The organism is Streptomyces sp. NPDC004609, from assembly GCF_042873655.1.
Classification (GTDB): domain Bacteria; phylum Actinomycetota; class Actinomycetes; order Streptomycetales; family Streptomycetaceae; genus Streptomyces.
Window position 1 is genome coordinate 54,872 of record NZ_JBIALS010000010.1, and the last position, 56,121, is coordinate 110,992.

The following is a 56,121-nucleotide window of genomic DNA, read 5'->3' on the forward strand; positions in this document are numbered from 1 at the left end:
GTGCGTTATCCGGAACAGCGGCGAAGTGCCGCTGACAGTGATGACAGAGGGGCACGGTGGCCATGTTCGACGCAGGCTGACGACAGCCCGGCGGCCCGGCCGTGGGCTATGCTCGCGGCTCGAACTACCTTCCGACATGAGAAGAAGTACCGGTGGACGCCAGGATCACCCGGATCCAAGCCAAACTCGCCGCAGTGCCGACCGCGGAGAAGGCCGTACTCGGCCCCGTGCTCACCGAGACGCAGATCTCGGACTTCGAGGACACCCACGACGTTCGACTGCCTGAGGAGTTTCGCCAGTTCCTCACCCGAATCGGCCACGGCGGATACGGTCCCATCTACGGGTTGCTACCCATGGAGCGATGGGTTGGGCGGGGTGGCATGGGACAGCCCGCCGAATCGTTCCCAATCGCTCCCGACGTCGATGTCCCAACAGGTCCCGATGACCGGGGCGACCTCGCGGGCTCCTTCCCCGGCACCATCACAGTTGTCTACCGGGGCTGCAGCGACTTCACGCTGCTTGTCGTCACAGGACCCGGACGCGGGCGCCTGGTGGAAGTCAACGCCGAGGGATTCTTCGCTCCCCGGTTCTACGCCGATTCTGACTTCCTGTCTTGGTACGAGCGGTGGCTCGACTTCGTTCTGACAGGACACCGGGACCTCAACTGGTTCGCCGACCAGATGGCCGGCAACGAGGACCAGCTCGTGGCGACGCTCCTGGACGACGAACTCCCGACAAGGCGGCGAGCCGCCGCCCACACGTTCATCACCTACCCAGCCCCGAGCACCACCTTGCCCAGCACGCTCATTCGGGCGCTGACTGCGGAGACTCACCCGGCCGTGAGAGAAACGATCCTTCGCGCCCTCGCCGCGCAGGGAGAACACGGCCGAGATCTGCTGACCATGGCGCTCGCCGATCCGGTCGCCGATGTCCGATCCCTCGCTGCTGTGCTCATGGCGACGAACACACCGCAGGGACGACAGCTACCTGCCCGGCGACGAGAAGCTCTTAGCCAGCGCCTCGCGTACGAGACAGACGACTCGGTGCGCGAAACCATTCAGAGAATGCTCAAGCACTCAACCTGACGTGACACTCCCGAGCCCCCGATCAACGTCAACGGCATACCGCTGACGCTCTGACCAGCAAGCGTTCGGGGCCAGGCCGTCGGGGGCGCGGATACGATGTCGATCTTGCCCGGCCCGGAGCCGTGGATCACGGCTGGAGCTGTTCTTGCGGCCCGCCTGGCGGCCGAGGGCCTTGTGGCCGCCGCCGTCGGGGATGTTGCCGAGTTTCTTGATGTCGACGTGGACGAGTTCGCCCGGGCGTTCGCGTTCGTAGCGGCGTATGACACGGCCGGTGGCCCGGTCCAAGTGCGTGAGCCGGGCCAGGCCGAAGCGGGTCAGGACTCTGTGCACCGTGGCCGGGTTCAGCCGCTGCAGGTGGGCGATGTGGGCCGCCGGGCCCCAGCGCGCAGCACGCGGACCTTGATGATCCGGCGTTCGGTGCGGGTCGGGGTCCGGCGCGGGCTGCGGTGCGGGCGCGAGGACCGGTCGGCCATGCCCGCCTCGCCGAGTTCGCGGTAGCGGCCGGCCCATCGCTGAGCCGTCGTGGGTGAGACCTGGAAGCGCTCGGCGGCCCGGCGCAGGGTCCAGCCGTCCTCGACGACGCAGCGGGCCAGGCGCAGGCGTCCGGTCTCGGCCAGGGGTGCATTGCGGTGGGGCATGAGGGCTTTCTGATCGTTCGATGTTGATGTCGCAATCCACACCGAACCTGGAAGGCCCTCACCCATTCAAGATCACCCCACAGCGAACCCTGTCACCAACCTCCGAGGGCAGAACATCTAGTCGTGAGACATCGCAGGTCAGGCGGCCATCCATGCCTCCTCGGCCGTTCGGGCGCGAGTGAGGAGTTCGGCGTGGTCGGGCTCGTCCTCGTGCAGGGACGCGAAGACGAGGCCGGGGCTGCAATACTGGTCACTGGTTCGGGACCTGCAATCGGTTCGGGAACCGATACGTGCGCCGACTGTGGTAGGGAGGACGCGCGTTTCGGGACTTCGATGGGGGGCCTGAAACAGGACTCGGTGCCGGACCAACCAGAGAGCCCCTGCGCTACGGGGTGGGGGCTTTGTGGTGTCTGCGGTCGGAGACGCGAGCCTTGTGGATCCGTCAGGGCGGCATGACGAAGCCCTCCGAACTCCAGGGAGTCCTCCGTCCGATTGAGCTGGGAAAGCCAGGGACGCGATGGGACACCGAAGGACACGAACTCGCAGGTCAGATGCCATGCGGCCCCTTAAACTCCCCAGGTCCCGTGTTACCAGACCAGAACGGCCATCACCTGGACCCTCCGCCCCACAACCTGACCGCCCCGCCACCACCCGGGGCGCCCGCACGCCGTCGACCGCCTCCACCCGGCCCGGTGCACAAGGGCGGCTCCGGCGCGTCCGGTCCGGTGGGGGCGCTCCTGGCTTCGGGCGCGGCGCCGTGGATCCCCAAGCCCGGCCGGCGTTCGAGGGCGTGACCCGCCCCGCTAGGTGACCCCAAGGGCCCCGCGCCCACCGGGCGAAGGCCCCTGACGTCCGCCGTCCCGCGCGGGGGATCATGGACACACAGGCCCCGCCCCGCACCCCCGCAAGGAGACGCCGATGACCGCCCCCTGGATCGCAGGACTCGCCGGCACCGAGCCCGACATCCACCCCGACGCCTTCACCGCCCCCACCTCCGTCGTCATCGGCGATGTCACCCTGGCGCCGGGAGCCAGCGCCTGGTACCACGCCGTGCTCCGCGCCGACTGCGGCCCCATCGTCATCGGCGCCGACTCCAACATCCAGGACAACTGCACCGTCCATGTGGACCCTGGCTTCCCCGTCACCGTCGGCGAGCGGGTCACCGTCGGCCACAACGCCGTACTGCACGGCTGCGCGGTGGAGGACGACGTCCTGATCGGCATGGGCGCGACGGTCCTCAACGGCGCCCGCGTCGGCACCGGTTCACTCGTCGCCGCGGGCGCTCTCGTCCCCCAGGGCATGGAGATCCCGCCCGGCTCGCTCGTCGCCGGCGTACCCGCCAAGGTGAAGCGTCAGCTCACCGACGAGGAGCGGGAGCACATCAGGACCAACGCCGTCATGTATCTCGAACTCGTGAAGGCGCACCGCGAGGCGCGCCCGACGGGCTGAAGGCACCGAGCTCCTCGGGACCGGTCGTCGGCTGACGGCCGATACCGGCCAGGAGACCCGCGCGCGGGGGCATCACGATCTCCGCCGCGACCGCGCTGCCCGCCGGCAGCCGGCGGGTGACGGTCCGGGTCGCGAACGCGTCGACCAGCCCCAGCCCGTGACCGCAGTCCGCGTGCGCGTCCAGCGGCTCCTGGCGCCGGGCGGCCCGGTGCTTCCACCGGCCGCCGTCACGGACCTCCGCCGTCAGGGTGTTCCCGCGGACCCTGATGGCCAGGGCGACCCAGCTGCTCCCGCTGTGCAGCACCACATTGCTGACCAGTTCGGTCACGATCACCGAAAGAGCCTCGTGGCACTCGGCGTGCAGGCGCCATCGTCGTGCCACCGCGCCCGCGAAGTGGCGCAGGGCCCGGGCCGACTCCGGCGTCGCCGCCATCGCGCACTGAGCCAGCCCCGAGGCCCCGCCCTCCGGCACCGGGCCGGGGAAGACGGGCCGGCACGACTCCTCGGACGCGATCACTGTCGGCTCCTTCTGCCCGGGTGGCGGCCCGGGGCGATGGGGCTACGCTCGCTGTCACTCCGTGCCCGGCGCAATCGGGGAGGCTGAAGTACGGATACGTAAAGAAATGAAATGCCCGGAATTGTCGAGGAGGGTGACTCGGTGACCACGCTCGGTGACGACATATGGGAGCGCTGGCTGACTCGGACCGTCGCCCGCACCACCCCGCGGCCCGCGCTTCTGCTGCTGGAGGGCCGTGCAGGGACCGGGAAGAGCCGGTTGCTCGCCCAGCTCGCGGAACACGCGGAAGCCGGGCCGCGCGCACAGGTGGTGATGACGTTCACCCCGTCCGGGGTCACGCTCGCCCGTGTTCCGGCCCATTCCGGCCGTACGGAACCCAGTGCCACCCGACCTCCGGGAGGCAGGGAACCGGCCGGTGACCGGCACTCCCTGCGACCGCCTCCGGCTCCGGGCGCACGCGGGCCCCGGCAGTACGAGGACACCGCGGCGCTCGCCCGGGAACTCGCGTCCCTGCCGGACGCCGAGGGCCCCCTCCTCCTGGTCGCCGACGATGTCCACCGGGCAGGGCCGGAGGAGGCGGAACTGCTCCGGCGGCTGCTGGAACAGCCGCCCGACCATCTCGCGGCCGTCCTCGCGTACCGCCCGGAGGAACTCGCCCGCCCCGGCCTGGTCCTGGGCCGGGCCACCGCCTACCCCGCACGCCTCACCGTGCTGCGGATACGCCTCGGGACCCTGGACGCCGACCAGGTGCGGCGGATGGCCGAGAGCCGCCTCGGCCCGGAGAGCTGCCCGCCCGAACTGATCGCCCGTATCCATGAGCGGTCGGCGGGAGTGCCGCAGGTCGTCGCCGACCTGCTGTCCCAGCTGGAGGAGTCGTACGGCCCCAAGGAGCGCTACACGGCCCGGGACCTGGACGCCACCGGGCCGCCCGTACGGCTGGCCGAACTGATCATCGGACGGCTCACCGGCCTCCCGGAACAGCACCGGGCCATCGCCGGCGCGGCGGCGGTGCTCGACGGTCCCGGCAGCGCCGACGACCTCTGTGCGGTGGCCGGCCTCCCCGAAGGCGTCGGTCGGCAGGCACTGGTCGAGGCCCTGCGCGCGGGGGTGCTCCAGGAGGCGGGCCGGGATCTGTACCGCTTCCCGGCCCCGCTGGCGGGCGCGGCGGTCTACCGGGAGCTGCCGGGACCGCTCCGGCAGGAGATGCACCGCAGAGCGGCCGACGCACTCGCCCGCCGGCAGCCGGTCGACTGGGCCGCGCTCGCCGCCCACCGGCACCGCGCCGGCCAGACCCGCGGCTGGATGAAGGCGGCCGAACGCGCGGCCCGGCAGTGCGCCGGCGCGGGCGAGCACCAGACCGCGATCGACCTGCTGGAGCAGGCGCTGTCCCATCCCGCGGTACCCCGCGGCACCCGCGCCCGGCTCGCCCTGCTGCTCGCCCACAGCGCGGTGCTCGGACTCCATACCGACCAGACCGTCCAGGTGCTGCGCCAGATCCTCGACGAGCACTCCCTGCCCTCCGCCGTACGGGGCCGGATCCGCCTCGATCTGGGGCTCGTCCTCTACAACCAGGCGGGCCGGGGCCTCCAGGGCTGGGTGGAGCTGGAACAGGCGGCAGCGGAACTGGCCGAACAGCGCCCGGCACTCGCCGCACGGGCCATGTCCGCGCTGGCCATGCCCGTCATGTCGGCGGTGCCGCTGGAGCGCAATCTGTACTGGCTCGACCGGGCCCGGAAGATGGCCGCAGTGAGCGACGACGACGAGGTCCGTACGACGGTGGCCGCCAACTGCGTGGCCGTACAGCTGGAGACCGGCGACCCGTCGGCCTGGGACGCACTGGACCGGCTGCGCGACGACGCGGCCGACCCCGCGCGGCTGCCGCATGTGGCCCGGGGGCTGGTGAACGCCGCCGACGCGGCGCTGTGGCTGGGCAGGCTGCCGCGCGTCGGTGAACTGGTTGAGGAGGGCCTGGAGCTGGCGGCCCGGGGCGGCGCCGCATACGTCGAACAGGACGGCCGGGGGACCCGTCTGGTCCTGGACTGGGTGACCGGACGCTGGGACGGACTGTCCGCGCGGGCGCGTGCCTTCGTCGCGGAGGCCGGTGTGATGCCGGGCCCCGCGGCGGACGCCCGGATCGTCCTCGGGATGCTGGCGCTGGCGCAGGGGGAGTGGCAGCAGATGGCGGCCTGGCTCTCCGGCGACGGGCATCCGCTGCCGGCCGGCTCCCCGCTGCCGCATGTCGCCGCCGCCGCGGGCGCCCTGGTCAGAACCGCGCTCGCCCGCGGCGACCTGGAGACCGCGGCCTCCGAAGCCGCCGTCACCTGGGACCGGTTGCGGGACAAGGGCGTCTGGGCCTGGGCGGCCGAACTGGCACCCTGGGCCGTCGAGGCCACCGCCAGGGCCGGCCGGCGCGAGCGGGCCGAGGAGATGACCGCGGAGTTCGGGGCGGGGCTCACGGGGCTGGAGGACGCCGCTCCATCGGCGGTCGCCGCGCTCGCCTGGTGCCGAGGGATCCTCGCCGAGACCGGCGGCAGACCCGCCGAAGCCGTGCCCCGCTACCGGGAGGCGTCCGCCGGGTACGCCGCCCTGCCCCGCCCCTACGCCGCGCTCCTCACCACCGAGGCGGCCGAGACCTGCGTTCTGGCGGCCGGTGCCGGGAGGAGAACGGACGGCGACCGCACCGGAAGCGGAAGCGGAGGCACAGAAACCGGCCGCGCGGGAACCGGGGGCGCGAGCCCCGACGACTCCACGGGAGCCCTTGGCGCGGGATCCGCCGGCACGGACATGGCGGCCCCGGACCCGGCGGCCCCGGACAGCGACGCCGTCGCCGCGGCCGTCGAATCGCTCGCCTCCTGTGTCGAGAGCCTCATCGCCCTGGGCGCGAGCTGGGACACCGCCCGGGTACGGGCCACCCTGCGCTCCCACCGGCCCATGCCCGGCCGGCGGCCCCGCGGCCGCCCCGCGTACGGCGACCAGCTCTCCCCGCGCGAGCAGGAGGTCGTGGACCTGGCCTCCGCCGGACTCACCAACCGGGAGATCGCCGCCACCCTCCATCTCTCCCCGCGCACCGTCGAGCAGCATGTCTCCCGCGCCCGCCGGAAACTGGAGTCCCAGTCACGGCAGCCGCTGAGCCGGCCCCGTCCCCACCGGGCCACCTGATTTTTTTGCGTATCCGTGGATGCCCGCCACGGATGGCGCGGTCCGTGGTGCCGTCAATAGCGTCCACCCACCGAAGCGGAACGCACCGCTTCCGTGCCGGCCGCTGTCCGGCACGGTCTGCCGAGTGCCCGCCGTCGGTGCTGCGCCCGGGTGCCGGAACACCTGGCGGGCGACGGGCCACGGTCCCCCACCGCGGTGGCCCCGCTCGCAGAGGAGGGGTGTCCCGGCCCCGGGCACGGCCTCACAGGGCAGCCTTTCCGGGCGCGGCCGTCACCCGGCAGCCCCTTTCCGGGCGCGGCCGTCAGCGCGCGGGGCGCCCGACGGCCGGGCTCCCGGCGGGCGCCGGGGCGCCCGCCCGCGCACGGGGAAGGACAGCGCGGCCGAGCGCCGGTGGGCGCCGGAGGAACAGCGCGGCACGGTCCGGATCAGGCCACGAGGCCGTCTGTCCCGACCGGTGAACGGTCAATAACCTGGGGGGAGTTGTCCGTTCTGCCGAGGAGCCCCATGGCCGCACAGCAGGTCCCCGACATCCTGTCGCCGGAGTTCGCCGCGAACCCCTACCCGGCCTACCGCGCCATGCGGGAGAGCGCTCCTCTGATCTGGCACGAGCCCACGCAGAGCTATCTGCTGTCGCGCTACGCGGACGTCGAACGGGCCTTCAAGGACAAGGAGTCCCGCTACACCACCGACAACTACGCCTGGCAGGTCGAGCCCGTCCACGGCAGGACCATCCTCCAGCTCAGCGGGCGCGAGCACGCGGTTCGGCGGGCACTCGTCGCCCCCGCGTTCCGGGGCAGTGACCTCCAGCAGAAGTTCCTCCCGGTCATCGAGCGCAACGCCCGTGAGCTGATCGACACCTTCCGGCACCGGGGAGAGACCGATCTCGTCGGCTCGTTCGCCACCCGCTTCCCGGTCAACGTCATCGCGGAGATGCTCGGTCTCGACAGGGCCGACCACGACCGGTTCCACGGCTGGTACACGAGCGTCATCGCCTTTCTCGGCAATCTCACCCGGGACCCCGAGGTCACGGCGGCCGGCGAGCGCACCCGGGTCGAGTTCGCCGAATACCTGTTCCCCGTGATCCGGCAGCGCAGGGAGAAGCCCGGCGACGACCTGCTCTCCACGCTCTGCGCCGCCGAGGTCGACGGGGTACGGATGAGCGACGAGGACATCAAAGCGTTCTGCAGCCTGCTGCTCGCGGCCGGCGGCGAGACCACCGACAAGGCGATCGCCGGTCTCTTCGCCAATCTGCTGGCGCATCCGGAGCAGTTCGAGGCCGTGCGCGAGGACCGGAGTCTCATCGACCGCGCGTTCGCGGAGACCCTGCGCTACACCCCGCCCGTCCATATGATCATGCGCCAGACCGCCGCCGAGGTCACGGTCAGCGGCGGCACCATACCCGCGGGCGCGACGGTCACCTGTCTGATCGGGGCCGCCAACCGGGACGCCCAACGCTACCGGGAGCCGGAGCGCTTCGACATCTTCCGCGACGACCTCACCACGACCACCGCGTTCTCCGCCGCCGCCGACCATCTGGCCTTCGCACTGGGACGGCACTTCTGTGTCGGGGCGCTCCTCGCCAGGGCCGAGGTGGAGACCGCCGTCAACCAACTCCTGGACGCGCTGCCCGACATGCGGCTCGCGGACGGCTTCACACCCGCCGAGCAGGGCGTTTTCACCCGGGGACCCGCGACCCTGCCCATTCGCTTCACCCCCTCGGCCGGCTGACGGACCCGGCGTCGGGCCACGGCGGACCGGCGGGCGCCCGGGCATCGCACCGTACGGCTCCGGAGGACCCGCGGGCACCCGGCGTACGGCCGTGAGGCACGGGCACCCGGACCTCACCGGGCGTACGGCACCGCCGTACCGGCACCGGACCGCACCGGCACGGGGACCCGGATCTCACCGTACGACCGGGGTGAACCGCACCGGGAGGGAGGTCAGGCCCCGCATCCACACCGACGGACGCCAGGTCAGCGCCTCGGGCTCCACGCCGAGCACCACGTCCGGCAGCCGCTCCAGCAGCGTCTCGACCGCCGTCCGGGCGATGACGTCGGCCAGCAGCGGTGCCGGATAGGGGCAGCGGTGCTCACCGCTGCTGAACGACAGATGCGCGGAGTTCTCCGCACCGATCCGGCCCTCAGGCCAGATCTGGGGATCGGTGTTGGCCGCCGCGAGCCCCAGGACCACGCAGTCGCCCGCCCGGATCTGGCGCCCGGCGAGCTGGGTGTCGCGCACGGCCCACCGGCCGATGAAGTTCTGGGTGGGGGTCTCCAGCCAGAGCACCTCGTTCAGCGCCTGGCCGACACTCAGCCGCCCCCCGGAGACGCTCAGGGCGAAGCGCTCGTCCGTCAGCAGCAGCCGCAGGGTGTTGCAGATCCAGTTGGCCGTCGGCTGCTGAGCCGCCGCGATGACCGTGATCAGGTCCTGGACGACCTCCTCGTCCGTCAGCTGCGCGGGATGGCCCAGCATCCGGGAGGTGACATCGGGCCCCGGCGCGGACCGCTTGTCCTTGACGAGCCGCTGGATGCGCTCCTGCACCCGGACGTACGCGGACACCGGATCGTCGCCCTCGTGCGCGTCGAGCGAGATCCGCAGATCGTGCACCAGGTCCTCGGCGTCGGCAGTGCCCGCGGGCATGCCGCACATCTGGACGGCGGCCCGCATCGGCAGGGCGTGGGCGTACGAGGACATCAGCTCGGCCCGCCCGCTGCCCGCGAACAGATCGATCAGATGGTCCGCGATCCGCCGGCTCCAGTGGCCGAGTTCGAACTGGTCGACGCCCTCCAGCGCCTCGGTGATCACTCCCGCGCGCCGCTGGTGCTCCGCCCCCTCGGCGAAGAGCACGGACGGCTGGTAGCCGACGAACGGCATCAGCGGCCAGTCGGCCGGGATCTGCGACCACTGGTTCCAGCGCCGTGAGTCACGGGCGAACAGATCGTCGTGGCCGGTCACATAGGTGACCTCGGCGTACCCGAGCACCAGCCAGGCCGGAATGCCGCCGTCGAGCAGGATCGGGGCGACCGCCCCGTGCTCCCGGCGCATGCTGCGGTACAGCTCCGACGGCGACTGCTGGAACGCCGTGCCGCTCAGCGGAACCGCACCCGCGTGGGAGGGGCAGCCCGGGGGAGCCCCCGGAGCCCCGCCACCGGGACCGGGCGCCGGGGATCCGGAGGCCGGTCCGGGGCCGGGGGGCGGGCCTTGCGCGGGTCCCGTGCGGTCGGTCATGGGGTCATCTCCCGGGACATGGCCAGTTCGCGAAGGTGTTTGACGAGGCTGAGCAGCACGTGTTTGCCCGACGAGCGGACCCGGGCGTCGCAGTCGACCAGCGGTACATGCGGCGCCAGCGACAGTGCCTGCCGTATCTCTGCCAGGGAGAACGCGGCCGGATCGTTGTCGAAGCGGTTGACCGCCACCACGAACGGCGTGCCGTGGTTCTCCAGCCGGTCGATGGCGTACCAGGAGTCGCTCATCCGACGGGTGTCGACCAGCACCACGGCACCGAGCGTACCCGCGAAGAGCCGGTCCCACAGAAACCAGAACCGCTCCTGGCCCGGTGCCCCGAACAGATACAGGACCATGCGGTCGTTGAGGCTGATCCGCCCGAAGTCGAAGGCCACGGTCGTGGTCGACTTCTTCGAGGGGCCGGCGGTCTCGTCGAGTCCGATGCCCGCCTGAGTCATCACCTCCTCCGTGTTCAGGGGACGGATCTCGCTGACCGACTTGACCAGCGTCGTCTTGCCGACGCCGAAGCCGCCCACGATGACGATCTTGAGCCCCGTCTCGACGGAGTCGACCAGGGGAGTGCGGCCGGGCAGTTCAGAGGTTGCGGAGTCCATGGAGCACCTCCTCCAGAAGAGCCGAGTCGGGCAGGCCGATCAGCGAGCGCGCGGCCCGCGGACGGCGTGCGGTGATACGCCCCGTCGCCAGGAGGTCGCCGAGCAGGATCCGTACGACCGTGACCGGGAGCCGCAGCTCCGCCGAGATCTCGACGACCGAGATCGGATGCCGGCACAGATCCAGGATCCGTACGTGCTCCGACTGCATCCCCGGCGACGGATCGCACTCACTGACGATCAGTGTCACCAGGTCGAAGGTGTCGTCCTCGGGGCGGCTGCGGCCCCCGGTCACGGTGTAGAGCCGGTCGGGATCCCCCATGTCGACGGGGCGGCGGGTCATGAGGGCTGATTCTCCCGGGCTGTTCGCACCCGCGGCTCGGCGTGCAGATGCTCGCCGATCTGCTCGATCAGCTCGGTCATCTGGTGGCCGACGGCGCCCGGATCGGCGCCGTCGTCGGCCACGACCGCGAGATGGGCGCCGTCACCGGCCTCCACGATGAACAGCAGTCCGCCGTGGAACTCGGTCATCGAGTGCCGTACGCCCCCGCTGCCGTCGCCGAACTCGGCCGACGCGCCCTGGGCCAGTGCCTGGATGCCCGAGCAGATCGCGGCGAGCTGGTCGGCCTGGTCCAGCGTCAGATGCGGGGTCCAGCACAGCTTCAGTCCGTCACGGGAGAGCACCAGGGCGTGCCGGGTGCCCGGAGTGCGTTCGAGCAGGCTTTCCAGTAGCCAGGTCAGGCTGTTGTCGGTGGTCTGCATGGTCTGCGTGGGCGGGTGCTTCCCGGTGGTCGGGTCCCGGCCCGTGCCTCCTGTCTCACGGTTCATGGACATGCTGGTCTGGCGGGAGGGGCCCGCCTCCGCTACTCCTGCGGGGGTCCGTCCGGGGTGCCGTCGTGATCGCGCTGTTCACCGTGGACCGGGTGGTCGTTCCGCGGCTTGCGTGAGCGGTGGAAGGCCCCGAACTGCGTTCCGGCGTCCCGCTGCCGGGGCAGCCCCCGCGCTCCGGTGCCCTCGGCGTCCGTCCTGCCCCGGTCGGCGGCGGCCATGGTGCGCCCCCGGGGGCGTACGGGCAGTCCGTTCGGCGTCGCGACCCGGGGGGTGTTCCCCGGCGGGAAGACGGGGGCGGGCGGTGCGGTCGGGGTCGTCGCGGGAGCGGAGTCGGCGGAGTACGCGCCCGGAGCGGGGCCGTGGCCCGGGGAGGCGTCTTCGGGGCGTGCCGTCGTGCCGGTGCCCGCCGCCGCGCCGGTGGCCGTGCCGGTTCCGTTGGCGGGGCGCCCGGAGGGCTCGGCCCGGATGCCCCGCGACTGGTGCAGGAGCTGCGGCGGGAACAGCACCACGACCCCGGTGCCGCCCCTGGAGGAGGGCCGGAAGTTGACGGTCATGTTGTACTTGGCGGCCAGCATGCCGACCACCACGAGCCCGATCCGGGTACTGCGGAGCCGGGCGAGGTCGGTGACCTTCGCCGAAACGGCCTCCTCGGCGCGCCGCAGCGCCGGGCCGGTCATCTTCAGTCCGCTGTCCTCGACGGTGACGACCAGGCCGGCCGTGCGCTCCTCGACGTAGACATGGACCTCGTCGATCGGCGGAGAGAAGTTCGCGGCGTTGTCGATGAGCTCGGCCAGCAGATGCATCACACCCTCGGCCGCGTACCCGGCGACCGACACCGTACTGGAGGAGTGCAGCCGGACCCGCCGGTAGGAGGCGATCCGGCCGACCGCGCCGCGCAGGATGCTCTCCATGCCGATCGGCTTGTTCCAGGTACGGCTCGCCCGGCCGCCCATCAGCAGGGCCAGCCGGTCGGTCAGCAGCCCGAGCTGCGAGGTGTTGTGGTCGAGCTTGAGCAGGTCGCCGAACACGTCCTCGCCATAACGATCCTGCATGTCACGCAGATCGGCGAGCATGGTGACGGCCTTCGCCTGCACCCGGCTGAGGGTCTTGGCGCTCGCGCCCATGGCGGCCGAGGCCCGCCTCTCACTGAGCGCGAACTCCCGCACGATCGAGTCCAGGATCACCCGCAGCCGGGCGTCGTCGGGCTGTTCGAGCGCGGCCAGGGCGGTGTCGGCGGACGCGCCGGAGCGCAGCCGCTCGATCGCCGCGGGCAGAGTCCGGGCCGTCAGCCGGTCCAGATCGTCGGCCGACCGCGCAAGCCGCTGCACCGCGCTCGCCCCGGCGGCGCTCGCGGTCCTGGCATGCTGCTCGCAGGCGGCGAGCTCGGTGGTGAACCTCTGGAGCACCAGCCGCAGTTGCCCGTCGGCGGGCGGGGACGTGCTGGCGAGGACGTTGTCGGAACTCTCGCCGTCACGCAGCCGTTTGACGACCGAGGGGAGCGTGACGTTCACCAGATGGGCGGCTTCCGCGCCCGACTGCGCGGACTGCGTCTGGAGGGCCCGGAGTTCGCCGTCCGCCGCGATCGCGGCGGTCCGCAGTCTGCGCGAGCCGAGGGCGGCCACGGCGACCGTCACGGCCACCCATGCCCAGGCGACCGCGAGCGTGACCGCCACCCAGGCCCGGGCCGGGTCCGGAGCCGCCGCCACCGCCGCGCCACCGGCCGCCGCCGCCACCGCGACCGAGGCCAGCGGAACGGCGAGCGGCACGGGCCGTGGTGTTCGTATCCGGTGCGGGTTCGGTGCGACTGGCACGGACATGCGGTCCCTCGCTGCTCGAAGTCCGGGGAGATCCAGGGAGTTCGGACGGGCCGACCGGCGGGCATCGGCCGAACACAGGGGCGGGCACCGGAGGTTGACGGTGATCTTCCGCACTTATGTGGCGCTCATGCTAGTCACGGGCCACTCCCGGAGCGCCCGCTCAGCACGGACTCCCCACAGAATGGAGGACTTAGTCCCGAAGTCACTGTGCCGGGTCGGGGATCGTGGTAAGCGGTGAACCCTGAGCGGTTTTGTCAGGGTGGCTGCTAGAAGTGGTGGACGCTGTGGGAAACAGAGTGGCGGATGCGACGAAAGTGGCCGGAGTTCACCGCTGAAGTGGCCCGATCGGGCGAGGAAGCGATGGTTTTCGGCCATCCGGTCCGAGGGTGGTGTGCCCATGGGGTGAACATCACAGCGGTGGGCCCCCGCCCCCGGGGGTCCGGCGGACTACCGTGAGTGGGTGCCCAAGAACAGAAACACGTTCTCATTCTCGGCGCCTTCCGCCTGGTGGCGAGGGGTGCTGACCCGCACGGTCCACCGGGCCTGGCGCTGGGCGCAGGAGGCGGGCGCCGTCACGGCCGAGCACCCCGGGCGGCTGCGCTTCCGCAGCCTGGGCGAGGGCACGCGGCTGGCGTTTCCGCAGGGCACGGTGTTCGGGGAGCCGTGGATCGAGCTGGGCGACCACTGCGTGATCGCCGAACAGGTGACCCTCACGGCGGGCATGATGCCCGGGCTGGATCTGGGTGCCGAACCCGTCCTGACCGTGGGGAACGGTGTGGTCCTCGGCCGCGGCAGCCATGTCGTCGCCGACACCCGGGTGACCATCGGCCCGGATACGTACTGCGGTCCGTATGTCTACATCACGTCGACCAATCACAGCTACGACGATCCGCACGAGCCGGTGGGCAGGCAGTGGCCGCGCACCGAGGAGGTCGAGATCGGACCCGGCTGCTGGCTGGGCGCCGGGGCCGTGGTCCTGCCCGGCGCGCGCCTCGGCCGCAATGTCGTGGTCGCGGCGGGCGCGGTCGTACGGGGAGTCGTGCCCGACCACTCGGTGGTGGCGGGGGCTCCGGCCCGGGTCGTACGGAGCTGGGATCCGGTCCGCGGCTGGGAGCCGCCCCTGAGGACGCCCGCTCCCGTGCCGATTCCGGACGGCATCACTTCGGAGCAGCTGCTCGCTCTCGCGGAGCTGGAGAAGCGGGCGGAGGGCTGACGGCACGGGCGGGCCAGCGGGGTCCGCCCGGACGGCCGGTGTCCGGCCCCACCCGTCTCGGGCGTTCGGCCGGGGACCCCCGAGGCGGGCCCGGGGAAAAGTGCGGCGCCCGGGGGCACCGCTTCCGTGGTCACCGTCGGAGCCGATGCCTCCACGGGGCGGGGCGCTCCCGTGGCCGGGGAGGCCGGCGGGCCGAGCGGCACGCGGTCACGGCCGGCCCGGAGTCGGCGCTCACGGGACCGCCCGGTCAGCCGGTGGCCAGCAGGACCGTGCCCACCAGCGCGAGCCCCGCGCCGGTCGCCTGGATCACCCGCAATCGTTCTCTGAGCAGGACGAGCGCGGCGAGCACCGTTACCACCGGGTAGAGGTTCGCCAGGACCGCCGCGACGGTGACGGGACCGGCCTGCGCGGCCAGCGCGTACAGACCGTTGGCCGCCACGTCCGCAAGCCCCACGAACGCGAGCGGCAGGAACGCGGCCCGGATCACCCGCATCCCGCCTTCCTGCGGCAGGGCCCGCCCGCCGCGCCGCACCGAGACGCAGAGCGCCGCGGCGCCGATGACGACATTGGTGACACGCTGGACGAAGAGCGAGAGGAACAGCCCGGTGACGGTGGACGACGCCTCGGCGATCAGCGCCATCACCGCGCCGAAGCCGAAGGCGGCGGTCAGGGTGAGCGCGATCGCCTGCCGCTGCACGGGCGCACCGCGCAGCTCGGGCCCGCCCGCGAGGACGATGCCCGCCACGGCCACCCCGATCCCCGCGAACTGCAGGACTCCGGGCCGCTCCCCGAGGAGCAGGCCGAGGCAGACCGGCACGGCCACCCCCACGGAGCCGAGCGGCGAGACGACCCCCATGGGCCCCAGGGCGAGGGCACGGTAGAAACAGAGGAGCGCCACCGGGCCGACGGCGCCCGCCGCCACCGCGTACCAGAGCTGGGGTCCCGCCTCCCGCCACGCGCTCGTGGCGATCACGATCACGCCGAGAACGACCGCCGCGATCGCCTGGGAGGCGACGACGACCGTGGCGGCCGGTATGCGGCGGGTCAGCAGGCCGCCGCCGAAGTCGGCCAGTCCCCAGAGCAGGGCGGTGGCCAGCGCGAGCAGTGCGACCATGGGGAAGACCTCGCAGTACAGTGCGTTGAACAATTGGGTGCACCACACCGTAGTGCAAGATAATGGACTCTGTCATTCACTCCAATGGACGGAATGTGTCGGACCTCGACCAGTTGACTCAGTCGCTCGCCCGCAATCTCAAGCGCTGGCGCGGTGAGCGGGGGTTTACGCTCGACGCCCTCGCCGCCCGGGCCGGGGTGAGCCGTGGAATGATCATCCAGATCGAGCAGGCGCGGACGAACCCGAGTGTGGGGACCACGGTGAAGCTCGCCGACGCGCTCGGCGTCAGCATCACCACGCTCCTCGACTACGAACGGGGCCCGCAGGTCCGGCTGGTCCCGCCCGAAGGGGCCGTACGGCTGTGGACCACGCCCGCCGGCAGTTTCAGCAGACTGCTGATCGGCACGGAGAAGCCCGGCCCGCTGGAGATGTGGAGCTGGCGGCTGATGCCCGGCGAGGGCAGCGGCTCCGATCCGCACCCCGGCGGCACCGTCGAACTCCTCCATGTCACCGCGGGTGTGCTCACGCTCGTCGTGGACGGTGTGGAGCACTCCGTGGGGGCGGGCGCTTCGGCGGCCTTCGAGGCGAATGTCCCGCACATGTACCGCAACGACGGCGAGGAGACGGTGACGATGACCATGACGGTCTCGGTACCGCCCGTGCGCTGAACCGCCCCGCCCTCGCGGAGTCGGTGCGCGCCGCTGTTAGCGTGACGTGTATGCACGCTCCCCTCGGCGCCTTCGACGACGCCCGCCCCGCCGCCGACTGCCTCGATCTGCTGACCGCGCCCGTCGTCGGTGCCGTACGCGCCTGGTCCGGCGCCGTGCCCGCCGAGCAACTGATCTACGTCGACACCGATCCGCGGATCGCGGACACGGCCGCCTTCGTCGAGCACCACGGACGCGAACTCCTCGACTGCTCGGCGAACTGCGTCGTCGTCGCGGGAAAGCGCGGCGGCGAGACCACGCTCGCGGGCTGCCTCGTCCCCTCCAGTGCGCGCGTCGACGTCAACGGAGTCGTCCGCAGACAGCTGGGCGCCCGCAAGGCGTCGTTCGCGTCGATGGACACGGCCGTCGGGGAGACCGGCATGGAGTACGGCGGGATCACCCCCATCGGCCTGCCCGCCGGCTGGCCGCTGCTGGTGGACTCCCTCGTGGTCGACATGCCCTGGGTGCTCATCGGCAGCGGAAGCCGGCGCGGAAAACTCATCGTGCCCGGCAAGGCGTTCACCGCGCTGCCGGGCGCGGTGGTCCTGGACGGCCTCGGCGTCTGAGCCGGTGACCCTGCCCCGGGGCTTCAGCCCAGTCGCGGAATCTCGATCGCGGGGCAGCGGTCCATGACCATGTCGAGCCCGGCCGCGCGGGTGCGCTCGTACGCCTCCTCGTCGATCACGTCCAGCTGGAACCAGACCGCCTTCGCGCCGATCGACACGGCCTCGTCGGCGACCGGACCGGCGAGGCCGGAGTTGACGAACACATCGACCACGTCGACGTCGAAGGGGATGTCCGCGAGCGTCGCGTAACCCTGCTCGCCGTGGACGGTCTCGGCCTTGGGGTGGACCGGCACCACGCGCTTGCCGAAGCGCTGGAGGACTCGCGCGACCCCGTACGCCGCCCGTGACGCGTTGTCGGACAGGCCGACCACCGCCCACGTGTCGCCCGTCGAGGTCAGAATCCTGCGGATCGTCTCACTGTCTGCGTACATACCTTCGACAACGGGCGACCCGTACGGACCATTCCCCTCCGCGTGCACTCGTACGGGTGATGCATAGGGTGGTCGGATGCAGGAGCAGTACCGGACGGTCGCCCGCGAGGGTGTCCACGAGACCGAGATCAGCAGATCGCGCTTCATCTGCGCGCTCGCACCCGCCGCGACCGAGGAGGAGGCGCAGGCGTTCGTCGCCCGTGTCCGCAGGGAGCACCCGGCCGCCACCCACAACTGCTTCGCCTACGTCATCGGCGCCGACGCCTCCGTGCAGAAGGCGAGCGACGACGGCGAACCGGGCGGCACCGCCGGGGTGCCCATGCTCCAGATGCTGATGCGTCGTGACATCCGCTACGCCGTGGCCGTCGTCACCCGGTACTACGGCGGGGTCAAACTCGGCGCCGGCGGGCTGATCCGGGCGTACGGGGGAGTGGTCGGCGAGGCTCTCGACGCGCTGGGCACCCTCACCCGGCAGCGCTTCCGGCTCGCCACCGTCACCGTCGACCACCAGCGGGCGGGAAAACTGGAGAACGATCTCCGGGCCACCGGCCGCGCCGTGCGTGATGTCCGGTATGAGGAGAACGTCACCATCGAGATCGGGCTGCCCGACGCCGACGTCGACGCCTTCCGCGCCTGGCTGGCCGATATCACCGCGGGAACAGCGGTGCTGGAGTTGGGTGGTGAGGCGTATGGGGACGCCTGATTCCACCGGAACCTCCGAAGCCCCACGCGTTGTCAGACCCCGCCGTTACTCTCGGGGATCATGAGATTCCTGCATACGTCGGACTGGCACCTGGGGCGTTCGCTCCACCGGGTGAGCATGCTCGACGCCCAGGCCGCCTTCCTCGACCACCTGGTGGCGACGGTGCGCGAGCACGAGGTGGACGCGGTGCTGGTGGCGGGAGACGTCTACGACCGGGCCGTGCCCCCGCTCGCCGCGGTGCGGCTGTACGACGACGCGCTGCACCGCCTCGCCGCCGAGGGCGTGCCGACCGTGATGATCTCGGGCAACCACGACTCGGCGCGGCGGCTGGGCGTCGGGGCCGGGCTGATCGAGCGCGCCGGAATCCATCTGCGCACCGATCCCGCGGCCAGCGACACCCCGGTGGTGCTCTCCGACCGCCACGGCGACGTGGTGTGCTACGGACTGCCGTATCTGGAACCGGCCCTGGTGAAGGACGAGTTCAAGACGGACAAGGCCCGCCACGAGGCCGTGCTCGGTGCCGCGATGGACCGCGTGCGGGCCGACCTCGCGACCCGTCCGGCGGGCACCCGCTCCCTGGTCCTCGCCCATGCCTTCGTCGCCGGTGGCCGGGTGAGCGACAGCGAGCGGGACATCACCGTCGGCGGCGTCTCGGCCGTGCCCGCCGAGGTCTTCCACGGCGTGGACTATGTGGCCCTCGGGCATCTGCACGGCTGCCAGACCCTCACCGACCGCGTGCGCTACTCCGGATCGCCCCTCGCCTACTCCTTCTCCGAGGCCGCCCACCGCAAGACCATGTGGCTCGTCGACCTCGGCGCCGACGGGGGGATCCGCGCCGAGCGCGTCGACTGCCCCGTGCCCCGGCCGCTCGCCCGGCTGCGCGGCACGCTCGACGCCCTGCTCGACGACCCGGCGCTCGACCGGCACGAGCGGTCGTTCGTCGAGGCGACGCTCACGGACGCGGTCCGTCCGTCCGACCCGATGGCGCGGCTCGGCGCCCGCTTTCCGCACACGCTGAGCCTGGTCTTCGAGCCCGAGCGCACCCCCGACGGCCGGGCCGCCGCGTCGTACGCACAGCGGCTGAAGGGGCGCAGCGACCAGCAGGTCGCGGAGGACTTCGTCGCGCATGTGCGCGGCGGCACCGGTCCGGACGAGCGGGAGCGCACCGTCCTGCGGGCGGCGTTCGACGACGTACGGGTGGCGGAGACCGTGAACGAGGGGGCGGTTCGGCGTGGGTGAATCCACGGAGGGGGCGGGCGGTTCCGGCGATGTCGCCGGAGCCGTGCCGGGCGGCGCGGTGCTGGTGGGGGCTGTGCCGGTGGGGGCGGGGCCGGTCCGCGCCGTCCTCGCGGGCGCGGAAGCCGTCGGGGCCGGGCGGGTGGCGGCCGGGGCCGTGCCGGTCGGGCCTGTGCCCGTCGGGGTTGCGTGCGAGGTGGCCGGGTGAGACTCCACCGGCTGTCCCTCACCGCCTTCGGCCCCTTCGGAGCCGTGCAGGAGGTGGACTTCGACACCCTGGCCGCCGACGGGATCTTCCTGCTCCACGGGCCGACGGGCGCGGGCAAGACCTCGGTGCTCGACGCCGTGTGCTTCGCGCTGTACGGGGCCGTGCCCGGCGCCCGGCAGGCTCCCGGCGCCTCCCTGCGCAGCGACCACGCCGAGTCCGGCACCCTCACCGAGGTACTGCTCGACCTGACCGTCGCGGGACGGCGGCTGGAGATCACCCGCAGCCCTGCCCAGCCCCGCCCCAAGAAGAACGGCAAGGGCTTCACCACCGAGCGGGCCCAGTGCCGGCTGCGCGAGTACGACGCGGAGAGCGGCGCATGGCGGGCGCTGAGCCGCTCCCATCAGGAGATCGGCGAGGAGATCACCCAACTCGTCGGGATGAGCCGTGACCAGTTCTGCCAGGTCGTGCTGTTGCCGCAGGGCGACTTCGCCCGCTTTCTGCGCGCCGACGCCGAAGCCCGTGGAAGGCTCCTCGGCCGCCTCTTCGACACCCGGCGGTTCGCCGCCGTCGAGGAGCGCCTCGCGGACCGCCGACGGGCGGCGGAAGCACGGGTGAGAACCGGTGACGAGCGCCTTCTGGCGATCGCGCACAAGATCGAGCAGGCGGCGGGCCCGGCGGCCGGTGACTGGCCGCCGCCCGCACAGCACCCGGGGGAACCGGGGCTCGCCGATGCCGTACTGGAGTGGGCGGCCGTCGCCCGCTCGGGCGCGCGGGAGCAACTGACCGTGGCCGAATGCGCCCTCGCCGCCACCGGGAGCCGCCAGTCCGCCGCGCGGTCCGCGCTGGACGGCGAGCGCGAACGGGACGGGCTGCAGCGGCGGTACGAGGACGCCCGGCGCCGCCGCGCGACACTGGAGGAGCGGCAGCCCGAGTCCGAGGCGCTCCAGGCCCGGCTGGACCGAGCCCGCAAGGCCGAGCGGGTGAGCCCCGAGCTGAAGCTCCGGGACGACGCCGAGGACGACCACCGCACCGCGGCCGCCGCCCTGGAGCGGGTACGCGCGGCGCTGCCGCCCGACCTCGTCGACGCGGGCGCGGCCCAGCTCACGGAGCTGGAGCGGCGGCTCCGCCAGGACCTCGGGGGGCTCGACGCCGCGCGCCGCGCCGAGCGGCGCAGCGAGGAGATCACCCGCGAGCGCGCCGAACTCGACCGCCAGGCCCGGGCCGACGAGGAGATCCTCCAGGACGCCGAGGGCTGGCTCGCGGGCTGGGACACCCTCCGCCACGGCCACCAGGAGCGCGTCACCGCCGCCCAGGAGGCGGCCACCCGCGCCGAGCACCTCGCCGGCCGGCTCGACCCCGCCCGCCGCAGACTGCGCGCGGCGCGCGAGCGGGACCGCCTCACGGCCCGTGCGCTCACGGCCGAGGAAGATCTGCGCGAGGCCCGCGACCGGGCGGTGGAGGCCCGGGAGAGCTGGCTCGACCTCAAGGAGCGCCGTCTGCTGGGGATGGCGGCGGAGCTGGCGGCCGCCCTCGTCCCCGGTCGGCCCTGCACGGTCTGCGGCTCCGCGGAGCACCCCGAACCGGCCCCTGCCCTGAAGGACCAGGTCGCGCCCGCCGACGAGGACGCGGCCTACGAGCACTACACCCGCGCGGACGAGGCGAAGTCCGCCGCCGCACGGGAACTGGCCGTCGTACGGGAGGCCCTGGCGACCGCGGCCCAGGAGGCCCGGGAGGGCGGGGAAGCGGGGCAGGACGAGGAGACGGGGACCCGGCGGGTGCCGGAGGACGGGCAGGCCACCGGCGGAGCCGTCGTCACGGACCAGGACCCCGAGGCCGGTGAACTGGACTCCCTTGTACGGCAGCTGGAGAGGGAGCATCGCGAGGCCCATGAGCTCGCCTCCGGGACGCACGCCGCCCGGGAGGCTCTCGACCGCGCCGAGCGCGAGCACGAGAAGCGGGTCTCGGCGCTTCAGCTGGCCGAGCAGAGGGTGGCCGCGCGCACCTCGGCCCGGGAAGCGCTCGACCGTGAACAGGCCGGGCTCGGCCGGGAACTGGAGCGCGCGCGTGGGGGCGAGCGGAGTGTCGCCGAACACGCCGCCGTACTGGAGCGCCGGGCGAAGCTGCTCGCCGACGCCGCCGAGGCCGTTCGCGCCCACGACCTCACCGCGCGAAGCCTGAAGGAGGCCGACGCCCGGCTCTCCGACGCCGCGTACCGGGCCGGCTTCGACACCCCGGGGGCGGTCGCGGAAGCCCTGCTGGACGACGGGGAGCACCGCGACTTCCAGCGCCGTATCGACGCCTGGCAGACGGAGGCCGCCGCGGTCGCCGACCGTCTCGCCGAGCGGGACGCCCGCGCCGCCGCGGATCAGCCCCCCGCCGATGTCGCGGCCGCGCAGGCGGCGTACGACACCGCCGAGCGCGCTCTCCGCGACGCCAACTCCGTGCTGGCCGCCGCCCGCGAGCGCTGTGCCGAGCTCACCCGGCTGTCGCGTGAGGCGGCCGCCGAGATCCTGGGGCTCGGCCCGCTGCGCGAGGAGTACGACCGGGTGGCCCGGCTCGCCGCTCTGACCGCGGGCACCTCCGCCGACAACGGACGCCGGATGCGCCTGGAGTCGTACGTCCTGGCCGCCCGTCTCGAACAGGTCGCGACGGCGGCCACCGTACGGCTCCAGCGGATGTCCGCCGGCCGGTACACCCTGGTGCACTCCGACGCGCGTGCCGGAGGAAAGCGCGCCGGGCTCGGGCTCCATGTCGTCGACTCCTGGACCGGCCGCGAGCGCGACACGGCGACCCTCTCCGGCGGTGAGACCTTCTTCGCCAGCCTGGCGCTGGCGCTCGGCCTCGCCGACGTCGTCACGGACGAGGCCGGAGGGGTACGACTGGACACCCTGTTCATCGACGAGGGTTTCGGCAGCCTCGACGAGCAGACCCTGGACGAGGTCCTCGACGTGCTCGACTCCCTGCGCGAACGGGACCGCAGCGTCGGCATCGTCAGCCATGTCGCCGATCTGCGCCGGCGTATCCCCACCCAGCTCGAAGTCGTCAAGGAGCGGCACGGCTCGGTGGTCCGGCTGCGGACGGCTCCGCTCAGCGGCTGACCGGGCCCCGCCCCGGCCGTCCGCAGGGCAGCCGGGGCAGGCCGGTCCCACACGGGCGGACCGGCTCCCGGTCCGTCGGCGCGGGTCCCGCCCGTCCGCAGCCCTGCCGCGGCCTTTTGCGGGGACGGACCAGCCCGCGTGCGTACGCGGCCTTCCGCGCCGATGTCCGGACGGGCCGCGACGCCCGGGGCATCGGCCCGGAAGACCGGTTCCCGCCTGTCCGGTGTCGACGGGCGAGGGCGGCCGGGCCCTTGACCAGCCCGGCCGCGTGCTCGCCGTCAGAGCTTCGACAGCTCGTCGACCAGATCGTCGAGGCCCAGGGAGCCCTGCGACAGCGCGGCCATGTGCCACGCCTTCGCGTCGAACGCGTCGCCGTGCGCCTTGCGGGCGTTCTCGCGCCCCAGGAGCCAGGCCCGTTCACCGAGCTTGTAGCCGATGGCCTGGCCGGGCATCGACAGATAGCGCGTCAGCTCGCTCTCCACGAAGTCCGCGGGACGTCCGCTGTGGTTGCCGAAGAACTCCTGCGCCAACTCGGGCGTCCAGTGCTCACCCGGGTGGAACGGCGAATCCGCCGGGATCTCCAGCCCCAGGTGCATGCCGATGTCCACGATGACCCGGCAGGCCCGCATCATCTGGGCGTCGAGATAGCCGAGCCGGCGCTCCGGGTCGGGCAGGAAGCCCAGCTCGTCCATGAGCCGCTCCGCATACAGCGCCCAGCCCTCGCAGTTGGCGCTGACCCCGCCGACCGTCGCCTGGTAGCGGGAGAGCTGGTCCGCGACGTGCACCCACTGCGCGAGCTGGAGATGATGGCCGGGTACCCCCTCGTGGTACCAGGTCGACACCAGGTCGTACACCGGGAAGCGGGTGGCGCCCATGGTCGGCAGCCAGGTCTGGCCGGGCCGGGAGAAGTCCTCGGAGGGGCTGGTGTAGTAGGGGGCGGCGGCACTGCCCGGAGGAGCGATGCGGGACTCCACCCTGCGTACCTGCTCGGCGAGTTCGAAGTGGGTGCCGTCCAGCGCCTCGATCGCCTCGTCCATCAGCTCCTGGAGCCAGACGCGGACCTCGTCGACGCCCTCGATATGGCGGCCGTGCTCGTCGAGGTGCGCGAGCGCCTCCCAGGGGCCGGAGCCCGGAAGGATCTTGTCCGCCTCCGCCTTCATCTCGGTGAGCAGCCGGTGGTACTCCGACCAGCCGTACGCGTACGCCTCGTCGAGATCGAGGTCGGTGCCGTTGAAGTAGCGCGACCAGCGGGCGTAGCGCTCACGGCCCACGGTGTCGGGAGCGTCCGCGACGGCCGGGGCGTACACCTCGCGCATCCAGTCCCGCAGCGCGGTCAGGGCGCCGGTGGCGGTACGGGCCGCCGCGTCGAGTTCGGCGCGCAGCGCCTCGGGGCCGTCCGCGACGAACTCCTCGAACCAGCTGCGGTCGGTGCCGATCCACTCCGTCAGCTGGCCGATGTTCGTCCGGGTGGCCCGGGGGCCGCCGAAGAGCTTGCGCTCCAGGCCCAGTTCCAGGGACGCGCGATAGCCCTCCAGCGCGTCCGGCACCGCGCGCAGGCGCTGGGCGACGGCGGCCCACTCTTCGTCGGTTCCCGTCGGTGTCACCGTGAAGACCTCACGCACCGAGTGGACGGGTGAGTGCAGATTGCTCACCGTGCGCAGCCCCTCATCGGCCTCGTGCACGGCGAGTTCGGCCGTCAGCCGCTCCCGCAGCAGCCGTCCGCAGCGCCGCTCCGCGTCACTGTCGGCACCGGGCAGCTTCTCGGCCTCGTCGAGCCTGGCGAGAGTGTCCCGGGCGAGCGCCGCGCGCTCCTCCTGACCGGCGGGGGAGTAGTCGGGGAGGCGTCCGGCGCTCTCCTTGACTCCCAGATAGGTGCCGGTGGTGGGATCGAGTTCGATGAGCGCGTCGACATAGGCGTCGGCGACCTGACGGGGCAGCGGGCTGCTGGGAATTACTGACATGAACACATCCTCCATGAGTGAGGGCCTCCGCGTCACCATCGTCCGGATCGGCGGGCTGTCCTGTGGCCGTCAGTGGCCGGTCGTCGACCGGTCGGGCCTGGGAAAGAGTGTGGCCAAAGATCAACGGCCATGGATCCGCAGTCCACGGTCCGCTGATGGCCGGCGGCCGACGGGTGGCGGGCGGATCAGCGGTCCCCGGCCGGGGACCGGTCCGCCGCCGGCCGTTCGCCGGTCCCCGGCCGGTCGCCCTTCACCGGCGGCAGCAGGGGGCCGCACTCCCACTGCTGGAAGATCAACCGCGTCTCCACCCTGGCGACTTCGCGGTGCGAGGTGAACTCGTCCACCACCAGCCGCTGGAGATCCGCCGTGTCCGCCACGGCCACATGCACGAGGTAGTCGTCGGGACCGGTGAGGTGGAAGAGCGCCCGTGACTCCGGCAGCGCCCGGATCCGCTCCACGAACGTGCTGATCAGCTCTCTGCGGTGCGGGCGCACCTGCACGGACAGCAGTGCCTGCAGCCCCCGGCCGAGCCGCGCCGGATCCAGCGCCAGCCGGTGCCCGAGGATCACCCCCGAGCGCCGCAGCCGTGTCACCCGGTCGAGACAGGTGGAAGGGGCGACTCCCACTTCCGCCGCCAGTTCCCGGTACGTCGTCCGGGCGTCGTTCTGCAGCAGGCGGAGTATCCGCAGGTCCACCGGGTCAAGCGCGACGGATTCGGTCATTTGCCGAACGTAACACGGAGATTGGCCGATACTTCCCGGTAGGTGTTCACCCTGCGGTCATGGAGAAAGCAGCCTTCGCCGCTCCCGTATCCCGGGCGCTGGCCACCGAAGCAGTCCACGCCGGACGCGAGGACCTCGCGCAGCTCGGTCTGCACGCGCCGCCGCTGGACCTGTCGACCACCTATCCGTCGTACGACGCCGCCGCCGAGGCCGAGCGCATCGACGCCTTCGCCGCCTCCGGCGGGCGGCTGGAGGGCCCGCCCGTCTACGCGCGACTGGACAATCCGACCACCGCCCGTTTCGAGACGGCGCTCGCCCGGCTCGAAGGGGCCGAGAGCGCGGTGGCCTTCGCCAGCGGGATGGCCGCGCTGACCGCCGTACTGCTGGTACGGGCGAGCATGGGACTGCGCCATGTCGTCGCGGTCCGCCCCCTGTACGGATGTAGCGACCATCTGCTTGCCGCCGGGCTGCTGGGCACGGAGGTGACCTGGACGGACCCGGCGGGGATCGCGTCGGAGATACGCCCCGACACCGGGCTCGTCGTCGTCGAGACACCGGCCAACCCGACACTGGCCGAGGTCGACCTCGACGCCGTGCGCCACGCCTGCGGCTCGGTGCCGCTGCTCGTCGACAACACCTTCGCCACACCCGTGCTCCAGCGCCCGCTGGAGCACGGCGCGCGGATCGTGCTGCACAGCGCGACCAAGTATCTGGGCGGCCACGGCGATGTGATGGGCGGGGTCGTCGCCTGCGACGAGGAGTTCGCGGGGCGGCTGCGGCAGGTCCGCTTCGCGACCGGGGGTGTTCTCCATCCGATGGCGGGCTATCTGCTGCTGCGCGGACTGTCCACCCTGCCGGTACGGGTCCGGGCCGCATCCGCCACCGCCGCCGAACTGGCCTCCCGGCTGGCCACGGACCCCCGGATCACCCGGGTCCACTATCCGCGGATCGGCGGGGCGATGGTCTCCTTCGAGGTGCTCGGGGACCCTCGCCGGGTCATCGCGGGGGTACGCCTCATCACACCGGCGGTGAGCCTCGGCAGCGTGGACACCCTGATCCAGCACCCGGCATCCATCAGTCACCGCATCGTGGCCGAAACGGACCGGAAGGCGGCGGGCGTCGGCGAACGTCTCCTCAGGCTGTCGGTGGGGCTGGAAGACATCGAGGACCTTTGGCTCGATCTCGATGCCGCCCTCGGCGCCTCCCGTGTCGCCTCTCCCGTCGTGTCGCGCACGGATTCCCGGAGCGCGGCCCCGGCCGAGTCCGTCGGCGACACCTTCACCGCGTGATCGGTCCGGGATCCCGGTGACGCGGTCCGGGATCCCGGCGGCCGGGGCCCGGAAGCGCGCCGGGCGCCCGCCGGGGCATCGGCGCGTCGGCCCGGTCCAGCCCGGCCCCGCCAGGTCCCGCTCGGCCCCGCCGCGGCGGGGCCGGGGCTCAGCGCTCGGCCTGCTCGAACCGGCGGAGACCGGCCGCGTCCGCGCCCTCCAGCCGGGCGGTGATCACCAGAGTCCCTTCCTCGATCTGGTAGTCCAGGGGCAGACCGAGGCCGCGCATCGCCGCGACCATGCCGGTGTTCGACGACTGGGTGACCGCGTACACGCTCCGGCAGCCGGTCTCCCCGGCGAGCGCGACCAGTCGGCGCAGCAACTCGGAGCCGATGCCGCGGCGCTGCCAGTCGTCCTCGACGAGCAGAGCGACCTCGGTCTCGTCCCCGTCCCAGAGCAGATGGCCGAGTCCGACGAGACGGCCGGACACCGTCTGCACGGCGAGCGTCCGGCCGTAGCGCGGGCTCAGGAGATGGTCGAGATAGCGGTGCGCGTCGCCGGTCGGCCCGTGGTACCGCAGCCGGAGTGTCCGCTCCGAGCAGCGGTCCTGCATCGCCTTGGCCGCCTCCGCATCGCTCTGGTCGGCCCGGCGCACGGTGATCGCATTGCCTTCGGGCAGGGTGAGGACGTGCCGGCCGCGCGGGACGCGGGGCCCGAGCCGGGCGTCCAGATCGACCAGCGCCCTCGCCCGCGCGAACTCCGTCGGGGTGAAGGGGAGATGGGGCCGCTCGACGGTGATCGCACCACCGTCCGGGGCGCGCAGACGCATCACCGTGTCGTCCAGTACGCCGTCCTCGGGCGGGAGGTCCCCGGTGGGACGGCCGGTGAGCGAGACCGCCGGGAGGGAGTGGATGGAGCAGCGGCCGAGCAGCTGGCGCAGCGCGAGCGGCAGTTCGGCGGTGTCCAGTGCCGTACGGGTGGCGAGAGCGAGTACCCGGGTCGGGGTGTCGACCAGGTCGTGTGCGTCGGCGCGTTCGATCCAGGTGCCGCTGCCACCGGCAGCCGCGACCTCCCTGGTCAGCCGCCTGATCTCCAGGGCGGCGGGGACGCGCAGCAGGAACTCGTCGACCGTTCCCTCGGCCAGCGGGTGCGTCTGGAGGGTCAGGATGTCGATACGGAGAAGGGCGAGCGCGGTGCACAGCGCGGCGAGGCTGCCCGGCTCGTCCCGGACGGTCGTACGCATCCGCCAGAGCACCGTCTCGCGCGGCTCGGGCTCGCCGTGCGCACCGCCTCTGCCGTCGGCCCCCTGGCCGGAGCCGGTCCCGGAACCGGTGCCGTCGTCCGTGCCGTTCTGGACGGCCTTGCTCACCGGGTTGTCGTCCGTGTTCGGGCGGGGTGCGGGGCCGGTGCCCCGAGCGGTCGGGGGCGCGGCGGTGGTACCCGGCGCGGGAACGGTGCCGGGAGAGCTGCCCGCGGCGGTCGGAGGCGCATGACCGTGGTGCCGTGCCCACCATGTGTGGAACGCGGCCGTGGCCACGAACGCCAGGGCGGCGGCGACGAGCAGCATCGGGCCGTCGGGGGTGTGCCCGATCAGATTGGCGACGACGTCGGCGACGGCCACCGCCGTGAACACGGCCGCCAGTTCGACGAGATCCCGCCGCCAGCGGTGCGGACGGCGGGCACTCTTCGCGGATGTCACATCAGTCATGGCACCCACTGTGTCCGTTGCCTATTGCGTGATCACGAACGATGTGTGACTGATGGGTAAAGTAGCTATCTGGGTGGCTATGGGCTGTTTCCTTCCTGTTTCCGGCGGGGAGACCGAGGCTGTTCGGATCCCGGCCCGCCCGCCGCCACGGCGTCCCCCGCCCCGCCGTGCCGAGTCCCCGCGCACCCCCGCGTCTCAGCCCGCCGTCTCCCCGGCCAGCAGCCCCACGCCCCGTACGATCTCGGACGGCACCAGATGGGCGTATCCCAGCACCAGCCGCACCCCGGGATCCGGCATCGGCACCTGCTCGTGTGCGGTCAGCGTCCTCACGGCGACCCCGGCCCGCGCCGCGCCCGCGAGGAAGCGGTCCTCGGGTCCGTAACGCTCCGGGAGCCGCGCGATGATGTGCAGCCCGGCGGCGATGCCGCTGACCTCGGTGCCCGGGAAGTGCTCCGCCAGCGCGCTCACCAGCACGTCCCGCCGCTCGCGGTAGGCGCGCTGACAGCGGCGCAACTGCCGGTCGTAGTCACCGCGTTCGATGAAGTGGGCCAGCAGCGCCTGATCGAGCGCCGGGTTGCCGAGATCCATGGTCCGCTTGCGCTCGACGACCTCGTCCATCAGCCGGCGGGGGACGATCAGCCAGCCCAGCCGCAGTCCCGGCGCGAGGGACTTGCTCACCGAACCGCTGTACGCGACCCGGTCCGGATCGAGCCCCTGGAGCGCGCCCACCGGGGCCCGGTCGTAGCGGAAGTCCCCGTCGTAGTCGTCCTCGACGATCAGCCCGTCCACCGACCGTGCCCAGTCGAGGAGTTCGGCCCGGCGCTTCGCGGAGTAGGCGATTCCGGAGGGGAACTGGTGGGCGGGCGTCGTCATCACCACCCGAACGCCGGACCGGAGCAGCGGCTGGGTCGCGAGCCCCTCGCCGTCGAGCGGCAGCGGCACCATCGTCAGCCCGACGCCGGTGAACACGGGGCCGTGGCCGGGGCTGCCCGGATCCTCCACGCCGATCGAGCGCTCCCCGTGGCCGTGGAGGACGGAGCCGAGCAGGGTCGTCGCCTGGGTGACGCCCGAGCACACGATCAGATGCTCCGGGTCGGCCACCACACCGCGCCGCCGGGTGAGCAGGGACGCGAGAGCGGTCCGCAGTTCGGGAAGCCCGCGCGGATCGGGATAGCCGAGCGCCCGGTGCGGCAGCCGGCCGAGCACGGTCTTGTGCGCCGCCGCCCACGGCGCTCTCGGGAACAGTGACAGATCGGGCGTCCCCGCGCGGAAGTCCACCCGCGTGCCCGGAGCGCGCGGCGCGAGATTCCGGGCCGTACGCACTCCCGCGCGCGCCGCGGCCCCGACCCAGGTGCCCGAGCCGCGGTCGCTGCGGAGATACCCCTCCGCCGTCAGCTGCTCGTAGGCTTCCGTGACCAGGCCCCGTGAGACCCCGAGGTCGGCGGCGAGTTCCCTGCTGGAGGGCAGCCGTGTGCCCGCCGCCAGGCGGCCCGATCTGACCGCGTCCCGCAGCGCGGCCTGGAGCGCACGTCCGCGCTGACGGGCCGGTGCGCCCGCCGCCTGGAGGAGCAGCTCCCAGGAGAAGCCGGCCCCCGCTCCGGCGGATTTCTCCTCCGGGGGGCGGCCCGCGTCCGCCGGGCCGAGCGGTGAAGTGGTCCCCGATGACGTCATAAAGGTGGACCTTAAAGGGGACCGCCCGCATCACTAGCGTCGCCCTCATGACCCGCCGGACGAATCCCCTGAACTCCCGGGCCCTGCACGGGATCCTCCTCGTCACCTTCGCCTACTGCCTGGTCGGAGCCTCCTTCACCGCCAACAGCCTGCTCGGCGACTACCCGTACGCGGGCGGTCAGGCCGTCCGCTACGCCCTCGCCTTCCTGCTTCTGCTGCCCCTGCTCGGCGGGCGGGCCGCACTCGGCCCACTGCGCGCCCTGACCGCGCGCCAGTGGGGGCGGATCGCGCTGGTGGCGGGCGTGGGCATGGTCGGGTTCAATCTGGCGATCCTGGCGGCGGAACGCACCTCCGAGCCGGCGGTCCCGGGCGTGTTCGTCGGGTGCGCACCCGTTATCGTCGCCGTGCTCGTCCCCCTGACGGACAGCAGACGCCCCACCCGGCCGGTGCTGTACGGAGCGCTCCTCGTCGCCCTGGGCGCCTTCACCGTGCAGGGCTGGGGCCGCACCGACGCCGCGGGTATCGCCTGGTCGGTGTGCGCGCTCGTCGGCGAGGTCGGATTCGCCGTCCTGGCCGCGCCGGTGCTGCGGCCGCTCGGTCCCCGGCTGCTGACGGCGTGCGTCTGCGCGGTCGCGGCCGTCGAGGCCACGGTGATCGGGCTGGTCCTGGACGGTGCGGCCGTCGTCCGTACGCCCACGCAGACCGAGACCCTGGCGCTGCTGTGGCAGGCCGCCGTGGTCACCGTCGTGGGGTTCGTGACCTGGTACATGGGCGTTCAGCGCATCGGCACCGAGCGGGCCACGCTGTTCACCGGCATGATCCCCGTCGCCGCCGCGCTCACCGCGCCCCTGGTCGGCGCCGGCACCTTCGGCGCGGCGCAGGCGGCCGGCGGCGTGCTGGTGGGCGCGGGAGCGGCCCTCGGCTCGGGTGTCTTCGGAGACAGGCCCCCGGGGCCGCCGCCGGGGGACACCGCTGCGGGCGCCGGGGCACCGGGCGGTGCGCCACGCGCCGACGCGGCGCCGGGCGGGAGCGCTCCGGACGGCCACCGGCCGGCCGCTGCCACCCGGCACGGCCCCGCATAGCCGGTACGGCCGGGGCGCCCGGCCCGGAACCGGTCCGCGCCGCGCTCCGGTCGTCGGGACGCGCCCTGCGTGGTCCGTGGCCGTACGCACGGCCCTTCGGCGCCGCGCAGGGCCGGGCGCGTCCGGGTGTTACCGGGCCACGACGCCCGCGCGCACCCGCTGGAGGTCCGGTCATCACGCCCGCCTGTGAAGTGCGTCGCACCCGGGCCGCTGGACACCGGAGGACCGGTCGGCTGGGATGGCGGGGTGGCGACCGATACACCGACCGACGTCTTCGAGAAGTACCGGCCCCTGCTGGCCGGTGTCGCCTACCGCATGCTCGGCCGGGTGGCCGACGCGGAGGACGTGGTCCAGGACGCGTGGCTGCGGTGGTCGGCACGGCGGCGCGACGACGTCGAGGAGCCGCGCGGCTATCTGATCCGGGTCACCACCCGGCTCGCGATCGACCGCCTGCGGCAGATCCGGGCGAGGCGCGAGTCCTATATCGGCCCCTGGCTGCCCGAGCCGATCGCCACCGACTTCGGCAGTACCACCCCCGACGCGGCCGAACGGGTGGTTCTCGCCGAATCCGTCTCCCTCGCCGTACTGGTCCTCCTGGAGTCGCTGTCCCCGTCGGAGCGCGCGGTGTTCGTCCTGCGCGAGGCGTTCGGATTCCCGTACGCGGAGATCGCGGCGATCCTCGACCGGTCCGCGCCGGCCGTACGCCAGATGGCGGGCCGGGCGCGCAAGCACGTCGAGGAGGGCAGGCCCCGCTACCAGGTGGATCCCGCGCAGCGCCGCGCCATGACGGAGCGCTTTCTCGTCGCCGCGTCCGGTGGCGATCTGGACGCGCTGCTCAGCCTTCTCGCACCCGACGCGCGCCTGATCGGTGACAGCGGGGGCAGGGCCAAGGCGCCCCTGCGGATCATCGAGGGCGCGGAGAAAATCGGACGGTTCCTCCAAGGGGTGGCGGAACGATCGATTCCGGACATGGAGATCCGGATCGTCGAGACCAACGGTTCGCCCGCTGTCCTCGTGCTCTCCGCCGGAGTGCCCGACACCGTCCTGCAGCTGGAGGTCGCGGAGGGACGCATTCAGCGTGTGTACATCCTGCGGAACCCCGACAAGCTCTCCGGGATGACGTCTCTGTAGTCCCTCGGTCCCCTCCCTTCCCTCGCACGTCAGGCCCCCTGTCCGAAAAGACATGGGCTTCCGGACGGCGCGCGCTTCACTGGGGTGCTAACGCCCTGTGAACGCTCGTCGAACCGAGTCGACTTCGCCCCATGACCGACGGAGGATTGGTCTTGACCAAGGTGGCATGCCGCCCTATCGTCGCAGAGATAGTGCAGGAACCTTTAAAAAACAAAGGCGCGGAATAACCGCCGCTGAGACGGCGATTGCGGAGGATCAGGGTGGGGACCACGCAACTGGAATCTGTGCCGGAACCGAAGTACTGGCACCTGAAGAACGTGATCGGCGAGGCGCTCGACTCCGACTTCACGGTGGGGGAGATCCTTCCGAACGAGCGGGACCTGGCCGCGCGGTTCGGAGTCGCCCGCGCCACGCTCCGACAGGCACTCGAACAGCTCGAACTCGAAGGACGGCTCCAGCGGCGCCGCGGTGTCGGTACGACCGTCGCCCCGCCGCGCGTGGGCGTGGACGTCTCCACCACCGAGCACTCCTGGCCCGGCTCCACGCAGGACACCTGGCAGTCCTTCGACTGCGCGAAGGCGGTTCCGCCGGCTCCGGTGGCGCGCCTGCTGGGCACGGGAGCCGGTGAGGCGACGCACGCCCTGCGCAGGCTGCGCGTCAGCCACGGGCAGCCCGTCGCGGCCGAGCTCCTCTATGTCCCCGTGTCCTCCGTGCCCGAGCTCTCCGCCATAGACGCCCCGTCCGGAGAGGCACGCGCGCGTGGCGTGCTGCGCGAGCTCCAGCGCCTCGACCTCGAAGGCCAGGACCGCTCGGTGGAACTGGGAGCGGCCCGCGCCGATGACGCCAGGGAGCTCGACCGGCTGCCGGGCGCGCCGGTTCTGATGGTCACCACGCGCTACTTCTCCCGGGGCCGGACGGCGGCGGTGTCCGTCGCCACCTACCGGGCGGACACCTGCCGTCTCACGTTCGGTGACTCGGGTGACGTGCAGATACGGCACCACGACGAGGAGCGCCGCGCCTCCTGAGCGCGGGCCCGACACCGGGTCCGCCGCCGTCGCCCGGCGGCGCACGGAGGCCCGCAGGGCCCCGGGTCAGCTGCGGGCGGTCACCGTGCTCTCCACCGCGAAGAGTTCCTCCTCGACGTGGTCGAGGGCGAGCCGGAGCGCTCCCGTCGCCACGGCCGCCTCGCCGAGGAGGGAGAGGGTGACGCGGGGCGGGCGCAGGCAGTAGCGGGAGAGTTCGTTGCGCAGCGGGTCGAGGACACCGTCGAGACCGGCCGCCCACCCTCCGATGACGACCAGTTCGGGGTCGAGCGCGAGCACCAGGGCCGCCACATCGTGGACCAGGCGCTGGATGAAGCGTTCGACCGCGGCCTGGGAGCGGGAGTCGCCCTGCTTGGCGAGGGCGAACACATCGGCGACCGCCTGCTCGTCGAGGGGGTGGAGCGGCTCGTCGGTCGTGGACAGCAGCTTCTCCGGCGTCATCCCCCGGCCCAGCAGATGCAGCGCCCCGATCTCGCCCGCCGCGCCGCCGAACCCCCGGTGCAGGCGTCCGCCTATCAGGGAGCCCGCGCCGGGGCTCAGACCGGCCAGGACGAAGACGATGTCGTCGGACTCCCGCGCGGAGCCCTTCCAGTGCTCGGCGACCGCGGCGGCGTTCGCGTCGTTCTCCACCAGGACCGGGCAGCGGAACGAGCGCTGGAGCCGCTGGCCGAGGGGCAGCCCCGTCCAGCCCGGCAGCGCCGTCCCCAGGCGTACGGTCCCGTCGGCCTCGACGATGCCGGGGGAGCCGACCCCGACGGCACGGAGGTTGCCGCGGGAGACACCCGTGCGCCGCAGGACGTCGGCGATCACCAGGCGTACCCGCTCCAGCCGGTCGTCCGCCGAGGCCGTCTCCGACACCTCGCGCGACGCGGCGCCGATGATGCGGCCGTCCAGGCCGGAGACCAGCGCGGCGACCCGGTGCGCTCCGATCTCGATGCCCAGCAGATGACCGGCCTCCACCCGGAACCGGAAACGTCGCGCGGGCCGGCCCTGGCGGCGCGTGGCGCCCTCCACCGGCACGGTCTCGGCGACCAGCCCCGCCTCGATGAGGCCCTCGACGACCCCTTCGACCGTCGGCCGTGACAGGCCCGTGATCCGGGTCAGATCCGTGAGCGTGGGGGAACCCGCCCCCCGTAGCGCATGGAGTACCACAGCCGAGTTGATCCGCCGAAGCAAAGACGGATCTCCGCCGGTCAGCCGCCCCACCGTGTGTCCTTCCAGCCCCGGCTCGTGCAGCTCGGGCGCTTATGTCTGCCGGATGGTACTCGCTGGGCGTTCGCCGCGCACGGTCACTGCAAGGGCCGCAACGGAAGTGCCCGGCCCCATCCTCTCAGCCGCCGTGGACCGGGGCCCGGCGGGTCACCCCGCCCGACCGCCCCGGCCGGGAACCGGGGCCGACCTGACCAAGCCCTACTAGGGCCGGCCGTGCCGGGCGACGGCGGGGTGCCGGCCCGGCATCCGTCGAGAAGAGGGCGCAGGCCGCGGCCCCGAGCACCTCCGCCGCCCGCGACGCACGAATGCCCTGACGCGCGGTTCCCGCCGTACGCCGGAGACGTCAGAGAATCGACCCCGGGGCGTATCCGGCGGCGCCCGGGTGCTGCTTGACGATCTCCTCGATACGGGAGACGACCGCCGCGACCTGGTCACCGGCCGCACCCGTGAACGACAGCTTGTCCGCCATCAGCGCGTCCAGCCCCGCCCGATCCAGCGGAATGCGCTCGTCCGCCGCGAGCTTGTCCAGCAGCTCGTTGCGCTCCGCGCCCTGCTCACGCATCGCCAGCGCGGAGGCGACCGCGTTCTCCTTGATGGCCTCGTGCGCGACCTCGCGGCCGACCCCGGCCCGTACTGCGCCCATCAGCACCTTGGTGGTGGCGAGGAAGGGGAGATAGCGGTCGAGTTCACGGGCGATGACCGCCGGGAACGCCCCGAACTCGTCCAGCACCGTCAGAAACGTCTCCAGCAGCCCGTCGAAGGCGAAGAACGCGTCCGGCAGCGCCACCCGGCGGACGACGGAACAGGACACATCGCCCTCGTTCCACTGGTCGCCCGCCAGCTCGGCCGTCATCGAGGCGTAGCCCCGCAGGATCACCATCAGACCGTTGACGCGCTCGCAGGAGCGGGTGTTCATCTTGTGCGGCATGGCGGAGGAGCCGACCTGGCCGGGCTTGAAGCCCTCGGTGACCAGTTCGTGCCCGGCCATCAGCCGGACCGTCTTGGCGACCGAGGAGGGCGCGGCGGCCAGCTGCACCAGGGCGGACACCACGTCGTAGTCGAGGGAGCGGGGATAGACCTGGCCGACCGAGGTGAACGCGTGGGCGAAGCCCAGATGGCCCGCGACGCGCTGCTCCAGCTCCGCGAGCTTCGCCGCGTCCCCGCCCAGCAGATCGAGCATGTCCTGCGCGGTGCCGACCGGCCCCTTGATCCCGCGCAGCGGGTAGCGGCCCAGCAGGTCCTCCAGACGGCCGTACGCCACCAGCAGCTCGTCCGCCGCCGTCGCGAACCGCTTGCCGAGCGTGGTGGCCTGCGCCGCCACATTGTGCGAACGGCCCGCCATCACCAGCTCCGCGTACTCCGCGGAGAGCCTGCCGAGCCGGGCCAGCACCGCGACCGTGCGGTCCCGCATCAGCTCCAGCGACAGCCGGATCTGGAGCTGCTCCACGTTCTCCGTCAGATCGCGGGAGGTCATGCCCTTGTGGACCTGCTCATGGCCCGCGAGCGCGTTGAACTCCTCGATCCGCGCCTTCACATCGTGGCGGGTGACCTTCTCGCGCTCCGCGATGGACGCCAGATCGACCCGGTCGAGCACCCGCTCGTAGTCGGCGACGGCGGCGTCGGGCACCTCGACACCGAGGTCCTTCTGCGCGCGGAGCACCGCCAGCCAGAGCTGACGCTCCAGCCGCACCTTCTGCTCGGGGGACCACAGGGCCGCCAGCTCCACGGAGGCATAGCGGCCGGCCAGGACGTTCGGGATACGAGGCTTCGCAGACACAGTCACACGGCGAGATTCTACTGGCGGTTTACGCAGGCCAGCGCCCCGGTCCCGGGCGCGGGACGGGACGGGGCGTCACGGGCGCGGCGGCTCGTACGGCAGCAGCTCGGGGCGTTTGGCCAGGCGGCCGTCTCCGGAGGAGCGGCCGGCGAGCCGGCGGCCGATCCAGGGGCCCAGATGCCGGCGGGCGAACCGCAGGTCCTCGGCCCGCCTCGCGGCCCATCCCGCGCGGGCCGCGAGCGGCAGCGGTGCCCGCCAGTCGTCCTCCGGCGTGAGGCCGAGCGTCTGCCAGACGGCCTCGGCGACCCTGCGGTGCCCCTCCGCCGTCAGATGCAGCCGGTCGGCGTCCCACAGCCGCCGGTCGCCGAGCGCCCCGGAGCCGTACAGATCCACCACCAGCGCGCCGTGCCGGGCGGCCAGCTCGTCGATGTGGGCGAACAGCTCCTCCATCCGCGGACGGAAGCGCTCCAGCACCGCACCGTCCCGGCCGGGGCTGCGCATCAGGACCAGTCGGCCGCACGACGGCGTCAGCTTCTCCACGGCCTCCTCCAGCAGCGCGCGCACCCGGCCCATGTCGCACCGGGGCCGCAGCGCGTCATTGAGGCCGCCGACCAGCGTGACCACATCGGCGCGCATCCCCGCCGCCGTGTCGATCTGATCCTCGACGATCTGGCCGATGAGCTTGCCGCGCACGGCGAGATTCGCGTAGCGGAACCCGGGAGTACGGGCCGCCAGCCTGGCCGCCAGCAGATCCGCCCAGCCGCGGTACGAGCCGTCGGGCAGCAGATCGGACATGCCCTCGGTGAAGGAATCGCCCAGCGCGACAAAGCTCGTGTAGTTGGCAGTCATCTCCATGGCCGAGTAATCCTACCGTGCGGTAGCACCGTGGCCCGGGCTTCGTGCGGGCCGCCGGCGGAGAACGGCGGGCCCGTCCCGGGCGCCTCGGGAGGCGTCCGGAACGGGCCCTCGGGCACCGGGTCGGGCGGGCGTCAGCCGCGCCTGCCCACCAGCTCCCGCAGCACGTCCTCCATCGTCACCAGCCCCTCCGGCCGCCCGTCCTCGTCCAGGACCGCCGCCAGATGGGTCCGGCTGCGCCGCATCGCGGTCAGCACGTCGTCCAGCGGGGTGGTGGCGCGGACGCGTGCGATCGGCCGCAGCGCCGTGACCGGGAACGGCTCGTCACGCGGAGCCGCGTCCAGGGCGTCCTTCACATGGAGATAGCCGAGGATGCTGCGCTGGGCGTCGACGACCGGGAAGCGGGAGAACCCGGATTCGGCCGCCAGCTGCTCCAGGTCCTCCGGGGTGGTCCCGGCCCGCGCGTACACGACCCGCTCGGCCGGCATGACGACGTCCCGCACCGGGCGCCGGCCCAGCTCCAGGGCGTCGCGCAGCCGCTCGGCCGCCCGGTCGTCGAGCAGTCCGGCGTCACCGGCGTCGGCGACCATCCGGGCCAGCTCGTCGTCCGAGTAGGTCGCGGCGACCTCGTCCTTGGCCTCGACCCGCAGCAGCTTCAGCAGACCGTTGGCGAAGGCGTTGATCGTGAAGATCACCGGACGCAGCGCACGCGCCACCGCGACGAGCGGCGGGCCCAGCAGCAGGGCGCTGCGGGTGGGCTCGGCCAGGGCGATGTTCTTCGGCACCATCTCGCCGAGGAGCATGTGCAGATAGGTGGCCAGGGACAGCGCGATCACGAAGGAGATCGGGTGCACCGCGCCGTGGGGCACGCCCACAGCGTCGAACACCGGCTCCAGCAGATGCGCGATCGCGGGCTCGGCGACGATACCGAGGATCAGGGTGCACAGGGTGATCCCGAGCTGGGCCGCGGCCAGCAGGGCCGACACGTGCTCCAGGCCCCACAGCACGCTGCGGGCCCGGCGGTTGCCCGCTTCGGCCTCCGGTTCGATCTGGCTGCGGCGCACGGAGATCAGGGCGAACTCGGCGCCGACGAAGAAGGCGTTGACCACCAGGGTCATCAGGCCGATGAACAACTGGATCGCGATCATCGTCCGGCCCCCCTCGAACCATAGGAGCCGGAGCCCGAGCGCTGGCCGGAGTCGGGCGGATCGGGCTCACCGTCCGTCTCGGAGGGCAGGGGCGCGTGCATCAGCACCCTGGCGGCACGCCGCCCGGCCGCGTCGACCACGTCGAGCCGCCACCCCTGGAGGTCGATCCGGTCGCCCTCGACGGGGATGCGCCCCAGCTCGGTGGCGACCAGTCCGGCGAGCGTCTCGTAGGGCCCGTCCGGCAGTTTCAGACCGGCCCGCTCCAGCTGGTCCGTACGGGCCGCGCCGTCGGCGGACCACAGGATGCGGCCGTCCGCGTCCTGCCCGGCGGGGGCCAGATCCGGGGTCTCGTGCGGATCGTGCTCGTCCCGCACCTCGCCCACGACCTCCTCGACGATGTCCTCCATCGTCACCACTCCGGCCGTGCCGCCGTACTCGTCGATGACCACGGCCATGGTGGACCGGCCGCCGAGCCGGTCGATGAGCCGGTCCACGGTCAGCGACTCCGGTACGAGCAGAGGCTCGCGCAGCACCTCGGAGACGCGGTGCCGGGCCCGTTGAGCGGCCGGGATCGCCAGGACGTCCTTGATGTGCGCGATCCCCACGACCGTGTCGAGACTGCCCCGGTAGACGGGGAAGCGGGACAGCCCGGTGGCGCGGGTGGCGTTGGCGACGTCCTCCGCGGTGGCCTGCACCTCCAGCGCGGTGACCTGGACCCTCGGGGTCATCACATTCTCCGCGGTCAGCTCGGCCAGGCTCAGGGTGCGGACGAACAGCTCGGCCGTGTCCGCCTCCAGCGCGCCCTCCTTCGCGGAGTGACGGGCCAGCGCGACCAGCTCCTGGGGGCTGCGCGCGGACGCCAGCTCCTCGGTCGGCTCCATGCCGAGCCTGCGGAGAATGCGGTTGGCGGTGTTGTTCAGATGGCTGATCAGCGGTTTGAAGGCGGCGGTGAACAGCCGCTGCGCGGGCGCGACCACCTTCGCCACCGCGAGCGGGGAGGAGATGGCCCAGTTCTTGGGGACCAGCTCACCGACGACCATCAGGACGACCGTCGACAGCGCCGTACCGATGACCAGGGCCGCCGACGACGCCACGGAGGGGGAGAAGCCGAGATCCTCGACGGGACCCCGGATCAGCTTGGCGATCGACGGTTCCGAGAGCATGCCGACGACCAGATTGGTGACGGTGATGCCGAGCTGCGCGCCCGAGAGCTGGAAGGTCAGACCCCGTACGGCCCGCAGGGCGCTCGCCGCCCCGCGTTCCCCGCGCTCGGCGGCCCGTTCGAGGTCACCGCGCTCGACCGTGGTGAGAGAGAACTCCGCCGCGACGAAGACACCGCAGGCGAGTGAGAGCAGCACCGCCACGAACAGGAGGAGCACTTCGGTCATCGGGTCACCTCCGTCCCATGATCGGGCAGGGGGAGGAGGAACGCTCGATGTGTGCTACTGGGAGGCTCGTCCATGGACGGACGCTCACACCTTTCGTAGGGAGAGTGATGGTCCACCCATCGTAAAGGACCGGCAAAGTCGCTCACGAGGACGGGCCGGGTACTGTCCGGCGGCCTCGCGGAGGCGTCCCCATGGGCAGCCGACGCCTGAACCTGTACGGTACGCGCCGCCGGAAGTCGTCCCCGTACGGTACGCATCGCCGGAAGTGCCGCGGGCGGCGGGCACCGCCCGGAGCCGTCCCGTGCGAAGCGCGCCGTCGAGCCGGCGGCGGGTGAGCCGCCGACGGGTGGGCCGTCCCTCCCGTCGAGCCGCCGGCCGGTCGTCAGCCCGTCCGTACGGGACCGGTGTACGGCTTGACCCAGCGCCGCCAGTGGTCCTCACGGCGGTACCCGGCCGCCGACCAGGCCCGCTGCGCCCGCTCGTTCGCCTCCAGCACCATCGCGTCCCCGCGCCGGCCGCCCACGGCCTCGAACCGCCTCTCGGCCGCCCGGAGCAGCGCGGTCGCGATGCCCCGGCGCCGGTGCGCGGGAAGGACGGCCAGCCGGTACAGCGAGCAGCGCCACCCGTCGTACCCGGCGATCACCGAGCCCACCAGCCTGCCGTCCTGCTCGGCCAGGATCAGCGCCTCGGGATCGCGGGCGACGAGACGGGTGACGCCGTCCACGTCGTCCGTGATGCTCGTGCCCTCCGCGGCCTCTCTCCAGAACGCCAGTACGGTCTCGGCGTCGGCGGCCACGGCGGTGCGTATGCGCAGGTCGTCCATGGTCCGAGCCAAGCACGCGCAGCCGCGGGCCCGCCACTGGCTTTCGGGCGGACACGGCGGCGGACGGCCGCGTCCGCTCCTGCGCTCCCCGGCCGTCCGGTCAGTCCCGGAGCTCCTCGATGACCGGAGCGAAGGATTCCATGAAGGGGTCGAGCACCGAGATGTAGGTGAAGCCGTACCGTTCCCGCTGGGCGCGCAGTTTGTCGGCGATCTCCCGGACCGTGCCGATCGCGATCTGGGGATACGCCAGCAGTGCCCCGGCGCTCACACCCGCCGGACCGGGCGCCTGCGCCAGCAGGGCCTCGGCCGCCGCGAGCGCGTCGTCGGTGACCGTGGGGACCTGGAGGAGCAGATTCAGCTCCTGCTCTCCGGCCCGCTCGTCCGCCAGCCTGCGGTAGGCGGCGACCCGCTCGTCCAGCTGACCGGCGTCGATCGGTACCAGCCCCTGCCCGGTGTCCCGGCCGGCGCTGAAGGCGACGATGTCGGCGTGGTCGGCGGCCAGCTTCAGCACCCGGTCGCCGTTGCCGCCGATCAGCAGGGGCGGGCGGGGCCGCTGGGCCGGGCGCGGAAGATGCTCCGCGTCCTCCAGCAGCCGGATCAGCTCCTCGACCGTGTGCCGCAGACGGTCCACCCGGCCGCCGGGGCCGGGGAAGTCCAGACCGGCCCGGTCGTGCTCCTCCTTCACATAGCCCGCGCCGACGCCGATCTCCAGCCTGCCGCCGGTCAGGGCGTCGGTGGTGGCGATCTCGCGAGCGAGGAGCGCCGGATTCCAGAAGCCCGCGTTGATCACGAAGGTGCCGAGCCGGGGTCGCCGGGTCACCTCCGCCGCGGCCACCAGGGCCGGGAACGGGGCCATCATCCCCAGGTGGTCGGGCACCTGGATCACGTCGTAGCCGAGTGCCTCGGCCCTTCCGCACTTGTCGCGCCACACGGCGCCGTCGGCGGGGATCGTCATGTTCACCGAGAACCGGAACGGGCGGGTCATACGTACTCCTCCATACGAGAGGCTCTCTCGCGCCGTTCACACGCGGGAGCGTCGATCACTCGTGGGAAATGGCGGACAGCACGTTCATCCGGGACGCGCGCAGCGCGGGCAGCACCGCGGCGGCGAGCCCCACGACCACCGAGCCGACCACCACCGCGACCACCGTGCCCCACGGCACGGCGAATGCGGTGAGGCCCTCCAGCGCCAGCACCTGCTGGACGGCCGCACCCCACACCATGCCCAGCCCCAGCCCCAGCAGCGCGCCGAAGACCGCGATCACCACGGATTCGAGCCGGATCATGCGCCGCAGCTGCCTGCGGGAGAGCCCGATGGCCCGCAGCAGTCCGATCTCCCGCGTCCGTTCGACCACCGACAGGGCGAGGGTGTTCACCACCCCCAGGACGGCGATGACGATCGCGAGGCCCAGCAGCGCGTACACCAGATAGAGCATCACGGCGATCTGCCGGCGGACCAGCTCCTTGTAGTCCGCCCGGTCCCGCACCTGCACCTGCGGATAGGGGTCGAGCGCCGCCTCCAGACCCTCGCGGAGCGCGTCCTCGCCGGCTCCGCCCGCCGCGTTCACATAGACCGTGATCTCCTGCCCGCCCGGCAGGTACTTCTCCAGCGTGGCCATGCCCATCATCACACCGCCCGCCATACCGGGACCGCCGCTCTGGCTCATGTCGGTCAGCGCCCCGACCGTCAGCCGGGCCCTGCGCCCGCCGGCGAACTCCGCCTCCAGCACCGATCCGACCCGGACCCGGTGCTCCTCGGCGAAGTCGCGTGCCATGCCGATGCGGTCCGTCGCGAGCGCCGCCGCCGTGTCCCCGCCCGCGTACGTCACGCGAGCCACCTCGTCGAGCCGCTGGTCGTAGCCGGACGCCGTGGTCTCCACCCGCTCGCCGTCCGGCAGGGACAGCGCGAGGGGAGCGAAGCGCTGGCGTACCACCGTCCCGGCGCCCTCGACCTCCCGCACCTTCTCCGTGATCTCCTGCGGGAACGGCAGGAAGGATCCGTTCTGTACGACGAAGTCCGCGCCGAGGGTCCTGTCGATCTCGTTGTCGAAGGACTCCGTCATCGACGCGCTCGCGATCGAGAGCCCGGTGACCAGCGCCAGACCCACCATCAGCGCGGCCGCGGTCGCGCCCGTACGCCGGGGATTGCGCAGGGCGTTGCGCCGGCTCATCATGCCGACCGGCCCGAACAGCCGGGGAAAGGCCGCGCTCAGCACCCGTATCACCGGCCGGACCAGCAGCGGGCCCGCCACCACGGTCGCGATCAGCGTCAGGACGACACCGAGCCCGAGGAGGGCGGCCGCCGAGGAGGTTTCCGTACTCACGGCGCTGCCGGTGAGCGCGGCGGCGCCCGCCACCGCGACCACGGTCCCGGCGGCCGCCCGCACCCTCAGCGGCCGCCCCACGCCCGCGATCTCGGCGTCCGCGAGCGCCGCCATCGGCGAGACGCGGGCCGCCCGGCGGGCGGGCAGATACGCGGCGAGGAAGGTGACGCCGAGCCCGACCGCGTACGCCGACACGGGAGTCGCCACCCCGAACACCATCTCGGCGGCGCTCAGATTCATCCCGAACGCGCTCATCAGCGCGATCAGTCCGGCCGCCAGCCCCACCCCGGCGGCCAGTCCGAGCGTCGAACCGATCAGGCCCAGCAGAAACGCCTCGGTGACCACCGAGCGCCGCACCTGGCGGCGGTCGGCGCCGAGCGCCCGGAGCAGCCCCAGCTCGCGGGTGCGCTGGGCGATCAGCATCGAGAAGGTGTTGACGATCAGGAAGACACCCACGAGAACGGCGACCCCGGCGAATCCCAGCATCAGCCACTTGATCACATCGAGGAATCCGCCCAGTTCGGCCGCCGACGACTCGGCCTGCTCGTCGGCGGTCCTCAGTTCGTATCCGTCGCCCAGTACGGCCGCGACCCGCTCCTTGAGCACCGCGTCGGCGACACCGTCGGCCGCGTCCAGGGAGATCGAGGTGGCGGCATCGGCCCTGCCGAGCAGCCTGGTCTGGGCGGTCGGCGTGTCCAGGAAGACCAGCGCCGCGCCCGGGTTGGTGGTGGTGAAGGTGACGATGCCGACGACCTCGGCCGTGAAGGAGCCGGGCTGCGCATGGAGGGTCAGCGAATCCCCGATGCCCAGCTTCCTGTTGTCGGCGGTGTCCTTGTCGAGCATCACCTCGCCCGGCCCGCGCGGCTCCCGGCCGCCGGTGAGCTTCACCGGGCTGCGTTCGGTGACGAACCAGTTGGTCGCGATGGTCGGCGCACCGGTCGTCGGCCCCACCGGGTCGTTCTTCTCGTCGACGACCGTGATGTTCTCCGCGCTCACCTCGACGTGCGCGGCCCTGACGCCGTCGACCGACCCGAGGCGCTCGGCCAGGGAGGCGGGCAGGGTTCGCAGGACGCCGGTCGGCAGGGACTCGCCGATGCCCTCCTCCGGCAGGATCTGCACATCGGAGGCGGTGGAGGCGAAGAGCCGGTCGAAGGTGCGCGAGACCGTGTCCGAGAAGATCAGCGAGCCGCTGACGAAGGCCACGGACAGCAGGACCGCGAGCATCGACAGCAGCATCCTGCCCTTGTGCGCGAAGAAGCTCCGCAGGGTCGCCCTCAGCATCGGGGGCCTCAGCTCTCACGGCCGGGGCCGGGGGCCCGGTCGTCGTGGTCCGGGTGCCCCGGGGGATGCCCGGCCCGGGGCCGTGCGCCCGGATCGCGGTCGCCGGGCGCCCCCTCCCGGGCCCGGCCGTCGCGGCGGAGATCCCCGCTTCCGGCGAACAGCCGCATCCGCTCCAGTACGGCCTGCGCGGTCGGATCCGGCATGACGTCGACGATCCGTCCGTCCGCCAGATACAGCACCAGATCCGAGTGTGCCGCGGCGCCCGGGTCGTGGGTCACCATCACCACGGTCTGGCCCAGCCCGTCCACGGCCTCCCGCAGAAAGCCCAGGACCTCGGCGCCCGCCCGGGAGTCGAGATTGCCCGTGGGTTCATCGGCGAAGATCAGCTCGGGCCTGGAGGCCAGGGCCCGCGCGCAGGCCACCCGCTGCTGCTGACCGCCCGAGAGCTGCGCCGGCCGGTGCCGGAGCCGGTCCCGCAGCCCGAGGGTGTCGATGACGCGCTCGACCCACTCCCGGTCCGGTCTGCGCCCGGCGATGTCCATCGGGAGGGTGATGTTCTCGGCGGCGGTCAGGGTGGGCAGCAGATTGAACGCCTGGAACATGAATCCGATCCGGTCCCTGCGCAGCCGGGTCAGCTCGCGGTCCCTCAGACCGGTGATCTCCGTGTCGCCCAGCCACACCCGGCCGGCGGAGACGGTGTCCAGACCGGCGAGGCAGTGCATCAGCGTGGACTTGCCGGAGCCGGACGGGCCCATGACCGCGGTGAACCGGCCGCGCGCGATGTCGACGTCGACGCCGTCCAGCGCGCGTACGGCCGTCTCCCCGCTGCCGTACGCCTTGGTGAGCGCCCGTGCGCGCGCGGCGATCGGGACATCCCCGGACGGGCCGTGGGTGGGTGCAGTAGCAGGTGTGGACAAGGCCGCCTCCCGGATCGTGGCCGCACCGAACTCCCGTACGATCCAACGAGGTTAGTGGGCGGCGAACAAGCGCGGGTATCCCTCGCAGGGCCCGGTTTCAGGTCGATGTAAGGGGCACCCGCCATCGCCGTCCCGGGAGGCGGCCCGGTACCGCGTCGGACGACGTCCGGCCCGCGCGGTTCGCGGCGCGCCGACCGGTTTCCGCACGCGGCCGGGGCCGTACGTCCGCGCCCGCCGGGTCAGGGGCCCAGCCGGGCGCGGATGAGCGCGTCGAGCCGCCGCCACGCCGGGGACGAGTCGTTGACCGAGCCCTGGACGAGGGCGGGGATCTCGGAGGCCGGGTCCAGCTCGGGCGGGGCGCCCGGTCCGTAGCGTTCCCGGGTCGCCACGGCGATCCGGCGGGCGAGGTCGTCGATACGGGGATCGTCGGCGTCGAGGTCGTACGCCCGGTCGTAGTCGAGGTGGAGCCGTCGCAGCGCCGGGTCGGCAAGGGAATCGGCCTGGTCGTGGAACAGTGCCGTCGCGCGGTCCGGGTGGGTCGCGAACACGAGGATCCACAGGTCGCGTTGCAGGTCCACCCACCGAGGCGTGAATCCCCACCCGGCCAGGTGCTCCAGGTGGGCCCCGACCTCGGCGGGCAGCGGTGCCGGGGGCCCGGCGGCGAGCCGGCGCAGGCGGCCTTGCGTGGCCCGAAGGCCGCGGATGCGGGCGGTGAGTTCGTCGTCGACCTCGCGCAGCGCCCGCTGGAACTCCTCGTCGGTCGCCGATCCCAGGTCCCGGATACGGGCCAGGGGGACACCGGCTTCGGCGAGGGTCCGGATCTTGATCAGGGCGATGGCGTCGTTCGCGCCGTACCGCCGGTAGCCGGACGCGTCGCGGCCGGGCTCGGGGAGCAGTCCCTTGTCGTGATAGACGCGGACGGTCTTGACCGACACTCCTGCGTACGCGGCCAGCTGTCCGATGGTGATCACCCGGTCATCGTCCCACTTGACCCTTCCCCTGGGGCAGGGGCGCAGCATGGGGTCATGGCGAACACGAACACGAACACGGGCACGAGCACGAGCACGGACATCGATCGGGAGACCCTGCGCGAGCCGGCCGATCAGGGCAACGAGACCGCTTTGGACCGGCTGGCCGGCCTCGCAGACGCGGCCGGCGACCTCGGGGAGCTGAGCGAGCTGCTGGACGAGGGATCCCCGCGCGCCGGGTTCCTGCTCACCCGGCGCGCGGTCGCGGCCGGTGATCTGCGCGAGCTGCAGCGGATCGCCGACGCCGGGTACGAGGAAGCCGGGGACGAGCTGGACCGGCTGCTGAGGGAGTCGGCCGACGGACCCCGCGACTGAGGATCGCGGCACCCGGCCGGCTCGGTGGTGTGGCGGGACGTCACGTCCATGTCTGAGGAACTCGCCGAGAGCGGCGCGCGGACGAACGGCGCGCCGCTGCGCGGCGGTGGGCTCGGTCACGCCGGCCCACCGCCACCCCGCTACGGCGCGAGTGCCGGCTGGTCCGCGGCCCACAGCCACGACCCGTCCGGCTGGCGACGGGCGACCTCGACGGTCACGTCGCCGTTGGTCAGCGTGGCCGCGGTCAGGGCCAGGTCGCCGGTCACCAGCGCCGGGTGCTGCCTGCCCGGCGAGAGCACCGGCGCGGCCGCGACGAACTGCTCGTACACTGTGCGGATCTCCGCATGTCCGGTCGCGAGGTTGCCCGGCGGGAACGCCAGCACGGCGTTCGGCTCGTACAACGCCACCAGCCCGTCGACATCGCCCGCGTTGGCGCGCTCGATGAAGTACCTGCCCAGGTCGTTCGGCTCAGTGGCCACTTTCTTGTCTGTCATGCCGATCAGCCTCCCAACGAATACACGACATCCTGTGTCACGTATTCCTCTAGAATTTTTGTATGCGCGCCGACCGGTTGGTATCGCTGGTACTGCTGCTGCGGCAGCACGGTCGGCTGTCCGCGACCGCGCTGGCCCGCGAGCTGGAGGTGTCCACCCGCACCGTGCTGCGCGACATCGAGGCGCTGTCCGCAGCCGGCGTCCCGGTCTACGCCGAACGCGGTCGGCACGGCGGTTTCGCGTTGCTGCCCGGTTTTCAGACCGAGCTCACCGGACTGAACCACGACGAGGCACTCGCCCTGCTGGTCGCCGGATCGCGGCGCGGCGCGCAGACGTTCGGACTCGACTCGGCGCTCGCTTCGGCCATGCGCAAGGTGGTTGACGCGCTGCCCGAAAGCTATCGGGCCACCGCGGCCGGCGCGGCTCAGCGATTGCTCATCGACCCGGAGACCGACCTCCTCTCGCGTCGACTGGTCGCCGAGGAGGTGCCTGACGCCGTCGTGGCCGAGGTCCGGCGCGCGGTGTTCGCCGGACACAAGCTGCGCATCCACTACGCGGCCGTGGACCAGACCCCGAAGTGGCGCACGGTGGACCCGATCGGCCTGGTCACCGTGCGCGACCAGGGCTATTTGCTGGCCACACGGTCCGGCGCGGACCGCACCTACCGGCTGTCCCGCGTCCTGGCCGCCGAGGAACTCGCCGAACCGGCACAGCGACCGGACCGGGTCGATCTGGACCGGGCCTGGCAGGAACGCAGCACACGGTTTCGGACCGGCGGCGACCACGTCACCGTGCTGGTACGGATGAACCCGGCGCGGCGGGAGGACCTGGTGGGCACCGCGCTGGCCGTCCTCGCCGAAGAAACCGACGCGGACGGCCGGCTGCGGCTGGAGGTGACCTTCCAGGATCCGAGACACGCCGAATGGGCGCTGTGGCGCCTCGGCATGAACGCGGAAGCCCTGGCTCCGCAGTGGTTGCGCGACTCCCTGGGCAACCACGCCGCCGCGATCGCCACCCGCTACGGAGTGTCATCCCGAGAGTAGCCGCCGTCTGCGGGACGCCGCCGAAGCCGACAGGCGCCGGCCGGGCTCGCCGGAACGCGCCCTGACCCCGCGGCACCTGTCACCTCCTCGCGGAGGCCCCCACCACTCCTCGGCCGGCACCTTCGTCAGCCCCGCGACGTACTCCACCCCGGCGAGGTGGCCGACAACAGGGAGACCTGACCCACCGGTTACTTCGGTCCTGGGGACTGAGCCGGGATTCCGGGGCCCTGTCCGGGGCCCTGTCCGGGGTCGGGGAAGGGGCGGCGGGCCACGCCCAGGACACAGGGCGAGGACGGCACCTTCGGCCCGTGCTCGGGAACCGTCAGGCGGCGGTGGACGCCGAGCTGGAAACCGGCCGCCTCGATCGCCGCGAGCGGGTCCCGCGCGGTGTGGCAGCCGCCGAACAGCAGGGGCCAGACCGTACGGTCCAGCACCCGCTGGGTGCGGGCCATACCCTTGTCCGGGGCCAGGCCGTGCTCGAAGAACCGCAGCTCACCGCCCGGGCGCAGCACCCGCTTGATCTCGGCGAGGGCGCGGGGCAGGTCCCGTACGGAACACAGCACCAGCGACGCGACCGCGACATCGAACGCCTCGGACTTGACCGGCAGCGCCTCGGCGGCCCCCGGCACGACGTCCACCGGGACCTCCACCCGGTGGGCGGCCTGGGCGGCGAGCACCCGAAGGGTGCGCTCCGGCTCGATGGCGACGACCTCGGAGACGGCGCAGGGGTAGTGCGCGAAGTTCAGGCCGTTGCCCGCACCGATCTCGATCACCCGTCCGGAGACACCGGCGAGCAGTTCGTCGCGGTGGGCGGCCATGCCGCCCTTCTTGTCGGCGGCCACGCTGAACCTGGCGTAGAAACGCGCGAACACCGGGTGGTGGACGGCGTCCCGGGGCAGGGCACTGGCGCGCAGGCGCATCGCGGCTCCTCGGGAGGATGGATTCCGTCTCACGCCCATTCTCCTCACCTCCCGGCGGCAGCGGAATCCCCGGGCGGCGAGATCGTGCGCGGCGCCGGGGTGACGGGAGCGGGAGGCTGCCGGCGGCCGCGCCCGCGCGCGGGACACCGTGGCGGTGCGGAGCCGTCCGGCGTACGGGAGCCGGGTGACCGGTTCGCCCGGCACGGGAGCCCGGTGCACCGATCTCCGGCAACGAAGGCCCGCGGGACCCGCGCCCCGCACACGCACACGGATACGAAGCTCAGCGTACGGACGCGGTGAACGACTCCACGTCCCAGGAGCCGCCCAGGAGCGGGCCGAACCAGTCCGCGGCACGCGCCCGGAACTCCGCGGGCTCCAGCCGGCCCGCTCCCTCCGGTACGGCCCCGAGGAGCGGCGCCTCCGCCACCTCGGGCAGATCCACCAGATTGCACCGCGCCGCGAGATCCGGCTCGCCTGGCCAGCTCCCGACGACGACACCGAGCTGCTCCAGCCCGCGCGAGCGCAGGGCCTCGCCGGTCAGTGCCACCGAGTTCAGGGAGCCGAGCGCGGCCGGTGCGACGACGAGCACGGGAGCGCGCAGCAGCCGCGCGGCGTCGGCGAGGGTGCCGCCGCCGCCGTCGAACCGTACGAGCAGTCCGCCCGCGCCCTCGACCAGGACGAGATCGTGCTCCGCGGCCAGTTTGCCGGCCGCGTCGGCCACGTCCTCGGGCCGCACCGCGGCCATCCGGGCCCGCCGGGCGGCGGTGGCGGGCGCGAGCGGCTCGGGATACCGCGCCAGCTCCACCCCGCTCACGTCCCCGGCGAGGCGTGCCACCTCGCCGATGTCACCGCGGTCCCCGGCGGCGACGCCGGTCTGGGCCGGCTTCAGCACGGCGACGGACCGCCCGCGCGCCCGCGCGAGGGCGGCGACGCCCGCCGTGACGACGGTCTTGCCGATCTCCGTCCCGGTCCCGGTGACGACGATGACGCGCATGCGCTGATCCTCTCTTCCCTGCGGCACCCGGCTTCCCGGCTGCTTCCCGCTTCCGCGCGGCACTCGGCCTCCGTGCTGCTTCCCGCTTCCCGCTTCCGCGCGGAACCCGGCTTTCCCGCGGGACCTGTTCCGCCCGCTGCGGGGTCCTTCGGGGCGCAGGCGCCGGGCCCCTCCCGCGGGGCCCGCCGTGCCCGTCCCGGAGTCGGCCCGTTCCCGGCACGGGTCGCTACCCTGCCCGCGCCGCCGCGAGGACCGCCGTGGAGATCCGGGCGAGGTCCGCGTCCTCGGTCACGAAGGGCGGCATGGTGTAGATCAGATCGCGGAAGGGGCGCAGCCACACCCCCTCGCGGACCGCCGCCTCCGTGGCCGCGGGCAGGTCGACCTCGTGGTCCAGCTGGACGACGCCGAGGCCGCCGAGCACCCGCACGTCCGTGACGCCGGGCAGGTCGGCCGCCTCGGCGAGGCCCGCCCGCAGGCCGGTCTCCAGGCGCTTGACCTCCTGGGCCCAGTCCTGGCCGAGCAGCAGGTCCATCGAGGCGTTGGCGACGGCCGCCGCCAGGGGGTTGGCCATGAAGGTGGGGCCATGGGCGAGGACCGGGACCTCGCCCCGGGAGATGCCGTCGGCCACCCGTGAGGTGCACAGCGTCGCCGCCATCGACAGATAACCGCCGGTCATCGCCTTGCCGAGGCACATCACGTCCGGCGAGACACCCGCCTGGTCCGCCGCGAAGAGCGTGCCCGTACGCCCGAAGCCGGTGGCGATCTCGTCGAAGATCAGCAGGACGCCGTGGTCGTCGCACGCCTCGCGCAGCACCCGCAGATACGCGGGGGAGTGGAACCGCATCCCGCCCGCGCCCTGGACCACCGGCTCCACGATCACCGCGGCCACCTCGTCCGCATACCGGGCGACGGTCTCGCGCAGATGGTCCGCGTACGGCTCCTCGTACTCCGTGGGCGGTGCCTTCGCGAACACCTGGCGGGGAAGGACTCCCGTCCACAGGCCGTGCATTCCGCCGTCGGGGTCGCACACCGCCATCGGCTGCCAGGTGTCGCCGTGGTAGCCGCCGCGCCAGGTGAGCAGGCGCTGCTTCGACGGGCGGCCGACGGAGCGCCAGTACTGGAGGCACATCTTGACGGCCACCTCGACGGAGACCGAACCGGAGTCGCTGAGGAAGACGTGCCGCAAGGGCCCGGGGGTGATCTCGACCAGCCGGGTCGCCAGCCGGACGGCGGGCTCATGGGTGAGCCCGCCGAACATCACATGGCTCATCCGGTCCAGCTGGCCGCGCGCCGCCTCGTTGAGGACGGGGTGGTTGTAGCCGTGGATCGCGGACCACCACGACGACATGCCGTCGATCAGCTCGCGCCGGCCGTGGACGGGTCCGGCCAGCCGCAGCCGTACCCCGGACGCGGACTCCACGACCAGCGGATCGGCGCGGCCGGGCATCGGCCCGTACGGATGCCAGACATGCGCCCGGTCCAGCGCCACCAGCTCCGGAACGGACAGCTCAGGCATTGGGCGCCACATCCGTGCCCGCGCCCCGGCGGCGTACCGTCACCAGGTCCGTACGGGCCCCGGCCGGTGCCTCGGCGGGAGCGCTCGGCGGCCCGTCGGCGCAGACCGCGCCCCCGCCGCAGCCGCCGGCCGCCCGGTGCTCCGGCAGCGTCGTCGTACCCGCGCCCTCCACCTCGAAGCCCGCGTCCGCGATCATGTCCAGATCCGCCCGGCCCGCCTGGCCCTCGCTCGTCAGATAGTCCCCGAGGAAGATGGAGTTGACGAGATGCAGCGCGAGCGGCTGCAGCGAGCGCAGATGGACCTCGCGCCCGCCCGCGAGCCGTACCTCCACGTCCGGGCAGACGAACCGCACCATCGCGAGAATCCGCAGACAGCGCTGGGGGGTGAGGTTCCACTCCTTGGCCAGCGGCGTCCCCTCGAAGGGGATCAGGAAGTTCACCGGAACCGAGTCGGGGTCCAGCTCGCGCAGCGAGAAGACCACATCGACCAGGTCCTCGTCCTTCTCGCCCATGCCCGCGATCAGTCCGGAGCACGCCGACAGGCCCGCCGCCTGCGCCCGGTGCACCGTGTCCACCCGATCGGCGTAGGTGTGGGTGGTGGTGATGTCCCCGTACGTCCCCTCGGACGTATTGAGGTTGTGGTTGTACGCGTCCGCGCCCGCGTCCCGCAGCCGCTCCGCCTGCCCCTGGGAGAGCAGCCCGAGACAGGCGCACACCTCGACGCCCTCGTTCTGCTCCTTGATCGCCTCGATCGTCCGGGAGACCCGGTCGACGTCCCGGTCCGTGGGTCCGCGGCCGCTCGCCACCAGACAGACGCGCTTGGCACCGCCCGCGACCCCCGCGGCCGCCGCCCGCGACGCGTCGTCGGGCTTCAGCCAGGTGTACTTGAGGATCTCCGCCGTGGACCCGAGCCGCTGGGAGCAGTACGAGCAGTCCTCCGGGCACAGGCCCGACTTCAGATTGACGAGATAGTTGAGTTTCACCCGGCGGCCGAACCACTCACGGCGCACCCTGCCGGCCGCGGCCACCACGTCGAGCAGTTCGTCGTCGGAGCTCGCCAGGACGGCGAGCGCCTCTTCGCGGGTCGGCAGCTCGCGCCGCAGCCCCTTCTCCACCAGCGTGTTCAGAAGGTCCATGGCGCCGATCCTGGCGTACGGCACTCCCCCCGGGAAAGTCGGAACCTCACAAGAGAGCCTCTCCGAAGTGTGTGTATGACCACATCCATTCCCGGTCCGCCCCCGGTTAGTGTCTGTGGGCTGCCTACAAAAGGCCCCGACGAACGGGGCGCACGAGGACCGGACCACCATGACCCAGGATCCCTTCGGCTGGCTCCATGAGGAGTCCGGCCGCCGTGAGCGCGCCGGTCTGGTGCGTACGCTCCGGCCGCGCCCCGCCGAGCCGGAACTGCTGGACCTCGCGGGCAACGACTACCTCGGCCTGTGCCACCACCCGGAGATCACCGCGGCCGCCGCGGAGGCCGCCCGGCGCTGGGGCGCCGGCGCCACCGGCTCCCGGCTGGTCACGGGCAGCACGGAGCTCCACGCCGACCTGGAACGCGAACTCGCCGCCTTCAGCGGCTTCGAGGCCGCTCTCGTCCTCTCCTCCGGCTACGCGGCCAATCTCGCCGTGATGACCGCGCTGTCCGCCCGCGGCTCGCTCATCGTCTCGGACGCGGCCAACCACGCCTCGATCGTCGACGGCTGCCGGCTCTCCCGCGCCGAGACCGTGATCGCCGCGCACGCCGACACCGACGCCGTGCGCACGACCCTCGCCGCGCACCCCGGACGGCGGGCGCTGGCCGTCACCGACGCGGTGTTCTCGGTCGACGGCGACGCCGCGCCGCTGCCCCGCCTGGCGGACATCTGCCGGGAGGCGGGGGCCGCGCTGGTCGTGGACGACGCGCACGGCTTCGGTGTGCTCGGCGACGGCGGACGCGGCGCCGTGCACGCCGCCGGGCTCGCGGGCGACCCCGGGGTCGTCGCGATGCTCACCCTCTCCAAGTCCCTGGGCAGCCAGGGCGGCGCGGTCCTCGGACCGGCCCGGGTCATCGACCATCTGGTCAACACCGCCCGGACCTTCATCTTCGACACGGGTCTCGCCCCGGCCGCCGCGGGCGCCGCTCTCGCCGCGCTGCGGCTGCTGGGCCGGGAACCCGGACGGGCGGCCCGCGTGCGCACGGTCGCCGCGACCCTGCACGCCCTGCTCACGTCGGGGGGCCTGACAGCCGTACGCCCGGACGCCGCCGTGGTCTCGGTCCGGGCGCCGTCGCCCGAGGCCGCCGTGCGCTGGGCGGCCGACTGCCGGTCGGAGGGACTGGCAGTCGGCTGCTTCCGTCCGCCGTCGGTCCCGGACGGCGTCTCACGGCTCCGGCTGACGGCACGTGCCGATGTGACCGACCGTCAGGCCCGCTGGGCGGTCGCGACCGTGGTGCGGACGGCCCCGCCCGGGGCCTTCACCGAGGCCGCGCCGGTCAGCTGACGCTCCGCGCCCCGACCGTGGTCACGAAGCGGTCCCAGGCCCGCGGCGAGATGCGCAGCGGCCGGCGGGACACGTCCTTGGAGTCCCGTACGGCCAGGGTGTCGTCGGGCAGCCTGGCCGCCTCGACGCAGTTGTTCATGCCCGTGCTGCGGCTGCTGCGCCGCCACCTTAAGGCGCTGTCGTGGTTCCCGGGGGCGCCGTGCGGGAGCGGTGCGGACGCCGGGCCGAGAGGTGCGGGAGAGACGGTCGCGGAGTCGGCGGACACGGTGTCGGCGGATGCGGGGTCGATGTGCACGAGGCGATCGGACATGGGGCCTCCCTATGCGTCATCCATGAGCGTGGCGATGAGATCCAAGGAATCCACCGCGGACAGGGCACGCGCCTGCATGGTCGTGAAGGCGGCGCTGTACACCTCAAGGTCTTCTGCCCGCTCCAGATGGAGGCTACTCGTCAAGTGGTCAAGAACGACCACATCCAGATCAGAAGTGTTCGGAAAGGAGAAGATAACGAAAGAGTTGGCGAGTCCGACATAAGCGCCGACGGAGAACGGCAGCACCTGGAGCCGTACGTGCGGAAGCCGGGCCGAGCGGACCAGCTCCCTCAGCTGCTCCCGCATCACCCGCGGCCCCCCGACCTGCCGCCGCAGCGCGGCCTCGTCGAGGACGACCCGCAGCTTCAGCGGCTCCCGCGCGCGCAGCACCGCCTGCCGGGTGATCCGGACCTCCGCCAGCGATTCGACGGTCGCATCGGGCAACTCCTCCAGCGTCGCCCGGGTCACCGCCCGCGCGTACGCCGGGGTCTGGAGCAGCCCCGGCACCACCGAGGTCTCCAGCGTGCGCACCGAGCACGCCTGCGCCTCCAGGGAGATGAAGTCGCGGTACTCGGGCGGCAGCAGTCCCCGGTACGCGTGCCACCAGGGAGTGCCGTTGCCCCCGGCCGCGCCCGCCAGGGTCTCCAGCAGCGTCCGCAGGTGAGGGTCGTCCACCTCGTACACATCGAGAAGCAGCCGGACGTCCGCGGCCTTGACACCGCTGGCCCCGGTCTCGATCCGGCTCACCTTCGACTGGTGCCAGCCGGCCAGCGCTCCGGCGCAGCGGCTGGTGAGGCCCGCCGCATGGCGCAGCTTGCGGAGTTCTTCGCCCAGTTTGCGGCGGCGCACCGCGGGGCCGTGCTGCATCGGGGATTCCTTCCGCTCGGTTGATCCACGGTCCGGCACCGGCCTTCCGGCCGGTCGCGGCGGACCGTCGGACAGAGTTGTGAGTGTGGGTCCAAACGCGGTTTCGCGCGGCAGAGTTCACCGCTTCGAGCGACAGATATATGCATATCTTGGTGGATCGCCACTCGCGGCGGCGCGATGAGTGGCAGTCTGGCGCGAAGCGCAATCCGTGGCCGCCCAGCGCACTCCATCCGCTACGAAGTCGGAGCACGGCCGCGGTGGGAAAGGGACAGCGTCGCCATGGCAGATCTACAGGAAGCATCCATCACTCTGCCGAGCGATCCCGCTTCGGTGCCGGTGGCACGGAGGTACGTCACCGATGTCGTTTCCGAGTGGGGTCTGCCCGCCGACAGCGAGACCGTCGACACGGTCCGGCTGATCGTCTCGGAGCTCACCACCAATGCGGTCCAGCACACCTTCGGCCAGTCGCCCACCTTCACGGTGGATCTGACGCTGGAGCGGGACGAGGAACTGCGCATCGGGGTGACGGACAGTCACCCGCGCTGGCCCCAGCGGCTGCCGGCGGCGGTACGGCAGGACAACGGGCGGGGGATGGTCATCATCCGCAGCCTCACCGCGCAGTCGGGCGGGCGGCTCTCGGTCACCCCCACCGCCGAGGGCGGCAAGACCGTGTGGATCGCCCTGCCGTGGACCGCGGCGGTACGGAACTGATCACCGTCCCATCCGGCCGCGGCGGTTCGGAGGCCGGCTGACGGCGTTCGCCCCGCGGGTGGGGCCGGGCGCCGGGGCCCGGGCGGGGCGCGCAGGCTCTCCGCAGGTCCCCGGGAGGCCGTCGGCCCCGGGGCGGAGGGGAGCCGAGCAGGTGCTCGTACGTCCCCGGGAGCCCCCGGAATTCGGCGCGTTCACGCCGGTACGCCGGCCACCGGGGAACTCCCGGCGACCGGCGTACGGCTCTGACGGCAGGCGGTCAGCGCACCCGTCCGTACCAGACGCTCTTGCTCCAGATCTTGTCCAGCTTCACCCACGACCCCGTCTTGGGGGAGTGCCAGATCTTTCCCTTTCCGGCGTAGATGCCCACGTGGTAGACCCTCTTGCCCGAGTGGAAGAAGACCAGGTCCCCCACCTGCCGGCTGGACGCCGAGACCTTGCGGGTCGAGTTGTACTGCTGCTGGGCGGTCCGCGGCAGCTTCTTGCCCGCCTTCTTGTACGAGTAGAGCGTGAGCCCCGAGCAGTCGAAG

Annotated in this window: 49 protein-coding genes and 1 pseudogene (1 of these 50 running past the window's edge); 19 read left to right on the forward strand and 31 right to left on the reverse strand. The window is 72.7% G+C overall.

All coding sequences use genetic code 11. The features are described from left to right. Nucleotides 1–152 precede the first annotated feature (152 nt). The gene (locus ACFYT4_RS12805) at nt 153–1,085 is read left to right on the forward strand and encodes an SMI1/KNR4 family protein (RefSeq protein ID WP_389267606.1); all 933 of its coding nucleotides are present in this window, start codon (nt 153–155) and stop codon (nt 1,083–1,085) included. A 132-nt stretch (nt 1,086–1,217) separates the two neighbouring features. Here the strand turns inward: ACFYT4_RS12805 and ACFYT4_RS12810 are convergent. After that, a pseudogene (locus ACFYT4_RS12810) lies at nt 1,218–1,723 on the reverse strand (leucine zipper domain-containing protein); the annotation flags it as partial. Between the two features lie 918 nt (nt 1,724–2,641). On the opposite strand from ACFYT4_RS12810, the gene ACFYT4_RS12815 reads away from it, so the two are divergent. Then, nucleotides 2,642–3,172 (forward strand): gamma carbonic anhydrase family protein, encoded by a 531-nt coding sequence (locus ACFYT4_RS12815; RefSeq protein ID WP_389267608.1) that lies wholly within the window; start codon nt 2,642–2,644, stop codon nt 3,170–3,172. Here the strand turns inward: ACFYT4_RS12815 and ACFYT4_RS12820 are convergent. After that, complete coding sequence (locus tag ACFYT4_RS12820) at nt 3,120–3,689, reverse strand: ATP-binding protein (protein WP_389267610.1); 570 nt, start codon at nt 3,687–3,689, stop codon at nt 3,120–3,122. The genes ACFYT4_RS12815 and ACFYT4_RS12820 overlap by 53 nt on opposite strands. 111 nt (nt 3,690–3,800) lie before the next feature. Between ACFYT4_RS12820 and ACFYT4_RS12825 the strand changes: the two genes are divergently transcribed. After that, complete coding sequence (locus ACFYT4_RS12825) at nt 3,801–6,848, forward strand: LuxR C-terminal-related transcriptional regulator (protein ID WP_389267612.1); 3,048 nt, start codon at nt 3,801–3,803, stop codon at nt 6,846–6,848. A gap of 504 nt (nt 6,849–7,352) precedes the next feature. Further along, complete coding sequence (locus tag ACFYT4_RS12830) at nt 7,353–8,576, forward strand: cytochrome P450 (protein ID WP_389267613.1); 1,224 nt, start codon at nt 7,353–7,355, stop codon at nt 8,574–8,576. Between the two features lie 174 nt (nt 8,577–8,750). On the opposite strand, the gene ACFYT4_RS12835 is transcribed toward ACFYT4_RS12830, so the two are convergent. From ACFYT4_RS12835 to ACFYT4_RS12855, 5 genes are all read right to left on the reverse strand, one after another. Continuing rightward, nucleotides 8,751–10,076, reverse strand: a complete 1,326-nt coding sequence (locus tag ACFYT4_RS12835) for a cytochrome P450 (RefSeq protein ID WP_389267614.1) — start codon at nt 10,074–10,076, stop codon at nt 8,751–8,753. Then, nucleotides 10,073–10,687, reverse strand: coding sequence for an ATP/GTP-binding protein (locus tag ACFYT4_RS12840; RefSeq protein ID WP_389267615.1), 615 nt, complete (start codon nt 10,685–10,687; stop codon nt 10,073–10,075). The genes ACFYT4_RS12835 and ACFYT4_RS12840 overlap by 4 nt, the downstream gene beginning before the upstream one ends. Further along, nucleotides 10,668–11,027 carry a DUF742 domain-containing protein gene (locus tag ACFYT4_RS12845; RefSeq protein WP_389267616.1) on the reverse strand — a complete coding sequence of 120 codons (360 nt, stop codon included), beginning with the start codon at nt 11,025–11,027 and terminating at the stop codon, nt 10,668–10,670. The genes ACFYT4_RS12840 and ACFYT4_RS12845 overlap by 20 nt, the downstream gene beginning before the upstream one ends. Continuing rightward, nucleotides 11,024–11,446, reverse strand: coding sequence for a roadblock/LC7 domain-containing protein (locus ACFYT4_RS12850; protein ID WP_389267741.1), 423 nt, complete (start codon nt 11,444–11,446; stop codon nt 11,024–11,026). The genes ACFYT4_RS12845 and ACFYT4_RS12850 overlap by 4 nt, the downstream gene beginning before the upstream one ends. Before the next feature lie 101 nt (nt 11,447–11,547). Further along, nucleotides 11,548–13,332, reverse strand: coding sequence for an ATP-binding protein (locus ACFYT4_RS12855; RefSeq protein ID WP_389267617.1), 1,785 nt, complete (start codon nt 13,330–13,332; stop codon nt 11,548–11,550). Between the two features lie 460 nt (nt 13,333–13,792). On the opposite strand from ACFYT4_RS12855, the gene ACFYT4_RS12860 reads away from it, so the two are divergent. Continuing rightward, complete coding sequence (locus tag ACFYT4_RS12860; protein ID WP_389267618.1) at nt 13,793–14,545, forward strand: acyltransferase; 753 nt, start codon at nt 13,793–13,795, stop codon at nt 14,543–14,545. Nucleotides 14,546–14,792: 247 nt separating this feature from the next. Here ACFYT4_RS12860 and ACFYT4_RS12865 read toward each other — a convergent pair whose 3' ends face one another. Next, a complete protein-coding gene (locus ACFYT4_RS12865) occupies nt 14,793–15,659 on the reverse strand; it encodes an EamA family transporter (protein ID WP_389267743.1) in 867 nt (288 codons plus the stop codon). A gap of 62 nt (nt 15,660–15,721) precedes the next feature. Between ACFYT4_RS12865 and ACFYT4_RS12870 the strand changes: the two genes are divergently transcribed. Both ACFYT4_RS12870 and ACFYT4_RS12875 read left to right on the forward strand, forming a co-directional pair. Continuing rightward, nucleotides 15,722–16,327: a helix-turn-helix domain-containing protein gene (locus ACFYT4_RS12870; RefSeq protein ID WP_389267619.1), complete on the forward strand. Its 606-nt coding sequence runs from the start codon at nt 15,722–15,724 to the stop codon at nt 16,325–16,327. 50 nt (nt 16,328–16,377) lie between these two features. Then, nucleotides 16,378–16,932 (forward strand): YbaK/EbsC family protein, encoded by a 555-nt coding sequence (locus tag ACFYT4_RS12875; protein ID WP_389267620.1) that lies wholly within the window; start codon nt 16,378–16,380, stop codon nt 16,930–16,932. Between the two features lie 23 nt (nt 16,933–16,955). Here ACFYT4_RS12875 and ACFYT4_RS12880 read toward each other — a convergent pair whose 3' ends face one another. Next, on the reverse strand, nt 16,956–17,363 hold the full coding sequence (locus tag ACFYT4_RS12880) for a CoA-binding protein (protein WP_389267621.1): 408 nt from the start codon (nt 17,361–17,363) through the stop codon (nt 16,956–16,958). A 76-nt stretch (nt 17,364–17,439) separates the two neighbouring features. Here ACFYT4_RS12880 and ACFYT4_RS12885 point away from each other — a divergent pair, with 76 nt between their 5' ends. Genes ACFYT4_RS12885 through ACFYT4_RS12900 form a run of 4 tightly spaced genes read left to right on the forward strand, consistent with a single transcriptional unit; the run spans nt 17,440 to nt 22,608 of the window. Then, a complete protein-coding gene (locus ACFYT4_RS12885) occupies nt 17,440–18,066 on the forward strand; it encodes a YigZ family protein (RefSeq protein WP_389267622.1) in 627 nt (208 codons plus the stop codon). A 60-nt stretch (nt 18,067–18,126) separates the two neighbouring features. Next, the gene (locus tag ACFYT4_RS12890; RefSeq protein WP_389267623.1) at nt 18,127–19,305 is read left to right on the forward strand and encodes an exonuclease SbcCD subunit D; all 1,179 of its coding nucleotides are present in this window, start codon (nt 18,127–18,129) and stop codon (nt 19,303–19,305) included. Continuing rightward, complete coding sequence (locus tag ACFYT4_RS12895) at nt 19,298–19,510, forward strand: hypothetical protein (RefSeq protein WP_389267624.1); 213 nt, start codon at nt 19,298–19,300, stop codon at nt 19,508–19,510. Before ACFYT4_RS12890 ends, ACFYT4_RS12895 begins: the two co-directional genes overlap by 8 nt. Beyond that, nucleotides 19,507–22,608, forward strand: coding sequence for an AAA family ATPase (locus ACFYT4_RS12900; protein ID WP_389267625.1), 3,102 nt, complete (start codon nt 19,507–19,509; stop codon nt 22,606–22,608). The genes ACFYT4_RS12895 and ACFYT4_RS12900 overlap by 4 nt, the downstream gene beginning before the upstream one ends. Before the next feature lie 278 nt (nt 22,609–22,886). Here ACFYT4_RS12900 and ACFYT4_RS12905 read toward each other — a convergent pair whose 3' ends face one another. Continuing rightward, nucleotides 22,887–24,569: a DUF885 domain-containing protein gene (locus ACFYT4_RS12905; protein WP_389267626.1), complete on the reverse strand. Its 1,683-nt coding sequence runs from the start codon at nt 24,567–24,569 to the stop codon at nt 22,887–22,889. A 185-nt stretch (nt 24,570–24,754) separates the two neighbouring features. Next, nucleotides 24,755–25,291: an Lrp/AsnC family transcriptional regulator gene (locus ACFYT4_RS12910; RefSeq protein ID WP_389267627.1), complete on the reverse strand. Its 537-nt coding sequence runs from the start codon at nt 25,289–25,291 to the stop codon at nt 24,755–24,757. A 59-nt stretch (nt 25,292–25,350) separates the two neighbouring features. Between ACFYT4_RS12910 and ACFYT4_RS12915 the strand changes: the two genes are divergently transcribed. Then, entirely contained in the window at nt 25,351–26,580 is a 1,230-nt protein-coding gene (locus ACFYT4_RS12915) for a trans-sulfuration enzyme family protein (RefSeq protein ID WP_389267628.1), read from the forward strand. 148 nt (nt 26,581–26,728) lie between these two features. Here the strand turns inward: ACFYT4_RS12915 and ACFYT4_RS12920 are convergent, their stop codons facing one another. Beyond that, complete coding sequence (locus ACFYT4_RS12920) at nt 26,729–28,267, reverse strand: GNAT family N-acetyltransferase (RefSeq protein ID WP_389267629.1); 1,539 nt, start codon at nt 28,265–28,267, stop codon at nt 26,729–26,731. Between the two features lie 195 nt (nt 28,268–28,462). Further along, on the reverse strand, nt 28,463–29,938 hold the full coding sequence (locus tag ACFYT4_RS12925) for a PLP-dependent aminotransferase family protein (protein ID WP_389267630.1): 1,476 nt from the start codon (nt 29,936–29,938) through the stop codon (nt 28,463–28,465). Between the two features lie 47 nt (nt 29,939–29,985). Between ACFYT4_RS12925 and ACFYT4_RS12930 the strand changes: the two genes are divergently transcribed. The 3 genes from ACFYT4_RS12930 (at nt 29,986) to ACFYT4_RS12940 (ending at nt 33,176) form a co-directional block, all read left to right on the forward strand. Continuing rightward, entirely contained in the window at nt 29,986–31,020 is a 1,035-nt protein-coding gene (locus ACFYT4_RS12930; protein WP_389267631.1) for a DMT family transporter, read from the forward strand. A 246-nt stretch (nt 31,021–31,266) separates the two neighbouring features. Beyond that, nucleotides 31,267–32,151 carry an RNA polymerase sigma-70 factor gene (locus ACFYT4_RS12935; RefSeq protein ID WP_389267632.1) on the forward strand — a complete coding sequence of 295 codons (885 nt, stop codon included), beginning with the start codon at nt 31,267–31,269 and terminating at the stop codon, nt 32,149–32,151. A 260-nt stretch (nt 32,152–32,411) separates the two neighbouring features. Beyond that, the gene (locus ACFYT4_RS12940; protein WP_389267633.1) at nt 32,412–33,176 is read left to right on the forward strand and encodes a GntR family transcriptional regulator; all 765 of its coding nucleotides are present in this window, start codon (nt 32,412–32,414) and stop codon (nt 33,174–33,176) included. A 66-nt stretch (nt 33,177–33,242) separates the two neighbouring features. Here ACFYT4_RS12940 and ACFYT4_RS12945 read toward each other — a convergent pair whose 3' ends face one another. The 10 genes from ACFYT4_RS12945 to ACFYT4_RS12990 form a co-directional block, all read right to left on the reverse strand. Next, nucleotides 33,243–34,400 (reverse strand): ROK family transcriptional regulator, encoded by a 1,158-nt coding sequence (locus ACFYT4_RS12945; RefSeq protein WP_389267634.1) that lies wholly within the window; start codon nt 34,398–34,400, stop codon nt 33,243–33,245. A gap of 349 nt (nt 34,401–34,749) precedes the next feature. Beyond that, nucleotides 34,750–36,183: an adenylosuccinate lyase gene (purB, locus tag ACFYT4_RS12950; protein WP_389267635.1), complete on the reverse strand. Its 1,434-nt coding sequence runs from the start codon at nt 36,181–36,183 to the stop codon at nt 34,750–34,752. A 75-nt stretch (nt 36,184–36,258) separates the two neighbouring features. Then, complete coding sequence (locus ACFYT4_RS12955; protein ID WP_389267636.1) at nt 36,259–37,038, reverse strand: SGNH/GDSL hydrolase family protein; 780 nt, start codon at nt 37,036–37,038, stop codon at nt 36,259–36,261. A 134-nt stretch (nt 37,039–37,172) separates the two neighbouring features. Beyond that, nucleotides 37,173–38,186 (reverse strand): hemolysin family protein, encoded by a 1,014-nt coding sequence (locus tag ACFYT4_RS12960; RefSeq protein WP_389267637.1) that lies wholly within the window; start codon nt 38,184–38,186, stop codon nt 37,173–37,175. Continuing rightward, a complete protein-coding gene (locus tag ACFYT4_RS12965; RefSeq protein WP_389267638.1) occupies nt 38,183–39,574 on the reverse strand; it encodes a hemolysin family protein in 1,392 nt (463 codons plus the stop codon). Before ACFYT4_RS12965 ends, ACFYT4_RS12960 begins: the two co-directional genes overlap by 4 nt. Nucleotides 39,575–39,956: 382 nt before the next feature. Beyond that, nucleotides 39,957–40,397, reverse strand: a complete 441-nt coding sequence (locus ACFYT4_RS12970) for a GNAT family N-acetyltransferase (RefSeq protein ID WP_389267639.1) — start codon at nt 40,395–40,397, stop codon at nt 39,957–39,959. 100 nt (nt 40,398–40,497) lie between these two features. After that, the gene (locus ACFYT4_RS12975; protein WP_389267640.1) at nt 40,498–41,382 is read right to left on the reverse strand and encodes a TIGR03621 family F420-dependent LLM class oxidoreductase; all 885 of its coding nucleotides are present in this window, start codon (nt 41,380–41,382) and stop codon (nt 40,498–40,500) included. A gap of 55 nt (nt 41,383–41,437) precedes the next feature. After that, nucleotides 41,438–44,002, reverse strand: a complete 2,565-nt coding sequence (locus tag ACFYT4_RS12980) for an ABC transporter permease (protein WP_389267641.1) — start codon at nt 44,000–44,002, stop codon at nt 41,438–41,440. 8 nt (nt 44,003–44,010) lie between these two features. Beyond that, nucleotides 44,011–44,919, reverse strand: coding sequence for an ABC transporter ATP-binding protein (locus tag ACFYT4_RS12985; protein ID WP_389267642.1), 909 nt, complete (start codon nt 44,917–44,919; stop codon nt 44,011–44,013). A 239-nt stretch (nt 44,920–45,158) separates the two neighbouring features. After that, nucleotides 45,159–45,890 (reverse strand): MerR family transcriptional regulator, encoded by a 732-nt coding sequence (locus ACFYT4_RS12990; protein WP_389267643.1) that lies wholly within the window; start codon nt 45,888–45,890, stop codon nt 45,159–45,161. Between the two features lie 54 nt (nt 45,891–45,944). Between ACFYT4_RS12990 and ACFYT4_RS12995 the strand changes: the two genes are divergently transcribed. Next, nucleotides 45,945–46,262 (forward strand): hypothetical protein, encoded by a 318-nt coding sequence (locus ACFYT4_RS12995; RefSeq protein ID WP_389267644.1) that lies wholly within the window; start codon nt 45,945–45,947, stop codon nt 46,260–46,262. A 140-nt stretch (nt 46,263–46,402) separates the two neighbouring features. On the opposite strand, the gene ACFYT4_RS13000 is transcribed toward ACFYT4_RS12995, so the two are convergent. Further along, complete coding sequence (locus ACFYT4_RS13000) at nt 46,403–46,756, reverse strand: YybH family protein (protein ID WP_389267645.1); 354 nt, start codon at nt 46,754–46,756, stop codon at nt 46,403–46,405. A gap of 62 nt (nt 46,757–46,818) precedes the next feature. Between ACFYT4_RS13000 and ACFYT4_RS13005 the strand changes: the two genes are divergently transcribed. Continuing rightward, entirely contained in the window at nt 46,819–47,799 is a 981-nt protein-coding gene (locus ACFYT4_RS13005) for a helix-turn-helix transcriptional regulator (protein WP_389267646.1), read from the forward strand. 188 nt (nt 47,800–47,987) lie between these two features. On the opposite strand, the gene ACFYT4_RS13010 is transcribed toward ACFYT4_RS13005, so the two are convergent. From ACFYT4_RS13010 to bioB, 4 genes are all read right to left on the reverse strand, one after another. Then, a complete protein-coding gene (locus tag ACFYT4_RS13010; RefSeq protein WP_389267745.1) occupies nt 47,988–48,719 on the reverse strand; it encodes a class I SAM-dependent methyltransferase in 732 nt (243 codons plus the stop codon). Nucleotides 48,720–48,999: 280 nt separating this feature from the next. Continuing rightward, nucleotides 49,000–49,713 (reverse strand): dethiobiotin synthase, encoded by a 714-nt coding sequence (gene bioD, locus ACFYT4_RS13015; protein WP_389267647.1) that lies wholly within the window; start codon nt 49,711–49,713, stop codon nt 49,000–49,002. A 226-nt stretch (nt 49,714–49,939) separates the two neighbouring features. Beyond that, on the reverse strand, nt 49,940–51,229 hold the full coding sequence (locus ACFYT4_RS13020) for an adenosylmethionine--8-amino-7-oxononanoate transaminase (RefSeq protein ID WP_389267648.1): 1,290 nt from the start codon (nt 51,227–51,229) through the stop codon (nt 49,940–49,942). Further along, entirely contained in the window at nt 51,222–52,364 is a 1,143-nt protein-coding gene (bioB, locus tag ACFYT4_RS13025) for a biotin synthase BioB (protein ID WP_389267649.1), read from the reverse strand. Before bioB ends, ACFYT4_RS13020 begins: the two co-directional genes overlap by 8 nt. Nucleotides 52,365–52,533: 169 nt before the next feature. On the opposite strand from bioB, the gene ACFYT4_RS13030 reads away from it, so the two are divergent. Then, nucleotides 52,534–53,706, forward strand: coding sequence for an 8-amino-7-oxononanoate synthase (locus tag ACFYT4_RS13030; RefSeq protein ID WP_389267650.1), 1,173 nt, complete (start codon nt 52,534–52,536; stop codon nt 53,704–53,706). Here ACFYT4_RS13030 and ACFYT4_RS13035 read toward each other — a convergent pair. Next, the gene (locus tag ACFYT4_RS13035; RefSeq protein ID WP_389267747.1) at nt 53,699–53,971 is read right to left on the reverse strand and encodes a DUF397 domain-containing protein; all 273 of its coding nucleotides are present in this window, start codon (nt 53,969–53,971) and stop codon (nt 53,699–53,701) included. The two genes, ACFYT4_RS13030 and ACFYT4_RS13035, sit on opposite strands and share 8 nt — an antisense overlap. Nucleotides 53,972–54,025: 54 nt before the next feature. Continuing rightward, the gene (locus ACFYT4_RS13040; protein ID WP_389267651.1) at nt 54,026–54,883 is read right to left on the reverse strand and encodes a helix-turn-helix domain-containing protein; all 858 of its coding nucleotides are present in this window, start codon (nt 54,881–54,883) and stop codon (nt 54,026–54,028) included. 279 nt (nt 54,884–55,162) lie between these two features. Between ACFYT4_RS13040 and ACFYT4_RS13045 the strand changes: the two genes are divergently transcribed. Then, nucleotides 55,163–55,594 (forward strand): ATP-binding protein, encoded by a 432-nt coding sequence (locus ACFYT4_RS13045; RefSeq protein WP_389267652.1) that lies wholly within the window; start codon nt 55,163–55,165, stop codon nt 55,592–55,594. A gap of 256 nt (nt 55,595–55,850) precedes the next feature. Here the strand turns inward: ACFYT4_RS13045 and ACFYT4_RS13050 are convergent, their stop codons facing one another. Beyond that, nucleotides 55,851–56,121, reverse strand: partial view of a C40 family peptidase gene (locus tag ACFYT4_RS13050; protein ID WP_389267653.1) — the 3' portion only. It continues 206 nt past the right edge of the window; only the last 271 of its 477 coding nucleotides appear in the window; the start codon falls outside the window, past its right edge; it ends in the stop codon at nt 55,851–55,853.

What these genes read in the sequence shown, in the direction of transcription:
- ACFYT4_RS12815 (WP_389267608.1), top strand. Translation starts at nt 2,642, where the DNA reads ATGACCGCCCCCTGGATCGCAGGACTCGCCGGCACCGAGCCCGACATC.
- ACFYT4_RS12825 (WP_389267612.1), top strand. Translation starts at nt 3,801, where the DNA reads ATGCCCGGAATTGTCGAGGAGGGTGACTCGGTGACCACGCTCGGTGAC.
- ACFYT4_RS12830 (WP_389267613.1), top strand. Translation starts at nt 7,353, where the DNA reads ATGGCCGCACAGCAGGTCCCCGACATCCTGTCGCCGGAGTTCGCCGCG.
- ACFYT4_RS12835 (WP_389267614.1), bottom strand. Translation starts at nt 10,076, where the DNA reads ATGACCGACCGCACGGGACCCGCGCAAGGCCCGCCCCCCGGCCCCGGA.
- ACFYT4_RS12840 (WP_389267615.1), bottom strand. Translation starts at nt 10,687, where the DNA reads ATGGACTCCGCAACCTCTGAACTGCCCGGCCGCACTCCCCTGGTCGAC.
- ACFYT4_RS12845 (WP_389267616.1), bottom strand. Translation starts at nt 11,027, where the DNA reads ATGACCCGCCGCCCCGTCGACATGGGGGATCCCGACCGGCTCTACACC.
- ACFYT4_RS12850 (WP_389267741.1), bottom strand. Translation starts at nt 11,446, where the DNA reads ATGCAGACCACCGACAACAGCCTGACCTGGCTACTGGAAAGCCTGCTC.
- ACFYT4_RS12855 (WP_389267617.1), bottom strand. Translation starts at nt 13,332, where the DNA reads ATGTCCGTGCCAGTCGCACCGAACCCGCACCGGATACGAACACCACGG.
- ACFYT4_RS12865 (WP_389267743.1), bottom strand. Translation starts at nt 15,659, where the DNA reads ATGGTCGCACTGCTCGCGCTGGCCACCGCCCTGCTCTGGGGACTGGCC.
- ACFYT4_RS12870 (WP_389267619.1), top strand. Translation starts at nt 15,722, where the DNA reads ATGGACTCTGTCATTCACTCCAATGGACGGAATGTGTCGGACCTCGAC.
- ACFYT4_RS12875 (WP_389267620.1), top strand. Translation starts at nt 16,378, where the DNA reads ATGCACGCTCCCCTCGGCGCCTTCGACGACGCCCGCCCCGCCGCCGAC.
- ACFYT4_RS12880 (WP_389267621.1), bottom strand. Translation starts at nt 17,363, where the DNA reads ATGTACGCAGACAGTGAGACGATCCGCAGGATTCTGACCTCGACGGGC.
- ACFYT4_RS12885 (WP_389267622.1), top strand. Translation starts at nt 17,440, where the DNA reads ATGCAGGAGCAGTACCGGACGGTCGCCCGCGAGGGTGTCCACGAGACC.
- ACFYT4_RS12890 (WP_389267623.1), top strand. Translation starts at nt 18,127, where the DNA reads ATGAGATTCCTGCATACGTCGGACTGGCACCTGGGGCGTTCGCTCCAC.
- ACFYT4_RS12905 (WP_389267626.1), bottom strand. Translation starts at nt 24,569, where the DNA reads ATGTCAGTAATTCCCAGCAGCCCGCTGCCCCGTCAGGTCGCCGACGCC.
- ACFYT4_RS12910 (WP_389267627.1), bottom strand. Translation starts at nt 25,291, where the DNA reads ATGACCGAATCCGTCGCGCTTGACCCGGTGGACCTGCGGATACTCCGC.
- ACFYT4_RS12915 (WP_389267628.1), top strand. Translation starts at nt 25,351, where the DNA reads ATGGAGAAAGCAGCCTTCGCCGCTCCCGTATCCCGGGCGCTGGCCACC.
- ACFYT4_RS12920 (WP_389267629.1), bottom strand. Translation starts at nt 28,267, where the DNA reads ATGACTGATGTGACATCCGCGAAGAGTGCCCGCCGTCCGCACCGCTGG.
- ACFYT4_RS12925 (WP_389267630.1), bottom strand. Translation starts at nt 29,938, where the DNA reads ATGACGTCATCGGGGACCACTTCACCGCTCGGCCCGGCGGACGCGGGC.
- ACFYT4_RS12930 (WP_389267631.1), top strand. Translation starts at nt 29,986, where the DNA reads ATGACCCGCCGGACGAATCCCCTGAACTCCCGGGCCCTGCACGGGATC.
- ACFYT4_RS12955 (WP_389267636.1), bottom strand. Translation starts at nt 37,038, where the DNA reads ATGGAGATGACTGCCAACTACACGAGCTTTGTCGCGCTGGGCGATTCC.
- ACFYT4_RS12960 (WP_389267637.1), bottom strand. Translation starts at nt 38,186, where the DNA reads ATGATCGCGATCCAGTTGTTCATCGGCCTGATGACCCTGGTGGTCAAC.
- ACFYT4_RS12965 (WP_389267638.1), bottom strand. Translation starts at nt 39,574, where the DNA reads ATGACCGAAGTGCTCCTCCTGTTCGTGGCGGTGCTGCTCTCACTCGCC.
- ACFYT4_RS12970 (WP_389267639.1), bottom strand. Translation starts at nt 40,397, where the DNA reads ATGGACGACCTGCGCATACGCACCGCCGTGGCCGCCGACGCCGAGACC.
- ACFYT4_RS12975 (WP_389267640.1), bottom strand. Translation starts at nt 41,382, where the DNA reads ATGACCCGCCCGTTCCGGTTCTCGGTGAACATGACGATCCCCGCCGAC.
- ACFYT4_RS12980 (WP_389267641.1), bottom strand. Translation starts at nt 44,002, where the DNA reads ATGCTGAGGGCGACCCTGCGGAGCTTCTTCGCGCACAAGGGCAGGATG.
- ACFYT4_RS12995 (WP_389267644.1), top strand. Translation starts at nt 45,945, where the DNA reads ATGGCGAACACGAACACGAACACGGGCACGAGCACGAGCACGGACATC.
- ACFYT4_RS13000 (WP_389267645.1), bottom strand. Translation starts at nt 46,756, where the DNA reads ATGACAGACAAGAAAGTGGCCACTGAGCCGAACGACCTGGGCAGGTAC.
- ACFYT4_RS13005 (WP_389267646.1), top strand. Translation starts at nt 46,819, where the DNA reads ATGCGCGCCGACCGGTTGGTATCGCTGGTACTGCTGCTGCGGCAGCAC.
- ACFYT4_RS13010 (WP_389267745.1), bottom strand. Translation starts at nt 48,719, where the DNA reads ATGCGCCTGCGCGCCAGTGCCCTGCCCCGGGACGCCGTCCACCACCCG.
- bioD (WP_389267647.1), bottom strand. Translation starts at nt 49,713, where the DNA reads ATGCGCGTCATCGTCGTCACCGGGACCGGGACGGAGATCGGCAAGACC.
- ACFYT4_RS13020 (WP_389267648.1), bottom strand. Translation starts at nt 51,229, where the DNA reads ATGCCTGAGCTGTCCGTTCCGGAGCTGGTGGCGCTGGACCGGGCGCAT.
- bioB (WP_389267649.1), bottom strand. Translation starts at nt 52,364, where the DNA reads ATGGACCTTCTGAACACGCTGGTGGAGAAGGGGCTGCGGCGCGAGCTG.
- ACFYT4_RS13030 (WP_389267650.1), top strand. Translation starts at nt 52,534, where the DNA reads ATGACCCAGGATCCCTTCGGCTGGCTCCATGAGGAGTCCGGCCGCCGT.
- ACFYT4_RS13040 (WP_389267651.1), bottom strand. Translation starts at nt 54,883, where the DNA reads ATGCAGCACGGCCCCGCGGTGCGCCGCCGCAAACTGGGCGAAGAACTC.
- ACFYT4_RS13045 (WP_389267652.1), top strand. Translation starts at nt 55,163, where the DNA reads ATGGCAGATCTACAGGAAGCATCCATCACTCTGCCGAGCGATCCCGCT.